Raw genomic sequence first — 57671 nt, forward strand, 5'->3', positions numbered from 1 at the left:
CGTCGCGGACGCGATGCTGGCCGCGTGGGCCGTCGCCGTGGAGCATGGGGAAAAGGTGTACGACGCGCGCGTCGGGGAACTGGAGCAAGCTGGCGTGCAAGCCGAAGCGCGTGCTGCGCAGGCCGAGGAAGCGCGCGATGAGGCGCTGGAGCAACTGCGTCTGCGCGACGTGGAATTCGCCGCAAGCAACGAACAGATCGCGGCGCTCAAGGCGCAACTCGACGCCGCCAATGCGCGTGCGAACGAAGCGAGCACGCGCGCGGCAACGCTCGAAACCCTGCGCGACGCCGAGCGCATGTTGGCAGAAACGCGTGCGCAAGAACAACGGACCGCGCACGAACACGCCATTGCGGCCATGCGTGCGGGACAGGAAGCGCGCGACGCCGCCTTTCAGTCCGAGCTCGACAAGGCGACGCAGCGCATGGAAGGCGTGCAGAAGCACATGATGCAGCAGATCAGCGAGGCGCGCGAAGAGCGCAGGCGTGCGGATGCGCTGGCCGCGAGCGCGCAGCAACGCAACGAACAACTGGTGAGTGAATTGGGCGCGGCGCGCGCGCAGGAAGCACAGCAGACGAATGCGCTGCGCGACGCACAGCGCCGTCTCGACGCCCTGCTCGCGCAGGAAGCGCAATGGCAACGCGAACGCGCAGCGCTGGAAAGCGAACTGACGCGGCTGGCCACCTTGCGCGGACAGCCTGTTGCTTCATCGAAACGAACGGGCGCGCGCAAGAAGCCGCGCACGGCGCTCGACGCGCCTCGTGTCACGCGCATCACGCGCGTGGCGCGCACACGTTCCGTTCAGGCCGAGACGAACGATCGCGCAAAAGGCGATTGAATCCGCCCGCTAACGCGGCTTATTCGCCCGTCACCACATTGCCGACGCCATTGACCGCCTGAGCGCCCTTCGCCGCCGGGCTCGCCGCCAACGGCGCCGCCGTACCAGCCGCCACGGGCTTCAGCTCGAACGGCTGCGGATTCGAATCGTCGACTTCCATGCGATCGCCGGAAATCGAGCCGTCGGCGGCAAACGTGCCGACCCAGTTGCCGACGATGCGCGTGCCGTCGTCCGACTCTTCCGCTTCGAGCGTCTGGCCGGTGCGGTCGCCCGCGATCAGGATCACTTCGCCCGTGTCGGTGAACTGATACTCGCCGTGAATGCCGCCGGGATCGTCGGGATCGGTCTTCTTGCCCAACCGCATCACGATCGCGCGCTTGCCGAGCGTGCCGGTGTACTGCGGATAGTGCGCGAATTCGGGATTCGGCTTGAGCGTCGAATGCACCTTGATGACCGCCGCACCCGATGCGCCTTTCGCGCCGCCATCGCCCACGGCGCACGCCGCGAGCGGCAAGGCGATCACGCAGGCCGCGAACAGGCTCCACGCGCGCGGCGCGTTCGACGAGCGGCGCGCGCCGCTCGGGTCTTTCGAAATCGATACTTCCATCACACTCCCTGATTCGTGTGCCGCCTGCCTGACAAGCGCGCGAAGAACGCGCTCAGGCGTCGGCCAGCGTGCGCTCGACGTCTTCGCGGCGCGGAATCGGCGCGACGGCGCCATAGCCGAGCGTCGACAGCGCGGCCGCCGCATTGGCGTAGCGCGCGGCAGTAAACGGATCGTCGCCGGCCACGATGCGCGCAATGAAGGCGCCGCCGAAGCAATCGCCCGCGCCGGTTGCATCGACGGCGGCGACCACGCGGCCCGGCACCAGGCGGCGCTCGTCGGGCGTCGCCACATACGCGCCCTCCTTGCCGAGCTTGAGCGCGACGACACGCGAACCCAGCGACAGCAGCCGGTCCACGATGGCATCGCGGTCGTCCAGTCCGGTCAGCACGGCGACGTCGTCCCAACTCGGCAGGCAGATGTCGGTCGCGCGCAGCACTTCGGTCATCACCGCGCGGGCGCGCGCGAGCGGCCACAGCTTGAGCCGCAGATTGGTGTCGAAGCTCACCTGCACGCCGCTTGCGCGTGCGTGCTCGATGGCCGCGAACGCCGCGTCGCAAGCCGCATCGCCGATCGCGACGCTGATGCCCGACAGATGCAGCACGCGCGCGGCGGCCAGCGCCTCGCGCGGCAGATCGCCGGGCGCGTAGCGGCTCGCCGCCGAGCCCTTGCGCAGATAGTCGAACGCGTGGCCGTTCGGGCCGTGCGAGACGAAGTAGACGCCGGTGGGCGCGTCGGCGTTCACGCGCACGTTCGCCGTATCGACGCCCTCGCGCGTCCACAGATCGAGCAGCAGACGCCCGAACTGATCGTCGCCGACCGCCGAAACGAAACCGGTGTGCGCGCCCTGCCGCGCCGCCGCGATCGCGAAATTCGAGGTGTCGCCGCCGAAGCCTTGCAGATACTGCGGCTGGCCCGGCGTCGCCTGATTGAACTCGACCATCGCCTCGCCGTACGCGAGGATCTGCGGCGCGGTTTGCGTCATGCCGCTCAGACCTCGCCCCAGAGGTCGTGGCCGTCGGCGCCCGTGATCTTCACCGAGACGAAATCGCCAACCTTGTAACGCTTCGACGCCTTGGTCGCCGGCGCAACGTAGACCACGCCGTCGATCTCGGGCGCGTCCGCCGCCGTGCGGCCGATGCCGCCGTCGGCGTTCACTTCGTCGATCAGCACCTTGAGCGTCTTGCCAACCTTGCGCTGGATGCGCTTCGCCGACACTTCCTCGGCGACTTCCATGAAGCGCGCGCGGCGTGCCTCGCGCACGTCGTCGGGCAGCGCGCCTTCGAGTTCGTTGGCCGTCGCGCCTTCGACCGGCGAGTAGGCGAAGCAGCCCACGCGGTCGAGTTCGGCTTCGCGAATGAAGTCGAGCAGCGTTTCGAACTGCTCTTCCGTCTCACCGGGGAAACCGGCGATGAACGTGCTGCGGATCGTGAGATCCGGGCACATTTCACGCCACGCCTTCACGCGCTCCATGACCTTTTCGGCGTTCGCGGGACGCTTCATGCGCTTGAGCACCTCGGGGTGCGCGTGCTGGAACGGCACGTCGAGATACGGCAGCACGTGGCCCTTGAACGGACCTTCGGCCATCAGCGGAATGACTTCGTCCACGCTCGGATACGGATACACGTAATGCAGGCGGACCCACGCGTTGTACTGCGCGGCGAGTTCGCCGAGCGCCGTGACCAGATCGGTCATGCGCGTCTTGATCGGCTTGCCGTTCCAGAAACCCGTGCGGTACTTGACGTCGACACCATACGCGCTCGTGTCCTGCGAGATCACGAGCAGTTCCTTCACGCCCGACTTGAAGAGGTTTTCCGCTTCGAGCATCACTTCCGCAACCGGACGCGAGACCAGATCGCCGCGCATCGACGGGATGATGCAGAACGTGCAGCGGTGATTGCAGCCTTCCGAAATCTTCAGATAGGCGTAATGACGCGGCGTGAGCTTGATGCCCGCGGCCGGCACGAGGTCGACGAACGGATCGTGCGGCTTCGGCAGATGGCTGTGGACCGCCTGCATCACTTCGCCGACGGCGTGCGGGCCGGTCACGGCCAGCACCTTCGGATGCACTTCTTCGATCAGGTTCGAACCGCTCGCGCTGGCCTTCTTGCCCAGACACCCCGTGACGATGACCTTGCCGTTCTCGCTCAGCGCTTCGCCGATGGCGTCGAGGCTTTCCTGCACGGCTTCGTCGATGAAGCCGCAGGTATTGACCACGACGAGGTCGGCGCCGTCGTATGAACCCGAGATCTCGTAACCTTCGGCGCGCAGCTGGGTAATGATCTGCTCGGAGTCGACAAGCGCTTTTGGACAGCCGAGCGATACCATCCCTACGCGCGGCGCGGGATTGCGGGAGGTCGTTGATTCAACAGGGTTTTTCACGTGTACGTCCGGAGGTGGGGCGCAGGGCGTTCGTTGCGCCGCGCGATGTTCAGGCCAATCCACCATTTTACCTGTTTGGCACAGGCAGCGGCGGGCCAGGGAAGGCGGCGGACACGGCTAGCGGGGTCAGATGAGACACGGGGCGTCAAGCCGCGCGAACACGCAACGCGGATGAGCAAAGAAAAATGACAAGCGGAACGCGCGCCGCGCGCGTCGAGTGCGCCTCGACCGCGCGCGCCGGATCCGGAGCGCCGGACGCACTTGCGGCGCCCGCTGCGCGAGCCGAACGCTGCGTGACGCCGGGCTGCGCGTCGTCACGCGCGAGCCGGGTCAATCACGCTCACTGCCACATTCGATACGCTTACTTCTTCTCGTCGTCGCTGCCGCCTTCGGTCGCGCCGTGCGCGGGCGCAGCCGGGGATGGCGCACCCGTGGGCGCCGCGGGCTTGAACGGGAAGCTGCTGAACATGTTCTTCGCCTGGTTCTGCATCTGCTCCTGCATCTGCACGAACATGTTCTTCGACTGCTCGATGTAGCTGGTCATCATGCCCTGCATCATCGGCGCCTGCATGTTCATGAACTGCGACCAGACCTCGGGATTCATCGCGTTGCCTTCGTAAAGGTTCTTCGACTGATCGGCGAGCTTGTTCTGGATGTCGATGAACGCCTGGATGTTCTTTTCCAGGTAAGTGCCCATCATGCCCTGCATCGCATGCCCGTAGAAACGGATGATCTGCGACAGCATCGACGACGAGAACATCGGCAGGCCGCCGCTTTCCTCTTCGAGAATGATCTGCAGCAGAATGCTGCGCGTCAGATCCTCGTTGGTCTTCGCGTCGATGACCTTGAATTCCTCCTGCTCGAGCACGAGTTGCTTCACGTCCGTCAACGTGATGTAGGTGCTCGTCTCCGTGTCGTACAGCCGACGGTTCGGATATTTTTTGATCAGTCGTTCGGCGGTTTTCTTTGTAGTCGTCATGTGTCGCCCTTGTATGCGCCAACGCGCGACGGCCGATGCCATCGCGCGTCGTCTAGCCCGGCGGCGAGCCTGCCCCGGCGTGCAAACAGGCGCGCCGCCGCCATCGATCCCCTGTGCCGCCGCGCGTCCCCTGCCAGGCGCGCGGCGCGCGGGATCAGCCCATGTGCAACCCGCCGTTCAGCGAGAAGTCAGCACCGGTTGCGAAGCCCGACTCTTCCGAGGCGAGCCACGCGACGATCGAGGCGATTTCCTCCGGCGCGCCGAGGCGGCGCACCGGAATGGTCGCGACGATCTTTTCCAGCACGTCGGGACGGATCGACTTCACCATGTCCGTGCCGATGTAGCCCGGCGAAACGGTGTTGACCGTCACGCCCTTGGTGGCCACTTCCTGCGCGAGCGCCATCGTGAAACCGTGAATCCCGGCCTTGGCCGTCGAGTAGTTGGTCTGCCCGAACTGGCCCTTCTGGCCATTCACCGACGAAATATTGATGATGCGCCCGAAGCCGCGTTCAACCATGCCGTCGATCACCTGCTTCGTGACGTTGAAGAGGCTCGTCAGGTTCGTGTCGATAACCGCGGTCCAGTCTTCGCGCGTCATCTTGCGGAACACGACGTCGCGCGTGATGCCCGCGTTGTTGACGAGCACGTCGACCTCGCCCACCTCGGCCTTGACCTTGTCGAAGGCCTGCGCCGTCGAATCCCAGTCGCCCACGTTGCCTTCCGAGGCGATGAAGTTGAAGCCGAGCGCCTTCTGGTCCTCGAGCCACTTCACGCGACGCGGCGAGTTCGGGCCGCAACCGGCAACCACCTTGAAGCCCTGCTTTTCGAGGCGCTGGCAGATGCCCGTTCCGATGCCGCCCATACCGCCCGTTACATACGCAATACGCTGTGACATAAACCACACTCCATTATCGTTATCCGGAGCGCCGATCGACGGCCCCGGCCTCGCCTCTGTCTGCTGTTGCTGGTCCTGCTGCTAATCGTTGCCTGCTTACCGCATTCGAGCGCGAAAGCGTACCGCGAAGCGGCCGCCTTCGCAGCGTATTGCGTGCTTACGGACGCTCGAGCGCGAGCGCCACGCCCATGCCGCCGCCGATACACAGCGATGCCAGACCGCGCTTCGCGTCGCGGCGCTGCATTTCATGCAGCAGCGTCACCAGAATCCGGCAACCCGACGCGCCGATCGGATGGCCGATCGCAATCGCGCCACCGTTCACGTTGATCTTCGACGTGTCCCAGCCCATCTGCTTGTTCACCGCGAGCGCCTGCGCCGCGAACGCCTCGTTGATCTCCATGAGATCGAGGTCGCTCGCCGACCAGCCCGCACGCTCCAGGCAGCGCTGCGACGCCGGCACCGGACCGATGCCCATCACCTTCGGATCGACGCCCGCGTTCGCGTACGCCTTGATGCGCGCGAGCGGCTTCAAACCGAGTTCTTCGGCCTTCTTCGCCGACATCACGACCACCGCCGCCGCGCCGTCGTTGATGCCCGACGCATTCGCCGCCGTCACCGTGCCTTCTTTCGCAAACGCCGGCTTCAGGCCCGCGAGCGATTCCGCCGTCACGCCATGGCGCACGAATTCATCGGTCTTGAACACGAGCGGATCGCCCTTGCGCTGCGGAATTTCGACCGGCACGATTTCGTCGTCGAACCGACCGGCCTTCTGCGCGGCTTCCGCCTTGTTCTGCGAGGCCGCGGCGAACGCGTCCTGCTCTTCACGCGTGATGCCGTATTCCTTCGCGACGTTCTCCGCCGTGACGCCCATGTGGTACTGGTTGTACACGTCCCACAGACCGTCGACGATCATGCTGTCGATCAGCTTCGCATCGCCCATGCGGAAGCCGTCGCGCGAACCCGGCAGCACATGCGGCGCCGCGCTCATGTTTTCCTGACCGCCCGCCACGACAATCTCTGCGTCGCCCGCGATGATCGCGTTCGCAGCCAGCATCACCGCTTTCAGGCCCGAACCGCAGACCTTGTTGATCGTCATCGCCGGCACGGCCGCCGGCAGACCCGCCTTGATCGAAGCCTGACGCGCCACGTTCTGGCCCGAACCGGCCGTCAGCACCTGCCCCAGAATCACGTCGCTGACCTGCTCGGGCTTGAGTCCCGCGCGCTCCAGCGCCGCCTTGATGACGATGGCGCCCAGATCCGGCGCCGCCACCTTCGCGAGCGAACCACCGAACTTGCCTACCGCGGTGCGGGCGGCCGAAACGATCACAATCTCAGTCATTTTCAGTTCCTCCGGGCGGCGCGATTCTGCGAGAGACGCACACCCAGTCAAGTTAAAAATCCGTCAATTTCCTTGCGTGCCCGCGCGTGTATGTATTATTCGCGCTGCTGCACATAGCGGCCCGGCGCGGGCTCGATTTCCGGAAACTCCGCGGAGCCCGCCTGCGCGCGCGGCTTGACCTTCTTGCCGCCGAACTGGTCGAGCCATTCGGCCCACGTGGGCCACCAACTGCCCGGCTGCTCCGTCGCCTCGCCGAACCAGTCGTCCGCCTCCTCGGGCAGATGTTTGGCGTCGGTTTCGAAGCTCCAGAAACTACGCTTGTTCTTCGAGGGCGGATTGATCACGCCCGCGATGTGCCCCGACGCGCCCAGCACGAACTTGAGCGGCCCCGAGAGCAGCGGCACCGAGGCATACGCCGTGCGCCACGGCACGATGTGATCCTCGCGCGAGCCGTAGATGAACGTGGGCACGTCGATGCGCGAAAGGTCCACTTCCTCGCCGCACACCGTCAGCGCGCCCGGCTCGCGGAGTTTGTTTTCCAGATACGTATTGCGCAGATACCACGCATACATCGGACCGGGCAAGCTCGTCGAGTCGCTGTTCCAGTAGAGCAGATCGAACGCAGCGGGCGTGCGGCCCTTGAGATAATTGTCGACGACGTAATTCCAGACGAGATCGTTCGGACGCAGGAACGAGAACGTGTTGGCGAACTCCATGCCGCGCATGAGGCCCGGCGTGCCGCCGTTCTTGCCGCCGATGGTCTGCTCGCGCATCTGCACGTGCGCCTCGTCGACGAACACGTCGAGCACGCCGGTGTCGGTGAAATCGAGCATGGCCGTGAGCAGCGTCATCGACGCTGCCGGATGTTCGCCGCGCGCCGCCGCGACGGCCAGCGCCGTGGCGAGCAGCGTGCCGCCCACGCAGAAGCCGAGCGTGTTGATCTGCTCGCGGCCGCTGATGCTGCGCACCGTGTCGATGGCGCGCAGCACGCCGTCTTCGATGTAGTCGTCCCAGTCCTTGTCGGCAATGGACGCGTCGCCGTTGTGCCAGGACACGAGGAACACCTGCTGCCCCTGCTCGAGCGCGTATGCGACGAGCGAGTTCTCGGGCTGCAGGTCAAGGATGTAGAACTTGTTGATGCACGGCGGCACGATCAGCAGCGGCCGTTCGCGCACGGTCGGCGTGCGCGGCTTGTATTGAATCAGCTGGAACAGCGCGTTCTCGTAGACGACCGAGCCTTCGGTATTCGCGAGATTACGGCCGACCACGAAGCGCGATTCGTCGGTTTGCGAGATCTTGCCGCGCGTCATGTCGCCGAGCATATTCATCACGCCCTGACGCAGGCTTTCGCCGTGACTTTCGAGCAGCGCGTTCTGCGCTTCGGGATTCAGTGCGAGAAAGTTGCTGGGCGACGCCGCAGCAGTCCATTGCTGCACGACGAAGCGGATGCGCTCGCGCGTTTTCGCGTCGGTGTCGAGCGCGTCGACGAGTTCATGCAGATAGCGCGCGTTCAGCAGATACCACGCAGCCGTGAAGGCATACGCGGGCGTGGCCTTCCAGGCCTCGGCGCTGAAGCGGCGGTCCTTGAGTTCGGGTGCCTTGGGCGTGGCCGCCGACGCTTCGCGCAGCAGTTCCATCGCGTCGCGCGAATACTCGGACTGGAGATGCTGCAGCCGCGTGGGTTCGATCGACGCCGTGGGCATCTTGAACGCCTCGAGCGCGCCGAACGGCGAAGCCATGCCCGGGTTCATCGCAGCCGGATTGAACGCCGCGGGATTGAATGCCGAAGCATTAAAGGCAGAAGGATTAAAGGCCGTGGGATTGAACGCCGCGCCGAAGGCCGCATGCAGCGGATTCGCAGCCGCACCGTTGCCCCCGTTCGCGCCCGGCTGAGCCGCCTGGCCCCACTGCTGCGCGCCCGTTTGTTGCGCAGCATTCATGGCGTTGCGCCAGGCCTGCGTCCACGCTTCGAGCATGTGCTGCATACCGGCCGCGTCCGGCGTGAAATTCGGAAAGAAAGACTGTGCACCGTCTGAAGCACCCGCACCCGGGGCCGTCGTGGAACGTTGAGATGCCGTCATGCCTGCTTTTGACCGATGTGTCCCGAAGGACTGGTTGAGAGGCAGGTGGGCCGCGAACGCTGCGCTGCTGCCGTGCGCCTCGTCGCGTCCTGTCCCGTAGGTGAGGGACATTTTTGCTCCCCACTGCAAAGCGTGTCAATGCTTGTTCCCGATTTTGCCGCACTGCGATATTTTTTTTATTATCGTTTTCCCGATGTAATCCTTCGCTTAAATAGCCAACGTAAAGGCGCAATGCGGTGGCGCACAAAAAATCGCCGTGCGCGCAAGTGCTTGCAACGCGCAAGTCGCATCGTCAATTCGATTCGCAACGCATGCTGCGCCGTATGCCGCCAGTTACGGTGCAGCGCAACAAAATACACGGCCAATCGCACATGAAAGCGATAAAGAAAAACGCGCTTCCACCGCGATAAGACTGCGAGGGAAGCGCGTATTCTGTTGACGACGCGGCGTGCCGGATGCCGTTCAGGGCGTGATCCAGATCAGGGCGGCCATGCGGCCCGTAACGGGCTCGCGGCGATACGAGTAGAAGCGCTCGCGATCTGTGAATGTGCACATGTCGCCGCCGCTCGCGTGCGCGATGCCCAGTCCGGCCAGTCGCAGGCGCGCGAGCGCCGGGAGATCGGCGAAGAATTTGCCCGGCGCTGCGGCGCGCGGCGCGAATGCGGCGGCGGTTGCAGCGAGCGTCGCGGCGCGTTGTGCGGCGTCGACAGCGTCGGCGTGATTCATGAACGCGTCACGCACGTCTGCCCCCACCTCGAAGGCTTGCGGGCCGATCGACGGACCGAGATACGCATGCAACGCACGCGTCTCGCAACCGGCGAGCGCGGCGACGCGGCGCGCCGTCGCTTCGATCACGCCGGCCGCGAGTCCGCGCCAGCCCGCGTGCGCAGCGCCCACCGCGCGCCCGTCGGGATCGCACAGCAGCACCGGCATGCAGTCGGCGACCATCACCGTACAGGCGATGCCGGGCTGATCCGTCACGCTCGCGTCCGCTTCGAGCGGCGTGCCTGCGCGCGCCGCCGCGAGCGCGTCGGCCGCATCCACCACGCGGGGACCGTGAATCTGCTTGAGCCACGCCGCCGGCACGCCCGCATGCGCGAGCAGACGCGCGCGATTGGCTTCGACCTGATCGAGATCGTCGCCCGAACCGCGTCCGAGATTCATGCCGCCGGGCAGATCGACGCCCTCGCCGTTCGCGTCGCCATGCCCCGACTGCCAGCGCCCGAACGGCGGCTCGCTGACACCGCCGTTACGCGTGGTGACGAAGGCGCGCACGCGCGGCGACGCACGCCAGTCCGGATGCAGCAGATCGGCGGCAATCAGTTCCGGGCAGGTCGTCGTCATGCGGGCTTGTCTCCCTTCGTGTGATCGTCGTGATCGCTTTCGTCGTCGCTTTCGCCTTCGTCGTGCCCGTCATCCTCGTCGTCGTGGTCATCTGCGTAATCCTCTTCGTTACTGCCGATTACGTAGCCCTCGTCGGTGTAGGCGCTGTCGAACATGTCGTCGAAGCCGTCTTCGTCCTCTTCCGCGCCGAAGCCGAGCGCTTCGATCAGCTCGTCCATGTCGTCCGGCACTTCGGCTCGCCACTGCATCGCGCGGCCCGTGACCGGATGGATGAGCCCGAGGCGCCAGGCGTGCAGCGCCTGACGCGCAAAGCCGTTGGGCAGCGCCGCGACCGAGCGCTTGCCGCGCGCGTGGCCGTAGACCGGATCGCCGAGCAGCGGATGGCCGACAGCCGCGCAATGCACGCGAATCTGGTGCGTGCGGCCGGTCTCCAGATCGCAATGGATCGCGCTGACCGGCTGGTTGTGCCAGAGCGTCTTGTCGATGCGGCGGAAATGCGTGCGCGCGGGCTTGCCCGACGCGCCCTTCACCACCGCCATGCGCGTGCGTTCGCGCGAATCGCGGCCGATCGGCGCGTCGATCGTGCCGGATTCGGCGATATTGCCCCAGACGAGCGCCAGATAGCGGCGCTTGACCGTGCGCGCCTGCAACTGGCGCACGAGGTCGGTCTGCGCCTCGAGCGTGCGCGCGACGACCATCAGCCCGGAAGTTTCCTTGTCGAGCCGATGCACGATGCCCGCGCGCGGCAGCCCCGCCGCCGCTTCGCCGTAGCGATGCAGCAGGCCGTTGAGAATCGTGCCGCTCCAGTTGCCCGCCGCCGGATGGACGACGAGGCCCGCGGGCTTGTTGATGACGACGATCGCGTCATCTTCGTAAATAATTTCGAGCGGCACCGGCTCGGGCGTGAACGCGAGCTGCTCGGGCAGCAGGTCCGGCACGAGTTCGATCGTCGCGCCAAGCGGCACCGGCTGGCGCACCTTGGCCGGTTTGCCGTCGACCAGCACGCGCTGCGCCTCGATCCAGCTTTGCAGCCGGTTACGCGAAAATTCGGGGAAAACCTTGGCGAGCACCTTGTCGAGACGCTCGCCCGCAAGCTCGTCGGGCACGTCGGCGCGACGCGCTTCCTGCTCCTGCTGAGCCTGACGCGTACGGGGCTTTCCCGCCGGAATACCGCCAGAAATAGCGCCTGAAGCCTCTTCGGAGACGTCTCCGATCAGGTCGTCGTCAAGCGCCTCATTGGCTGCTGCGGCATTGGGGTCATCGCCCAGGCTATAATCGCTGATGCTGTTTTGGGCGCCGGGAGCGCCGGCACCCGGAGTAACTGAACGGGTCATTGAGTCTGGGTCACCTGTGGACCTGAAGCTGGACTGGAAAATGCGAGCCTTGAACACGATTACGAAACTGGCCCAATATGCGGTGGCCCGGAACGCGGCACGAGCACAAACGCTCGGCAAGATTGGCAACATCATTCGCATTGCCGCCTGCGGCGCTGCGATTGCCGCTGTCGCGGCCTGCCACGGCCTGCCGGAAAAGACCGACGAAACGGCAATGTGGAACAACAACAAATTATATACGGAGGCCCAGGACGCGCTGTCCGGCGGCGACTGGGGCAAGTGCGCGAAATATTTCGAGCAGCTCGAAGGTCGCGATCCGTTCGGCCACTTCGCCCAGCAAGCGCAGATCAACGTTGCCTACTGTAACTGGAAGGACAACGAGAACGACGCGGCCGACCAGGCGATCAACCGCTTTATCCAGCTGCACCCGGATCACCCGGACATCGCCTACGCGTACTACCTGAAAGGCATGATCCACTTCAACGACGACCTCGGTCTGTTCGGCCGCTTCTCCGGCCAGGACATGAGCGAGCGCGATCCGAAGTCGCTGCGCGAGTCGTATGACGCGTTCAAGGTGGTCGTCGACAAGTACCCGCAGAGCAAGTACGCCCCCGACGCGGCGCAGCGCATGCGCTACATCGTGAACGCGCTGGCTTCGCACGAAGTGCACGCGGCCGACTACTACTATCGTCGCGGCGCCTACGTGGCGGCCATCAACCGCGCGCAGCTCGCGATCACCGAGTACAAGAGCGCCCCGGCGATCGAAGACGCGCTGCACATCATGATGCTGTCGTACCAGAAGCTCGAGCAGCCGCAACTGGCCGACGACACGCGCCGCGTGCTCGCCGCCACGTTCCCGGACAGCCCGTACATCACGGGTCACGCGCGTCCGACCAAGGGCGACAACAAGTCCTGGTGGCAAGTCTGGTAAGCGCTGTTCAGTCACCGCGCCGGCCGTTATGCGGTCGCCGCGGGCTGAAACAAAAAACGCCACGGTTTTCCGTGGCGTTTTTTTATGCGCTCGCGCGGATCAATCGCGCTCGAACAGGGCGATCGATTCGACGTGCGAGGTGTGCGGGAACATGTTCACCACGCCCGCGCCCTTGAGGCGATAACCGGCTTCGTTGACCAGCACGCCCGCGTCGCGCGCCAGCGTCGCCGGACTGCACGACACGTAGACGATGCGCTTGGGCAGCGGACCGTTGCCGCTCTGCGCGATCTCGGCGAGCGCCTGCGACACCGCGAATGCGCCTTCGCGCGGCGGATCGACCAGAAACTTGTCGAAGTGGCCGAGCGCGCGGATATCGTCGGCGGTGACTTCGAACAGGTTGCGGCAGGCGAACGACGTATGACCGTCCACGCCGTTGGCGCGCGCGTTTTCGAGCGCGCGCGTCGTCAACTGCTCGCTGCCTTCGATGCCGACCACCTCGCGCGACAGACGCGCCAGCGGCAGCGTGAAGTTGCCGATCCCGCAGAACAGATCGAGCACGCGGTCGCCCGGCTCGGGCGCGAGCAGACGCAGCGCGCGGCCCACGAGCACGCGGTTGATCTGATGATTGACCTGCGTGAAGTCGGTCGGCTTGAACGGCATGCGGATGTCGAATTCCGGCAGCGTGTAGTCGAGCGGCGTGTCGAGCGGATAGAACGGGAACACCGTCTCCGGGCCCTTCGGCTGCAGCCAGAACTGCACGTTGTGCTCGTCGGCGAATGCGCGCAGCAGATCTTCGTCGGCGGCCGTAATCGGCTCCAGGATGCGCAGCACGAGCGCCGTGACGCTCGAACCGACAGCCAGCTCGATCTGCGGCATGCGATCGCGAATCGACAGCCCTTCCACCAGCTTGCGCAGCGGCACCAGCATCGCCGAAACGTGCTGCGGCAGCACTTCACAACTCGTCATGTCGGCCACGTAGCTGCTCTTGCGCTCGTGGAAACCGACCAGCACGCCGCCCTTCTTCGGCACGTTGCGCACGGTCAGGCGCGCGCGATAGCGATAACCCCACGACGGCCCGTGAATCGGGCGGAACATCGTTTCTGAACGCACCTTCGAGAGATGCTGAAGATTGTCTTCGAGCACGCGTTGCTTGACGGCGATCTGGGCGCGCACGTCCAGATGCTGCATCGAACAGCCGCCGCATTTGCCGAAGTACGGACATTGCGGCTTGGTGCGGATCGCGCTTTCGCGCAGCACGCTCACGACTTCCGCCTGTTCGAACGTCGGTTTCTTGCGATAGCTCAGATACGTGACGCGTTCGCCCGGCAGTGCGCCCTCGACGAAGATCACCTTGCCCGGCTCGCCCGTTTCGGTGACGGTGCGGCCCACGCCGCGCGCCTCCATATCGAGCGATTCAATTTCGAGAATCGGGGCCTGAGCGACCGAGGCTTCCACGGCGGCGCGCTTGTCGGCGCGGCGTTCGCGTTTGCTGCGCTTCTTCGAGGGCGCGACGGGGAGCGCACCGGCCTGAAGGGGCGCGGCGTGGAGAGTTTCGGCTTGAGGGTCGGGGGCAGCTTGGGACACCAGCGGATTCCTGACAGACAGTGGGGGTGGATTTTTTGGGCGAAGGCGAGATTGTAGTCGATTCGGCGGCCGCGACCTCATGCGCGCCGCGTCGCGCTGCACGGAAATCACGCTAAACGACGCGATCTGCGCCTGCGCCGAGTCTGAAAATCGGACCGCTGCGCTTTCAGATTAGTCTGATGCCCGTGACTGACGCCCGTCAGTACGATGGTTCTTGCGACGTGCCTGCGACGCGCACCGATCTCCAGCGGCTTCCATCGATACCACCCGCAGACTCCGCTTTCTTTCCGTTTGATCTCCGCCCGACGCCATTTTCGCTCGGCGTCTTCGCGCGGCATTTCGGATTCCCGAATAGATCGCCCATCCGGTTTCGGACTCATCTGATGGAAACGGCACGGCGTTCAGCGTACTCGTTGCAGACCCCATCACTATTTTCGACATCGCCATGAAAACCCTGCTTTGCTGCACACTCGGCGCCGCGGCGCTGGCACTCGCCGCCTGCTCCGCGCCCACGGCCAAACCGGAAACCGTCATGTCCACGGTCGCGCCCGGCATGACGCAAAACGACGTCATCAAGCGCGTCGGCCCGCCCGACCGGTTCTACGGCGAAAGCGGCAACGAATGCTTCCAGTATGCGCTCGGCAAATACGGCAATGTGCCGTTCGCCATCTATTTCAAACGCCAGGCGGTCATTGCGACCGCGCGCGCGACCTGCGATCCCGCACAGGTCCGCGCGGCTGCCGGGCCGGCCGTCGCCTGGCATTCGACCGACTACAGCGTCACGCGCCGCTGATTCGCGCAACGCAAGCATCGTTTCTGCACGGCTTCCTGCACGATACTGTCCAGATCTTCTCGTCTCGCAATCGCGGGAGTTCGCCATGAAACTCGTGAGCTGGAACGTGCAGTGGGGCCGCAACGCATCGGGCATCGTCGATCTCGCGCGCACCGTGCGCGAAGCCCGGCGGCTCGCCGACTTCGACGTGCTCTGTCTACAGGAAATCACGCGCGGTTTTCACGCGCTGCCGGGCGGTCCCGGCGACGATCAATTCGCGGAACTCGCGGCACTGCTGCCGGGCTTCACCGTGATCGAGGCGATTGGTGCCGATCTGCCCCCGGTGTCCGCGCACGCGGGTCGATCCGTCGGAAAACGGCGGCAGTTCGGCAATGCGCTCGCGACGCGGCTGCCTGTCGCGCAGGTGTTCCGCCATCTGCTGCCCTGGCCCGCCGACGAGGCTGCGCCCTCGATGCAGCGTGTGGCGCTCGAAGCCGTCCTCGATGTTTCGGGCGCGACGACCGCGGGCGGCGCGCTGCGCATCCTCGTGACTCATCTGGAGTTTTATTCGGAACGCCAACGGCTGGCGCAGGTGGATGAGTTGCGCCGCTTGCAGCGCGAAGCCGCCGGACACGCGGCGCAGCCCGCACCGGCTGAAAACGCCGACGGGCCGTTCGCACGCACCGCCCGGCCCGCGAGCGCAATCGTCTGCGGCGATTTCAACAGCGAATGGAATAGCGCGGCGTACCGGCGCATGCTGGCGCCGATCGATGACAGCCCGGCCTTTATCGACGCCTGGGCCGCGCTGCACCCGGGCGCGACGCCGCCGCCCACGGCAGGCGTCTACGACACGCAGCAATGGCCCGACGGACCGATCAGCTGCGACTTCGTGTTCGTCACGGAGGATTTGAGCGCGCGTCTTAAGCGCTGCGAGTTCGACGGCGCGACGCAGGCGTCGGATCATCAGCCGGTCGTACTCGACATCGACTGATCCCGAGCACGAACGCGTGCCGCACCGACTTACTCGGCGTCGCCGAACGCCTTCAGATATTCGTCCCAGTGCGGCGCCGTTTCGGCCGCGAGCGACTGCTTCACGAAGGTGATTTCGTCCGCATATTCACGCTCGCTGAAGCCGCCGCGCATCATCTGAAAGCGGCAGTAAAGCAGATACGTATTGACCACGTCCGTTTCGCAGTAATTGCGGATTTCCTCGATCTGGCCCGCCTGGAACGCCGTCCACACCTGGCCGCCGTCCATGCCGAGCTTGCCCGGGAAGCCGCACAGCTTCGCGAGCGCGTCGAGCGGCGCGTTGGCGCGCGCCTGGTACATCGCGAGCAGGTCCATCAGGTCGGTGTGACGCGAGTGATAGCGGCTGATGTAGTTGTTCCACTTGAACTCGCGGTCCGCATCGCCCATTTCCCAGTAGCGCACCGCGCGAATGCCGTGCACCAGCGCGCGGTAGTGCAGCACGGGCAGATCGAAGCCACCGCCGTTCCACGACACCAGTTGCGGCGAATACTTCTCGATGGTGCGATAGAACGAGTCGATCAGCTTGGCCTCGCCGTCACCGGGCGTGCCGAGCGAGCGCACGCGAAAGCCCTGGCCGTCGCGGAACACACAGGAAATCGCGGCCACGCGTTGCAGATGATGCGGCAGGAAATCGCTGCCCGTCTTCTCGCGGCGCGCGGCGAACGCGTGTTCGGCCACTTCGGCGTCGGTGAGCGTGGCGGGCAGATCTTCGAGACGGCGAATGCCGTCCACATCGGGAATCGTCTCGATGTCGAATACGAGTACAGGTGTCATACCGGATAGCAGCACGGAATCGGCGCGGACAGCACGCGCCGAAGGGGTTGTTCTGGGTGAGTCGGGCTTAGAGAACGGCGTCCTTGCGCACGCCGTTCGACGCGAAAAAGCGTTTGAGGCGCACCAGCGCTTCCTGCTGGATCTGCCGCACGCGCTCGCGCGTGAGGCCCATTTCGTCGGCCAGTTCTTCGAGTGTGGCCGGTTCGATATGGTTCAGGCCAAAGCGCCGTTCAATGACGTGACGATGCTTGTCCGACAAACGGCCGAGCCATGCGCGCGTCAGCGTTTCCAGTTCGCGATGCTGCACTTCGGCATCGGGCGACTGGCTCTGGTCGTCGGACAGCAGATCGAGCAGACTGCTCGCAGGATCGAGATCGAGCGGCGCGTCGAGCGAAGCCGTATGCTCGTTGAGCGCGAGGATGTCGGTGACTTCCTCGGTGGTCTTGCCGGTGAGATAGGCGATGTCGTCGATGCTCGCGTCGCGCCGTTCCGACGCCGCGTTGGTGTTCATCGAATTCTTCTCCAGATGGCGCTTGGCGCGCAGCACCTGGTTGAGTTCGCGGATCACGTGCACGGGCAGGCGCACCGTGCGTGCCTGGTTCATGATCGCGCGCTCGATACTCTGACGGATCCACCAGGTGGCGTAGGTAGAAAACCGGAAGCCGCGCGTAGGATCGAACTTCTCGATCGCGTGCATGAGACCGAGGTTGCCTTCCTCGATGAGATCGAGCAAAGGCACGCCGCGATTCAGATAACCTTTCGCAATGCTCACGACGAGACGCAAATTGCGCTCGATCATGACCTGACGCGCCTCGAACTCGCCGGCCTTCGCCAGACGCGAGTAGCGCTGCTCCTCCTCGACGGTGAGCAGCGGCTTGACGCTGATCCGGTTCAGATAATGCTGGATGGTGTCGGCCGTGAGCTCGGCCTGAAGGATGGCGCGGAAATCGTCGGCGTCCGAGGGCGCGGCGCCCTCTTCGCCTTCGCGGCTGCTACTTTCTTCGGAGCCCGATTCACGCTCTTCGCGTTCCTCGCGCTCCTCGAAATCGCGCTCCTCGTCGTCGGCCGCCTGCGCGCCGTCCTCCACCGAAACCTGGGCGGCTTGACTGTCAGACTCGGCTTGCTGCAGACGGCGCTTCGATTTCGGCATGGTCGGCTCGCTTTATTGCGGCGGCAAGTACTTCAGTGGGTCGACGGGCTTGCCCTGACGGCGTACTTCGAAATGCAGCATCACGCGATCGGAGTCAGTATTGCCCATTTCGGCAATCTTCTGTCCCTTGGTGACCGCATCGCCCTCTTTTACCATCAAAGCCCGGTTGTGTGCGTACGCTGTCAAAAACGTGGCGTCATGCTTGATGATAATGAGATTGCCGTATCCGCGCAGCCCATTTCCGGCATAAACCACGCGGCCATCGCCTGCTGCCTTGACCGGATCGCCCGCTGCGCCGCCGATATTGATGCCCTTGTTCTTCGAATCGTCGAAGCCGTTGAGCAACGGACCGCGCACCGGCCACGCGAGCGCGATGCTGCCGCCCGGCGCCGCGGCCATGTCGCCCGTGCTGGCAGCGGGCGGCACGGCGGCTTGCGGCGCCGACGTGGCATTCGCACCCGAACCGATCATCGGCGGCATGGCAGCCTGCGAGCCCGGCGGCGGCGAAGCCGCCATACCCGGCACAGGTGCGGTCACGACGCCCGGCGTGTAGGCCGCAGCATTGCTCGCACCCGGCGGCACGACACGCAGCAACTGATCCACCTCAATCTGGTTCGGATTGGTGAGGTTGTTCCACGTGGCGATGTCGCGATAGTTCTGACCGTTTTCGAGCGCAATCCTATAGAGAGTGTCGCCCGGCTTCACCCGGTAATATCCCGGAGGCGGCGGACCGAGCGGCACCGGCGGCTGCGCGCCGGCCGTACCGAGCGGTGCGGTGCGGTCAACGACGGGCGCGTTGTCGAGACGCGTCGCGCAGGCCGTCAGGAGACAGAGCGCGATGACCGAGGCACTGCGTTGGGCCGCGGTCAGGTCGATATTCAAGCGTTTTCTTTGCATCGCGCGCAACATACTCATCGGTTTCAGATCACTCCGGATTTTAAAGGGACAAAGAAAACGCGATCAAGCCGCGACTCCCGCCATTGCGCCGGACCCGTGCGCTCCACGAGCGTGAGCACCTGGGTCTGTTCGTCCTGCTCGGCGACCGGCGCCACGAGCCGGCCGCCAATGGCGAGCTGCTCGAGCAGCGCCTGCGGCACGTCGAAGCCCGCGGCGGCAATCACAACCGCGTCGAACGGCGCCGCCGACGGCAAACCGAGCCGTCCGTCGCCGTAATGCAAGCGGATGTTCGGGATGCGCAGCGGACGCAGGTTCGTCTTCGCGCGCTCGTATAACGGCTTGATGCGTTCAATCGAATACACATCGCGTGCAATCCGGCTCAAGACCGCGGCCTGATAGCCGCAGCCCGTGCCGATTTCGAGCACGCGGTCGAGCTCCCGGCCCGCGCCCGCGAGTTCCAGCATGCGGGCGACGACCGAAGGCTTCGAGATGGTCTGGTGATGACCGATCGGCAGCGCCGCATCTTCGTAAGCCTGGGCCGCGAGACCCGGATCGACGAACATGTGGCGCGGCACGGCCGCGAGCGCCTGCAGCACGCGCGGATCGGTCACGCCATTGGCACGCAGGCGTTCGACCATGCGTTCGCGCACCCGTTCCGAAGTCAGCGCAAGTGCACCGTTGAGCGCAACGCCGGGCGCACCGGCGCTGGGCGTCACGTGCGGCCGCGCCTGCACGGCCGTGTGCGGCTGAGACGGCCTGGCGGACGGCGCCGACGCCCCTTGAAACGATTGCGCGGCACGCGTGCCGAGATCGGCACGCGGCTTGGCCGACGCGCTGCCTGGCGAACTACCCAGTGAACTACCCGACGAACCACCGGAAAGATGGCCAGGATGCGCGGATTTGCGCGCGGGCGAAGCCGCGCTGTGCGCGGCGCCCGGCGGCTTGGCGGCCTTGACGCCGGTGCCCGCGCCCACGACACCCGATGCGCCCGGACCGCGCGCACCCGGCGCGGCCTTCGCGACCGTGCCCTTCGCGATGCCGGGCTTGCTCGCGGACGCGAGCGAACCGCGCGCGTCGTCGCGACGACGCGGCTCGCGCACGAGATCCGCGAGGCCCAGCGGGAAACGCTTCGTGCGCTCGCCCGTCATGAAGCGCCGCCGCCCTGGCGCACCCAGTCGTGCGTCGCCGGCAACATGTGCGTATGCGTGAGGTCGAGTTGCAGCGGCGTGATCGACACATGACCGTTCGCGACTGCGTGGAAGTCCGTGCCCTCGCTCGCGTCGCGCGCGCTGCCCGACGGACCGATCCAGTAGATCGGTTCGCCGCGCGGATTGGTTTCGCGGATCACGGGCTGCGAGGGATGGCGCTTGCCGAGGCGCGTCACGCGCCAGTCGCCGATTTCCTCGTAGGGCAGGTTCGGGATGTTGACGTTCAGCAGCGGGCTGTCCGGCAGCGGATGTTCGAGGTAATGCTTGACGATTTCGGCCGCGACGCGCGCGGCGGAATCGAGGTGCACCCAATCCTTCTCGACGAGCGAGAACGCAATGGCGGGCACGCCGAACATGATGCCTTCGGTTGCCGCCGCGACCGTGCCCGAGTAAAGCGTGTCTTCGCCCATGTTCTGGCCGTTGTTGATGCCGGACACGACGAGATCGGGCTTGTGCTCGAGCATGCCCGTGAGCGCGATATGCACGGAGTCGGTGGGCGTGCCGTTGACGTAATAAAAGCCCGTCGAGGCCGAGCGCAACACCGAAAGCGGGCGCCACAGCGTGAGCGAGTTGGAAGCGGCGCTGCAGTTCTGCTCGGGCGCCATCACCGTGACTTCGCCGAGCGGCTTGATCGCTTCGTAAAGCGCGGCAAGGCCGGGGGCGAGGTAACCGTCGTCGTTGCTGATCAGGATTCGCATCAGCCGATTGTAACCGAGGAAAGAAGGCAGGCGAACGACAGGCGGAGGCCCGCTGCGTCGCCGCTTACGACTCCACGCGCGGCGCATTCCTACGATCGCTTTCATGAGATCGCAGGGCCATTTTCCGATGTTCCTCTTGTATGCTTCTTCGAAAGAAAACTGCACGACCGTTCGCAATCTGTCGGATTGCCGTACACTGTGCTGCTGTGCAGTATCCATGACCGAAGTGACAAGACAGGAGACACGATGCGCGCAATCCGCTGCAACCAGTACGGCCCGCCCGACACGCTCTCGATCGAGGAACTGCCCGACCTCGTGCCGGGCGCGGGCCAGGTCGTCATCGACGTGAAAGCCGCGGCCGTCAACTTCCCCGACGTGCTGATCATCGAGAACAAATATCAGGTCAAGCCGCAGTTGCCGTTCACGCCGGGTGCGGAAGTCGCGGGCATCGTGCGCGCAGCGGGCGAAGGCGTGAAGTTCGCGCCCGGCACGCGCGTGGTCGCCTACGTGGGCAACGGCGGCTTTGCGCAGCAGGCCATCGCCGAAGCGGCCGCCTGCGTGCCGCTGCCCGAAGGCGCCGACTTCGCGACGGCCGCCGCCTTCACGCTCGCCTACGGCACCTCGCATCACGCGGTGGTCGACCGCGCGGCGCTGCGTGCGGGCGAGACGATGCTCGTGCTCGGCGCGGCGGGCGGCGTGGGCCTCGCGGCGGTGGAGATCGGCAAGGCGCTGGGCGCACGCGTGATCGCGGCGGCATCGAGCGAAGAAAAGCTTGAAGTCTGCCGCCGCTTCGGCGCCGACGCGACCATCAACTACACGACCGAGGATCTGCGCGAGCGCATCAAGGCGCTCACCGACGGCAAGGGCCCGGACGTGATCTACGATCCGGTCGGCGGCGAGTATGCGGAACCGGCGTTCCGCAGCATCGGCTGGCGCGGGCGCTATCTGGTGGTCGGCTTCGCCAACGGCGAGATTCCGAAGCTGCCGCTCAATCTCGCGCTGCTCAAGGGCGCGAGTCTCGTCGGCGTGTTCTGGGGCGATTACGCGCGCCGCGAACCGAAGAACAATGCGGCTGCGTTCGCGGAGATGGTCGGCTGGATCGGCGAAGGCAAGCTCAAGCCGTATGTCTCGAAGCGCTACACGCTCGACGAAACCGCGCAGGCGCTCAAGGACATGGCCTCGCGCAAGGTCACCGGCAAGATCGTCATCGAACCCTGAGTCGCGAATCGGCGTCCGGAACCGGCATCCGGTTCGCGCACAATGAAAAAAGGCTCGCTGAATGCGAGCCTTTTTGTTGTTGCAACGGCCACGCAGGCCGCCGCGCGCTACACGACCTGCTGCTCGTGCAGCCGCGCGATCTGATCGGCGTCGTAGCCGAGCGAGCGCAGCACTTCGTCGGTGTGCTCGCCGAGCGCCGGACCGAGCCAGCGCGTGTCGCCAGGCGTCGCCGAGAGCTTGGGCGTGACGCCGGGCAGCGCGATATCGACGCCCTCGCCCGGCTCGCCAGCTTCACCATTCGCGCCCTTCGTCTGCCAGCGGAACTGCTGGATCATCTGGCGCGCGGCGAACTGCGGATCGGTGAACATGTCTGCGGCGCTGTAGATGCGGCCCGCGGGCACGTCGGCGGCATTGAGCACGTCGAGCGCCTCGTCGATGGTGCGCGACGACAGCCACGCGGCAATCGCGCCATCGATCTCGGCGGTGCGCGGCACGCGACCGTCGTTGTGCGCGAGCGCGGGATCGCTGGCGAGATCCTCGCGCTCGATCGCCGTCATCAGCCGTTTGAAAATCGGATCGCTATTGCCGCCGATCACGATGCTGCCGTCGCGGCACGGATACGTATTCGACGGCACGATGCCCGGCAGCGACGCACCCGTGCGCTCGCGCACCATGCCGTACACGCCATATTCGGGCACCACGCTTTCCATCATGTTGAAGACGGCTTCGTAGAGCGCCACGTCGACGATCTGACCGCTGCCGCCGTTCATGTTGCGATGATGCAGCGCCATCATCGCGCCGATCACGCCATGCAGCGCCGCGATCGAATCGCCGATCGAAATGCCGATGCGCGGCGGCGGCAGTTCGGGATAGCCGGTGATGTGACGCAGACCGCCCATCGACTCGGCAATCGCGCCGAAGCCCGGACGATCGCGATACGGCCCGGTCTGGCCATAGCCCGACAGCCGCACCATCACGAGACCGGGGTTGTGCTTCGAGAGCACGTCGTAACCGAGCCCGAGTTTTTCGAGCAGCCCGGGCCGGAAGTTCTCGACGACGATGTCCGCCTCCGCCGCCAGACGACGCACGATCTCCTTGCCCTCTTCGGCCTTGAGATTGACCGTCACCGACTTCTTGTTACGCGCCTGCACGGCCCACCAGAGCGATGTGCCGCCGGCCTCGGGCCAGAGCTTGCGCCACTTGCGCAGCGGGTCGCCGCCCTTCGGGTCCTCGATCTTGATGACTTCGGCGCCGAACTCGCCCAGAAAACGCGCGGCGAACGGGCCCGCGATCAGCGTGCCGAGTTCGAGCACCTTCACGCCCGCGAGCGGACCCGCGCTTTTTGCATCGGCGTTCGCGCCGGTGTTGGCTCCCGTCTGGGCGCCGGATTCGTTGGATGCGGCTGCGCTCATGTGTCTCCTTGCGTGTTCTTCGCTGCGTCTCGGGTCGCTTGCATCGAGCCGCTTGCATCGAGCCGCTTACATCGAGCGGCGGTCGAGCATCGCGCGCGCAATCGTGCCCGCGTCGACGTATTCGAGTTCGCCGCCCACCGGCACGCCGCGCGCGAGTCGCGTGACCGCGAGGCCGCGCGCCTTGAGCGTCTGGCCGAGATAGTGCGCGGTCGCCTCGCCTTCGTTCGTGAAGTTGGTTGCGAGCACGACTTCCTTGACGACGCCGTCGGAGGCGCGCTTCACGAGGCGGTCAAAATGAATTTCCTTGGGACCGATGCCGTCGAGCGGGCTCAGATGCCCCATCAGCACGAAATACAGCCCGCGATACGTAAGGGTCTGTTCGAGCATGATCTGGTCGGCGGGCGTCTCGACCACGCAGAGCAGCGTGGGATCGCGCTCATCGTCGAGACAGGTTTCGCACACCTGAGCTTCGGTAAACGTGTTGCACTTCTCGCAGTGCTTGAGGTTCTCGGTGGCGAACGTGAGCGCACGGCCGAGCTTTTCAGCGCCTTCGCGGTCGTGCTGCATCAGGTGATAGGCCATGCGCTGCGCCGACTTCGGCCCGACGCCGGGCAACACGCGCAGCGCTTCGACGAGCGCCGACAGGGCGGAAGGTTGTTTCATGCGGATTCAGCGCGGCAAAGCGGTAAGCGGACGATAAACGGACAAGAGCGATCGATGATCCCGCCATCGACGCGCGCTCAAGTCAACCAGCAAAGCCGCTCAGCGAGCCGTTCTGCTCGCGCGGCAAACCGTGCACAGGGCCACGCGCATGCGCGGCCCGGCGCGGGTACATCGGTACATCAGCGGTGCGCGCGCACGCCGGTCCATGCGGACCCGCGGCACGCGGCAACCTGCCTTAGAACGGCATCTTGAAGCCCGGCGGAATCGGCAGACCGGCCGTCATGCCGCTCATCTTTTCCTGCGACGTGGCTTCGGCCTTGCGCACGGCGTCGTTGAACGCAGCGGCGACGAGGTCTTCGAGCATGTCCTTGTCGTCGGCGAGCAGGCTCGGATCGATCGACACGCGGCGCACGTCGTTACGGCAGGTCATCGTCACCTTGACGAGACCGGCGCCCGCCTGCCCCTCGACTTCGATCTGGGCCAGCTGCTCCTGCGCCTTCTTCATGTTTTCCTGCATCTGCTGGGCTTGCTTCATGAGCCCGGCGAGTTGGCCTTTCAACATTTCATTGCTCCTTGTGGATCATGGTGATGCGTCACGCGCGCGGCGACGGAGCACGCTCCGCGCCGCGCGGCGCAATTCAATGGGCGGCCTGGCCGCCCTGCGCGGCTTCGGGCGCGATCGGCCGGATCGAACCGGGCACGATGCTCGCGCCGAAGTCGCGAATCAGTTGCTGCACGAACGGATCGGCACCGATCACGCGTTCGGCGTCGCGCTGACGCTCGGCGCGCGCGGCGGCGTCGAGCGCGGCGGCCGTGCGGCGCGCCGGACCGACCGTCACGTCGACCTCGACGGGCTTGCCGAGCGCTTCCGCGAGCGCCGTCTTGAGCTTGGCGACCTGCGAGCTTTCCGCGTACTGCGGCACCGGCACGCTGAGCTTGAGCACGCCGCCATCGAGCGCGGTCAGTTCGCTGTTGAACGCGAGCTGATACGAAATGCCCTTGAGCGGCAGCGTCGCGGCCAGCGCGGGCCAGTCGCCGTTGAAGCCGATCGCGTCGAGCGCGATGCCCGGCGGCAGCTTGCTCACGTCGACGACAGCAGCGGAAGCGGCTGAACTCGCGCGCGGCGCGGCGTTTCCGTTGTCGAACGACGGCGCGAAGCCGTCATCGGACGACGAGAAATACGCATCGTCGGCACCGATCGGCATGTAATCGTCGGGCGGCATGTCGTCGAACTGACTGCCCCACGGCGGCGCGTCGGACGCATCCTGACGCGCGGCAGCGGCGCGCGGCGCACGCGCCTGCGCCTGCGCTTCCTGCGCTTCCTGCGCCGCAGCGGCGCGACGCGCGGGATCGGGCGTCGGCACCTTCACTTCCATGCGCGGCTTGTCGAGTTTCGGCGCGGGCGCAGCAGGCGCGGAGGCGCCGGCCGGCGTGCGCGCGGCGGAACGATCCGTCGAGACGCGCAGGCCCTTGTTGCGCAGCAGATCGAGCGCGGCGCTCGCGCCGCTGCGTCCGCCCGCCGATGCAGCGGGCGATTCGAACGGGTCGTCGGACGCTTGCTGCGTTTGGGCAGGCACAGGCGCGGGCGCGGGTTCGGCGGCAACAGGCTCAGCCGCTGCGACGGCTTCATCCGCCGGTTTCGCGCTCGCGGCTTCGATCGAAGCCGGTTCCGGCGATGCAAGCGGCGACTCCGCCACGGCTTCCGCGCTGACAGCCTCGACCGGCGCGGCAGCGGCTTCGGCCTGAACCGGAGCTGCGGTCGCTTCGTCTTCCCACGGCGGCACGACGCGCGGCTGCGCGGCGCTCGTTTCAACCTTCGCGGGTTCAGCAGGCGCGGGCTCCACCGGCTTCGCGGCCGCAACAGGCGCGGGCTCCGGCGTAACGACGCCCGGCGTAACCGGCGCGACCGACGTGACCGGAGCAACCGGCACAGTCACACGCGGCGCAGCAACGGGCGCGGCAACCTGCGGCTGCGCATCGGCACGCGATACCGGCGCGGCGCTCACAGCCGGCGCCGACGCACGCGCACTCGCTGCGCTGCTCGCGACACCCGCCGCAGCCGGCTTCGACGCCGGCGCGCTACCGACACTCCCCGCGCTCACAGAAGGCTCGAACGCCAGCATGCGCAGCAGCGCCATCGTGAAACCCGCATACTCGTCGGGCGCGAGACCCAGTTCGCTACGACCCAGCGTGGCGATCTGATAATAAAGCTGGACCTGTTCCGGATTCAGCGCCTGCGCGAAGCGGCGCACATCGTCGGCCTCGGGCCATTCGTCGAGCACCGAAGCCGGCGCAAATTGCGCCCAGCCGATGCGATGGAACAGACTCGCGAGATCCTGCAGCGCCGTGGAGAACGACAGGCTGCGCAGCGCCATTTCGTCGGCGATCGACAGCACGTTGGGGCCGTCGCCGGCCACCAGCGCGTCGATCAGGCGAATCAGATAGCTCTGGTCGAGTGCGCCGAGCATGCCGCGCACGGCCTCTTCCGTCACCTGATTGGCCGAATACGCGATCGCCTGATCGGTCAGCGAGAGCGCGTCGCGCATCGAACCGTCGGCGGCGCGCGCAAGCAGACGCAGCGCCTGCGGCTCGAACTCGACTTTTTCTTCGCCGAGAATATGCGTCAGATGCTCGACGATATTGCCGGCCGGCATCTGCTTCAAATTGAATTGCAGACAGCGCGAAAGCACGGTGACCGGAATCTTTTGCGGATCGGTCGTCGCGAGAATGAACTTCACGTGCGGCGGCGGCTCTTCCAGCGTCTTCAGCATCGCGTTGAAGGCGTGGTTCGTGAGCATGTGCACTTCGTCGATCATATAGACCTTGAAGCGCGCATCGACCGGCGCGTAGACGGCGCGCTCGAGCAGCGCGGCCATTTCGTCGACGCCGCGATTACTCGCCGCATCCATTTCCACGTAATCGACAAAGCGCCCTTCGTCGATTTCCCGGCACGCGCGACACACGCCGCACGGCTTGGACGTCACGCCGGTCTCGCAATTGAGCGCCTTGGCGAAGATGCGCGAGAGCGTCGTCTTGCCCACGCCGCGCGTGCCCGTGAAGAGGTACGCGTGATGGAGACGCCCGCCGTCGAGCGCATGCGTGAGCGCGCGCACCACGTGCTCCTGTCCGACGAGCGAAGCGAAATCCTTCGGTCGCCACTTGCGTGCGAGAACTTGATAGGTCATCCGGAAATTGTATCAGCAACGCCCGCGCGCTCCGATGAATCGGAAGGCGCCGAACGCCTTGTGTGCAGGCGCGCGGAACGGGGTCGCCCATGCGCGGCAAAACCGGTGCGAAAGCGCGCGCAAAAACCGCTCGACGCTGGTGCAAACGGGCATGACGCGAAACGATAAACGTGCGGAAACCGGATGCTATGCGAGCAAGCTGGCGCAATAGAAAAACCGGAGACGATCGACGGAAAACTGCGAGGGGATGCTGCAAGACGCGCCCGAGGCGCAAGAAGAAAAAGCGAAGGTGACGAGCCTGACCCTCGGCACTGGCGGAAAACGGCTGTGGCTGCTTCGTTCCCGACCTGACCAGGTTGACCGCCCCACCATGCGAGGAGGCCCGTCACGAAGCATTCTAACATCGCTGGACCCGAATTGAGAATGCCGCACTGCAAAACTCTTTGCGCGGGGCCGCCGACCATCCGCGGGACGGCTGCTGCAATGCCCTTCCAGCGGCCCTTCCACGGACTTCGCGCGGTCTCTCGGCAAAGTCCTTGCAAAGCCGCGCCGCGACACCATATCGAGATTGTGCGATATGTCGGGTTCCCCACACTGGCATTGCATTACAGTGCGGCAGCACGCAGTCAGGCTGTGCGGCACACGGAGAATCGGCATACGCCTGTGCGCCCTGTTGCACGCAATCCGTGCACGCGACGCACGAAATGAAGGGAAAAATGTGGGAAACCCTGCTGCCGACCTGCGTACTATCACCGTCGGCAACGCATAGGGATTTAGGCTACACTGGCGTCGATCGTCGTCAGGACAGCCTTGGCGACTCGATCCGGTCCCGCCCGGCAAGGCTTGGGCATCGCCGGATATATTCTGGTTTTTGGTGTATCGTGGCGAGCAATTCAATCAGCCTCGATCCGAAAGAGGTATTCATACAATGAGCGAACAAATCAAGCACATCAGCGACGCATCGTTCGAACAGGACGTCGTTAAATCCGATAAGCCCGTCTTGCTGGACTTCTGGGCCGAATGGTGCGGCCCCTGCAAGATGATCGCGCCGATTCTCGACGAAGTCGCGAAGGACTACAGCGACCGTCTGCAAGTCGCGAAGATCAACGTCGACGAACATCAGTCGACGCCGGTGAAGTTCGGCGTGCGCGGCATCCCCACGCTGATCCTCTTCAAGAACGGCGCCGTCGCGGCGCAGAAGGTCGGCGCCCTGTCGAAGTCGCAGCTCACCGCGTTCCTGGACAGCCACCTGTAAAAGCGTTCCGGCCGCCGCGCACCCTGCCCTCACGGCAGCCGCGGCAGTGCTGAAAGGCGCATCAGGTCGGTCACGGGCATGTTGTCAGCCGACAACATGCCCGTTAAAAACATGCTGAAACATGCCGCAGGGCTTCACTGGCGGTTTCTGGCGTGTGCTATGCTAGAATTCATAAAGCGTCGTATCCGGCGCCCTTATATAAGTCCTTGAGCGGTTCCGCTCGTTCTTTTCCCCCTGACTTCTTTTCGTCGCATCCTCCCCGACGGGTTCTCCGTATGCATCTTTCCGAGCTCAAGTCTCTGCACGTGTCCGAATTGATCGAGATGGCCAATGGCCTCGAGATCGAAAATGCGAACCGCCTGCGCAAGCAGGAACTGATGTTCGCGATTCTCAAAAAGCGCGCCAAGACGGGCGAAACGATCTTCGGTGACGGCACGCTTGAAGTGCTGCCGGACGGATTCGGCTTCCTGCGCTCGCCGGAAACCTCGTATCTCGCCAGCACGGACGATATCTATATCAGCCCGTCGCAGATCCGCCGCTTCAATCTGCACACCGGCGACACGATCGAAGGTGAAGTGCGTACGCCGAAGGACGGCGAACGCTATTTCGCGCTCGTGAAGGTGGACAAGGTCAACGGCCAGCCGCCGGAAGCCTCGAAGCACAAGATCATGTTCGAGAACCTCACGCCGCTGCACCCGAACAAGGTGCTGCTGCTCGAGCGCGAAATGCGCGGTGAGGAGAACGTGACGGGCCGCATCATCGACATGATCGCGCCCATCGGCAAGGGTCAACGCGGCCTGCTGGTCGCATCGCCCAAGTCCGGCAAGACCGTGATGCTTCAGCACATCGCGCACGCCATCAAGCAGAACCACCCCGACGTGGTCCTGTTCGTGCTGCTGATCGACGAGCGTCCGGAAGAAGTGACGGAAATGCAGCGTTCGGTCGCAGGCGAAGTGATCGCCTCGACGTTCGACGAACCGGCCGCACGTCACGTGCAGGTCGCCGAAATGGTGATCGAAAAGGCCAAGCGTCTCGTCGAAATGAAGCACGACGTCGTGATTCTGCTCGACTCCATCACGCGTCTCGCGCGCGCCTACAACACGGTCGTGCCGGCTTCGGGCAAGGTGCTGACCGGCGGTGTGGACGCCAACGCGCTGCAACGTCCGAAGCGTTTCTTCGGTGCGGCACGTAACATCGAAGAAGGCGGTTCGCTCACGATCATCGGCACCGCGCTGATCGAAACCGGCAGCCGCATGGACGACGTGATCTACGAAGAGTTCAAGGGCACGGGCAACATGGAAGTGCACCTCGAGCGCCGTCTCGCGGAAAAGCGCGTCTATCCGTCGATCAACCTGAACAAGTCGGGCACGCGTCGCGAAGAGTTGCTGATCAAGCCGGACATCCTCCAGAAGATCTGGGTGCTGCGCAAGTTCATCCACGACATGGACGAAGTCGAAGCAATGGAATTCCTGCTCGACAAGATTCGCCAGACGAAGAACAACTCCGAGTTCTTCGACATGATGCGCCGCGGCGGCTAAGGCCTCGCGCCCCGCTCGATGCAGCATCTGAAACGCCCGCTCCCAGCGGGCGTTTTTCATTTCCGGATGCGTTAGGACGCGTTAGTGCGCTGATTTCACACAATAAACCGTTGCGGATACGGGGCGGCACAACCTGTACGTGAACGTTCACGTTGAACTATAATCCGGGTCTGTATTCACTGCCGCCTGCCCGGCCGGCCACCGATGTCCAGACACGCCAGACCGGACCCCGCTCCGGACGCCAACCCGCTCCTCACCGTGCGCGACGCCGCCTTGCGGCTGAACGTCACGCCACGCACGCTCAAATACTACGAGGAACGCGGACTCGTGACCCCGACGCGTAGCGAAGGCCGCTACCGCCTCTACGACGAACACGATCTCGAGCAATTCGCGCGCATTCTGCGCTTGCGTGCGCTCGGCTTTTCGCTGCACGGCATCACCGAAATGCTCAAGCGTCCGCTGGAATCGGTCGGCGACGGCCGGCGGCGCTACTCGCACGAATCGCTGCAACAGATCGCCGACGCGCTCGCGCAGCAGATCGACACGCTCGATGCACGCATCGGCGCCGTGCGGCGCGAGTTGAAGGAAGCGCAAAGCGTGCGTGCCGAACTCGCCGACGATCTCGACTACCTGAAGCGTCGCCTCGCGGGCGAACCGTCCGAAGCGCTGATCGGCGAACGTCTGGCCGCCTCGCGCCGACGCCAAGATGCCGAACGCGGCGCACCACCGCTCGCCCAGGCGCCCTCGTCCACCGCACTCAAATCCGCGAACAAGCCAGGCCATGCGCGCGCGAGCAAGGGCGCAGAAAAGCGCGGCGCAAAGCGCACGCAAAAGCAGTCCGACGACGAAGACGGAGGCGAACGCGCATGAGCGCCACCTCCACCCGCGAACCGCTCTTCAGCGCCGCCCGCCTGCGCGGCGACTTCCTTCCCTGGGTCCTCGCCATCGCGACCGGACTCGACTACTACGACAACGCGATCTTTTCGTTTTTCACGAGCTACATCGCGGGCGGCATCAACGCCTCGCCCGACGAGCTCGTCTGGTCGTCGAGCAGTTATGCCGTGTGCGCGGTGCTCGGCATCCTGCAGCAGCAATGGTGGGTCGAACGCGTGGGCTACCGGCGCTACGTGGGCGGCTGCCTGCTGCTCTATGCCGCGGGGTCGGTGGCGGCGGCGCTGTGCGAATCGTCGATCGAACTGGCTTTCGCGCGCGGCTTTCAGGGCTATTTCATCGGCCCGATGATGGGCACCTGCCGCATCCTCATTCAGATCAGCTTCACGCCGCAGCAACGCCCCGTCGCCACGCGCGCGTTCCTGATCCTGATCGTGCTGTCGAGCGCGCTCGCGCCGCTCGTCGGCGGCTATCTGGTGTCGTATTTCGACTGGCGCGCGCTGTTCGCCTTTTCCGCGCCGGCGGGCGTGCTCTACGCCGTGCTGGCGCTGCTCGCGCTGCCCGATTCCGGCCACGTGCTGCCCGAGGAGCGCGGCGCGTCGCACTTCTGGCCGTACATTATCTTCGCCTTCGCGCAAGGCGCGCTGCAGATCGCCATGCAGCAGGTGCGCTTCGAACTCTTCACCACGTCGCCGCAAATTCCGCTGCTGACGCTCGCGGGCATCGGCTCGCTCGCGTGGTTCGTGTGGCATCAATGGCATCATCCGAAGCCGCTCGTGCGGCTGCACGCGCTGCGCGAGCGGCCGTTCCAGGTCGGGCTGCTGCTGTACATGTTCTACTACTACATGACCACGGTGCTCAGCTATCTGGTCTCGCGCTTTCTCGAAAGCGGTCTCGACTATCCGGTCGAAAACGCCGGCCGCCTCACCGGCATCACCTCGCTGATTTCCGCCACCGCGCTGTTTCTTTACTTCCGCTATGCGAAGTTCGTCACGCACAAGAAGTGGATCATCGTGCCGGGCTTCCTGCTGGCGTTTTTCGTGGCGTTCTGGATGACGAAGATGACGCCCGACGTCAGCGAGACGTGGCTGATTCCGCCGCTGCTGCTGCGCGGCCTGTTGCTGCTGTTCATCGTGCTGCCGGTGGCCAATCTCACCTTTCGCATCTTCGATATCGACGAGTTCACACACGGTTACCGCTTGAAAAACATCGTCCGTCAGTTGACGATATCGTTCGCGACCGCCACGGTCATCATCGTCGAGCAGCATCGGCTGGCGCTGCACCAGACGCGGCTCGTGGAATTCGTGAATCCGCTCAACCCGATCTTTCAGGACACGTTCGCGAAGCTGACGCACACCTTCGAGGCGCTCGGCCGCTCGCCGGGCGAAGCGCACGGCCTCGCGCTCGCGCAGGTCAGCCGGATGGTGGCGCAGCAGGCGAGCTTCCTGAGTTCGCTCGACGGCTTCTACTATCTGATGGGCGCGGCGATCGTCGGCGCGGTATTCGCCGCGTGGCAAAAGCAGATCGACTGAACACAACTGACGCGATGCTTTCGAAACTCTCCAGCTGGTTCGGCGCGCGCCGCCGCGAAAAGGCGCTGCGCACCTATGCGATCGACGACGTGCTCTGGCAGGCGACGCTCGAGGGACTGCCCTTTCTCGGCCACCTCGACGCCGCCGATCTCATACGCCTGCGCGAACTCACGAGCCTGTTCCTCGCGCAGAAGGAATTCTCGACCGCGCACGATCTCGAACTTACCGACGCCATGACCGTGGCGATCGCCGCCCAGGCCTCGCTGCCCGTGCTGAATCTCTCGCTCGATCTGTACAAGGGCTGGGTGGGCGTGATCGTCTATCCGGGCGAGTTCGTGATCCGCAAGACCGTGGAGGACGAGGACGGCGTGGTGCATGAAGTCGAGCACGACGCGAGCGGCGAGGCGTGGGAAGGCGGCCCGGTGATCCTCTCGTGGGAAGACGCGCAGATGACCGACGGCAGCGACGCCTACAACGTCGTCATCCACGAGTTCGCGCACAAGATCGACATGCTCAACGGCGAGACCGACGGTCATCCGCCCCTTTATCGGCGCTGGCACGCGCCGCTCGACGCGCAGGCGTGGGCCGATGTGTTCGACAACGCCTACGACCAGTTCTGCGACAAGGTGGATGCGGTGCCGGAACGCCGCTGGAAGCGCTTCGAGCGCGACTCGCTGATCGATCCCTATGCGGCCGATCATCCGTCGGAGTTCTTCGCCGTGTGCAGCGAGGCGCTGTTCGTCACGCCGAAGGCCTTCGAGGCCGAATATCCGGAGCTTTACCGGCTGCTCGCGCGCTATTACCGTCAGGATCCGGCGCGGGTGGGCGCGCTCGACGGCCAACCGGCCTGAAAAAGCTGTCGCGGGCCCGCAAAAATTCGCCAACCAGCTGATTTTCTGGCATAATCGCGTTTTTTCGACCTTGGGCAAGTGGCTCGCGCGAAGAGCGCCGCGACATGGGTGTTGCGGGCAACGTGGGTTGGCTACCGCCAGATTTTAGGAAAGATCATGAAAGAAGGCATTCACCCGGATTACCGCGAAGTTCTGTTCATCGACGTGTCGAACGATTTCCGTTTCGTGACGCGCTCGACCATCCAGACGCGCGAAACCGCCGAATTCAACGGCAAGACCTACCCGCTCGCGAAGATCGAAGTCTCGTCGGAATCGCATCCGTTCTACACGGGTACGCAGAAGATCATGGACACGGCCGGCCGCGTCGAGAAGTTCAACAAGAAGTTCGGCGCACGCGCTACGGGCAAGGCAGCGAAGTAAGCTTCGCTCTCCGGTCATCGTGCCGGACCCGCACAGACGTGTACAAAAAGGGCAGCCCAGGCTGCCCTTTTTTGTTGCCCGCGCCGTCTTACCGGATTTTTCCGACGCTTTCCGACGCTTGTTGCAGCTTACGCTGACACACTGCCGCCGACCCGCCGTGACGGTCCGGTTTCGACCATCGACCGTTTCATTGCGCCGGCAAGCGTTGGCAACAGCTGACAAGCGTCGCTTGCCGTGACGCGCGCGAGCCTGCCCGGCTAGAATGCCGGATGCTCCGCAACGGCCGCCTGCGACCGTTGCGCTTACTCGAATTCCCTCGCACTGCATGAAGCCAGCCATTCGCCTGACCGCCTCCGCCACCAGCGCCCTGCCGCGCTGGCTGCTGCTGACCATCTGTATCATCTTCGCGTCGTTCGGCCTGTTCGGCCGCGATCCGTGGAAGAACGAGGATGCGGCCGGCTTCGGCGTGATGTGGACCATGGCCGGCGGCACCTCGCACGACTGGCTGCTGCCCAACCTCGTCGGCAAGTACGTGACCGAGAACGGTCCGCTCGGCTACTGGCTCGGCGCGCTGTGCATCCGCGTGTTCGCGCCGTGGGTGGACGCGAGCAACGCCTCGCGCATCGCCACCGGCGTGCTGTTCTGCCTCGCCTGCGCGTTCGTCTGGTACAGCGCCTATCTGCTCGGCCGCCGCGCCGAAGTGCAGCCGTTCAAATACGCGTTCGGCGGCGAGCCCGAGCCGCGCGACTACGGCCGCACGCTCGCCGACGGCGCCGTGCTGATTCTGCTCGCCTGCTTCGGTCTCGCCGAGCGCGGCCACGAAACCACGCCGCAGCTGATGCAATTCGTCGGCATCGCGATGCTCGTCTACGGCCTCGTGCGCGCCATCGACAAACCCATCCAGGGCGCGCTCTGGTGGGGCCTCGCGCTCGGCATCGTGATGCTCGCGGCCGGCCCCGTGCTGGTTGGCGCCCTGCTGATCGGCACGCTTGCGATGCTCGCCGTCGCACCCGAAACGCGTTCGCGCTGGCTGCTCGTGGCCGGCTTGCCGGTCGCGCTCGTGGTGGGGCTGTCGTGGCCGCTGCTCACGCTGCACATCTATCCCGACGACGGCGTCTGGTTCCTCAACCAGTGGGCGCGCACCAACGTCAACGCGTTCGCCGGGCCGCCGGGCACGGTGCTGCGCTACGCGGCCAAGAATCTGCCGCTGTTCACGTGGCCGGCCTGGCCGCTCGCGATCTGGGCGTGGGTCAGCTGGGCCGGCCTGCGCCGCGCGCCGCACATCGCGATTCCGCTTTCGGTGATCGTGCCGCTGCTGATCCTCGTGGTCGTGCAGAGCCACGAAACCAATCGCCTCTTCATGCTGGTGCTGCCTGCGGTCTGCGTGCTCGCGGCTTTCGCTTTGCCCACGCTCAAGCGCGGCGCGATCAATGCGATCGACTGGTTCGCGGTGCTCAGCTTCACGATCCTCAGCACCTTCGTGTGGCTGGTGTGGCTGGCGGGCATGACGGGTTTCCCGGCGCCGCTCGCGCGCAATCTCGCGCGCCTCGCACCGGGTTTCGCGCCGCAATTCAAGATTCTCTCGTTCGTCTGCGCCGTGGCCGTGACGCTGTGCTGGATCGCACTCGTGCAATGGCGCGTGGCGCGTCATCCGAAAGTGTTGTGGCGCAGCGTCGTGCTGTCGAGCGGCGGCACCACGCTGATGTGGGTGCTGCTGATGACGCTCTGGCTGCCGGTCGTGAACTACAGCCGGACCTATAAGGATGTCGCGCAGCAGATCGCCGCGCACCTGCCCGCCGACTACCAGTGCATCTCGCCCGTGCGCCTCGGCGACGCGCAGATCGCCACCTTCGCCTACTTCGGCAAAATGCACTTCTCGTTCGACGAGGATTGCGACGTGATCCTGCGACAAGACACCCAGGACTACGGCGAGCCGAGCTCGATGTCGAACTTCGTCTGGAAGCTGGTCTGGGAAGGCCGCCGCGTCGCCGACCGCGACGAGCGCTTCCGTCTCTACGTGCGCATCGACCGCCCGCAGCCGCCCGTCAAAAAACACGTCTGGCGCAAGCGCCCCGACTGAGGCCGCGGTGACGACGACGTTCCTCGCCGACATACGGCGCATCGCCGGGCTCGCCTGGCCGGTGCTGATCGGCCAGCTCGCGATCATCGCGTTCGGCGTGATCGACACGGCGATGGTCGGCCGCTACTCGGCGCTCGATCTCGCCGCGCTCGGCCTCGGATCGTCGATCTACGTCTCGGTGTACATCGGTCTCACGGGCATTCTCACAGCGCTTCAGCCCGTGACCGCGCAGCTCTACGGCGCGCGCAAGGACACCGAGATCGGTCTGGAAGTGCGCCAGGCCTTCTGGCTCGCACTCGTGCTGATGGTGATCGGCTTCACGATCCTCTATTTTCCGGGCCCGCTGCTCGACCTCGCGCGCGCGCCCGAAGCGCTGCGCGAACGCACCATCGGTTATCTGCGGCTGCTGTCGTTCGGCCTGCCCGCCGCGCTCGCGTTTCGCATCTACAGCTCGCTCGCCAACGCCGTGGGACGGCCGCGTCTCGTGATGTTCCTGCAAGTGGGCGCGCTGATCGTCAAGATTCCGCTCAATACCTGGCTGATTTTCGGCGGACTCGGCGTGCCCGCGCTCGGCGGTCCGGGCTGCGCGCTGGCGAGCACGTCGATCAACTGGGCGCTCGCGTTGTGCGCGGCGATCGCGATCACGCGCGTGGATGTCTTCGAGCCGTTCGAGATTTTCAAGCACTTCTGCTGGCCCGAATGGAAACGGCAAGCGGAACTGCTCAAGCTCGGCATTCCGATGGGACTCTCGTATCTGATCGAGGTGACGTCCTACACCTTCATGGCGATTTTCATCGCGCGCCTGGGCACGACGACGCTCGCCGGACATCAGATCGCCGGGAACATGGGCGCGGTGCTGTACATGACGCCGCTCTCGATCGGCGTGGCGACTTCGACGCTGGTTGCGCAGGCGCTGGGCGCCGAACGCCACGCGGAGGCGCGCACGCTCGCGCGTCATGGCGTGATGACGGCGGTTGCGATTGCCTGCGTGTTCGGTGCAATCGTGTTCGTGCTGCGGCCGCTGATCATCGGCGCGTATACGCCCGATCCGGCCGTGGCGATCGCGGCGATGCCGCTGGTTGCGATCGTCACCGTGTATCACGTGTTCGACGCGCTGCAGATCACCACCGCTTTCGCGCTGCGCGCCTACAAGGTCGCCGTGGTGCCGACCGTGATCTACGCGATCGCGCTCTGGGGCGTGGGACTGGGCGGTGGCTACGCGCTCGGCTTCGATGTGTTCGGCAACCTGCCCGTCTGGGCGACCGGCGCGCGCGGTTTCTGGCTCGCCAATGCGGCCAGTCTGGTGATCGCGGGCGCAGGGCTCGCGGTGTATTTGCAGCGTGTGAGCACGCGGTATTTAAAGGCGGCGTAGTCGAAGCGATGATGGCGGCGAGGCCGACGTCATCGCGTTAAAGACCGGCGTTTTCATTTAGCACTCGACGTGGTCGAACCGCCACCGCCCCGAGTTGCAGAATCGCGCACACTTGGCAGTTAGTTGCGTAACTCGTCGACATCACGCCACCCCGCGCGCCGCCTCCACCGTCTGCGCGGCGTGATACGACGACCGCACCAGTGGCCCCGCCACCACCTCGCGAAAGCCCATCGCCAGGCCCGCCTCGCGCAGCGCCGCGAATTCGTCCGGATGCACGTAACGCCGCACCGGCAAATGAAACCGCGACGGCGCCAGATACTGCCCGATCGTCAGCACCTCCACGTCGTGCTCGCGCAGATCGCGCATGGTTTCGAGCAATTGCGCATCGGTTTCGCCGAGCCCGACCATCAGCCCCGACTTCGTGACGAGCGCCCCACCCGCGCCACTCGCGGCCTTCGCGCGCGCCAGCAGTTGCAGCGAGCCGCGATAATCCGCGCCCGGACGCGCCGCGCGATACAGCGACGGCACCGTCTCGATGTTGTGATTGAACACATCGGGCCACGCCGCCGAAAGCGCATCGAGCGCGCGCTCGATGCGTCCGCGAAAATCCGGCGTCAGCACCTCGACGCCAATGCCCGGCACGCGCTCGCGCACCCGCGCGACGCAGCGCGCGAAATGCGCCGCGCCGCCGTCGCGCAGATCGTCGCGATCGACCGACGTGATCACCACATGCCGTAAGCCGAGCGCCGCGACCGCCGACGCGAGATGCGCGGGTTCATCCTCATCGAGCGGCGCCGGCCGCCCGTGCGCGACGTCGCAGAACGGACAGCGCCGCGTGCACAGCCCGCCCATGATCATGAACGTGGCCGTGCGCTGCGCGAAGCACTCGCCGATGTTCGGGCACATCGCCTCCTCGCACACCGAATGCAGCCGATGCTCGCGCAGCACGGCCGCCACGTCGGCGACCGTCGTGCTCATCATCGGGCGCGCGCGCAGCCAGGGCGGCTTGGGCAACGCCGCGCCCTCGCCCGCCGGCACGATCTTGACGGGAATGCGCGCGAGCTTCTCGCGGCTGCGCAAGCCGTGCTGGCCGAGCGCGGTGTCGCCGGCGCGCGGCATGTCGGACGCGACGGGCTCCATCTCAGCCTCCCGCGTCGAAAAAAGCCTTGAGCAGCCGGTTGATCTCGGCGGCGGCTTCCATCTGCACCATATGCCCCTTGCCCGCGATCACCTCGACCTGCACCGTGGGCGCGAGTCCCTGCGCGTGGCGCGCCGGAATGATCTGATCGGCGTCGCCCCAGATCACCAGCACTTTGGGCGCGAGCGTCGAGAGCCGGTCGCGGAACACACGCCGCTGCGCGCCGCCCGCAAAACTCTGCGAAGCGATCTTCGCGAGCGCGTCCTGCACGCCTTCGAGCCGCTTGTACTTCACAAGGTCCTCGACGAGCTGACGCGTGACGAGCGCCGGATCGGCGAACAGCTTCGTCACGTGCGGCTTGAGCACGTTGCGGTTCGTTGCGCTCGCGAAGCCCTCGATATACGCACCATCGATTTCGTCGCCGAGACCCGCGCTCGCGATCAGCGAGAGCGACGCGACCCGCGTAGGCGCGCGCTCAGCCACGGCCATCGCCACCGCGCCGCCCAGCGAATGCCCGACCAGATGCGCGCGCTCGATCTTCTGCGTGTCTAGAAAATCGATCACGCTCTGCGCGAGTTCGTCGAGCGCGCCGCTTTCGACCGCCTTGCCCGACTCGCCATGCCCCGGCAGATCGAGCGCCCACACGGTGCGTCGCGTCGCGAGATCGGCGTGATTGAACAGCCAGTTGTTGAGATCGCCGCCGAAACCGTGGATCAGCACCACGGGTGTGCCGTCGCCCTCGCCCAGCTTCAGCCAGCGCACCGTGCGGCCACCGATCTGCGCCTTCTCCGGCTGGGGGCCCGCGTCGGCGTCGCCCGCTTTGGCAGGCACGAAGTCGCGCTGGAATTCGGCGACGGCCGCATCGATTTCGGCGTCCGATGTTTCCTGATCTGCAACGACGCCGAGCAACGCGCCCACCGGCAGCGTATCGCCCTCCTGCGCAATCTGTCGTCGCAAGATGCCGTCGAACGCGCACTCGACGCCCGAGGCGATCTTGTCGGATTCGACGTCGAGCAGTTCGTCGCCCTTCGAGACTTTGTCGCCGGGCGATTTGAGCCAGCCGTTCACCTGGCCCTGCTCCATCGACAAGCCCCATTTGGGCATCGTGATCATGTGAATCGGCATGACTTCAGCTCCTTGCGGCACGCGCGGCGGCGGCGATCTGATCCGCCGAGGGGATGTAAATGTCTTCGAGCGAGGCCGCGAACGGCACCGGCGTATGCGGCGCGGTGACCATGCCGACCGGCGCTTTCAGGTCGTGAAACGCTTTCTGCGCGACCAGCGCGGCGATGTCCGTGGCCATCGAGCAGCGCGGATTCGCTTCGTCCACCACCACCACGCGACCCGTGCGGCTCACGCTTTCGAGGATCGTGTCCTCGTCGAGCGGCGAGGTCGTGCGCAGATCGATCACGTCGGCTTCGATGCCGTCTTTCGCGAGCTTCTGCGCCGCGTCGAGCGCGTAGTGCACCATGCGCCCATAAGTGACGATCGTCACGTCGTCGCCATCGCGCACGATATTGGCCTCGCCGAACGGAATCGAATACGACTCCTCGGGCACGTCGCCTTCCATCGTGTAGAGCAGCTTGTGCTCGCAGAAAATCACCGGATCGTTGTCGCGGATCGCGGCGATCATGAGCCCCTTCGCGTCATACGGCGTGGCCGGGCACACGACCTTGAGCCCCGGAATATGCGTGAACAGCGACGTGAGCATCTGCGAGTGCTGCGCGGCCGCGCGCAGACCCGCGCCGCACATCGTGCGAATCACGACGGGCGTGACCGCCTTGCCGCCGAACATATAGCGGAACTTGGCCGCCTGATTGAAAATCTGGTCGAAGCACACGCCCATGAAGTCGATGAACATCAGCTCCGCCACCGGCCGCAGGCCGCACGCCGCCGCGCCCACCGCCGTGCCGATAAACCCGCCTTCGGAGAGCGGCGTATCGAGCACGCGGCCCGGAAACTTGCCGTACAGCCCTTTCGTCACGCCGAGCACGCCGCCCCATGCGTCCTGCTCGCCGGGCGCACCCGCGCCGCCCGCGTTGTCCTCGCCCATCACGATCACGCTTTCGTCGCGTGTCATTTCTTGTGCAAGCGCTTCGTTGATCGCCTGCGAATAAGTGATTTTCCGTGCCATTTTTGTCTCCTTGATCTGGAATCCTGACTAATCATCGTTCCCGGCGCAGCAGGCGCTCAGGGATAGGACACGTACACATCGGTCAGCAGCGCTTCGGGCGCAGGCAGCGGCGCGGCCTTCGCCTTGGCCACCGCGTCGTCGATCAGCGCCTTCACTTCCGTATCGACTTTGCGCAGGTCGTCGGTGCTGGCGAGCTCCGCGCGCACCACGCGCTCCTCGAAACGCTTGAGGCAATCCTTTTCCTCGCGCAGCTTCTGCACTTCGCCGGGCGCGCGATAGGTCTGCGCATCGCCTTCGAAATGGCCGAAATAGCGCGACAGTTTCATTTCGACGAGCGTCGGGCCGCCGCCGTTGCGCGCCCGCGCGATGGCTTCGCCGAGCGCTTCATAAACGGCGAAGAAGTCGAATCCGTCGACGATCACACCAGGCATGCCGAAGCCGTTGGCGCGATCGGCGATATTGTCCGCGGCCACCGACCATGTCGATGACGTCGCTTCCGCGTAACCGTTGTTTTCGGCGACGAAAATCACCGGCAGACGCCACACCGAAGCGAGATTCATCGACTCGAAGATCACGCCTTGATTCGACGCGCCATCGCCGAAAAAGCACACGCCCACGCCGCCGGTTTTCTTCTGCTTCGCCGCGAGCGCCGCGCCGCATGTAAGCGGCCCGCCCGCCCCGACGATGCCGTTCGCGCCCAGCATGCCCTTTGAAAGATCGGCGATATGCATCGAGCCGCCCTTGCCGCGACACGAACCGGTTTCGCGCCCGTAGATCTCGGCCATCATCTCGCGCACGTCCACGCCCTTGGCGATGCAATGGCCGTGACCGCGGTGCGTGGTGGCCACGTAATCGGCGTCGTTCAGGTGGCTCATGACGCCGACCGCCGACGCCTCCTCGCCCGCATAGAGATGCACGAAGCCCGGAATCTCGCCGGTCGCGAACTCGACGTGCAGACGCTCCTCGAATTCACGGATCGTGCGCATCGAGCGATACGCCGTGAGCAACTGCTCCTTGTTCAACTGATTCGACATGGTTGTCTCCTGATGAAACACAATGAGTCGTGCCTGAGTCGTTTCTGCGTTGCCTTCAATGAAACGTGAAGCCTCCATCGACGTTCACCGACTGGCCGGTGACGTTGTCCATCGTCGCGAAGAACAGGGCGAGCCGCCCCATGTCCTCCGGCGTTTGCGCGCGGCCTTGCGGAATCAGCGCAAGCTGATGGCGCTGCCACGATTGCTCGACGCTCTCGCCTTCGTTCTTCCATTCGTCGGAGAGCCGGTCCCACATGTAGGTGCGCACGATGCCCGGACAGATCGCGTTGACCGTGATGCCCTCGCGCGCGACTTCCTTCGCGAGCGCGTTCGTGAAGCCGACCACCGCGAACTTCGAGGCGCTGTAGTGCGCGAGATTCGGAAAGCCTTCCTTGCCCGCGATCGACGCGACGTTGATGATGCGACCGCGCTTTTGCATCAGAAAATGCGGCAGCGCCGCCTTGCAGCCGAGAAACGTGCCCTTTGCGTTCACGTCCATGACGAAGTCCCAGTCGCGCTCCGATAGCTCGGCGACCGGATGAATCGAAATCACGCCCGCGCAGTTCACGAGAATGTCGAGCCCGCCGAGTTCCGAAATCGCCCGCGCGATCATCCCGTCGATCTGCGCGGCCTGCGTGACGTCGACCTTGCAGGTGAGCACGCGGCGGCCGAGTTCCTGCACCTCCTTCGCGGTCTGTGCGAGCGCTTCGTCGAGCAGATCGGCGAGCAAGACATCGGCGCCCGCACGCGCGAGCGTGAGCGCTATGCCGCGTCCGATACCGCGCGCGCCGCCGGTGACGACCGCGACCTGGCCTTTGAGGGGTTCGTCCATGCTGATGTCTCCTGTTTTTAAGGGGTTGGCGAGAAAAACCTTCAAACGCGCCGGCATGCGTACACCTGCGCACACATGCGCGGACCTGCGTCCTCATGCACGCGTGGCCGCCGCGCGCAGCAACTGATGCGAGGCCGCGTAACGCAAGGTGCGCGCGACATCGACGGTCAAAGGGCCGCCCCAGTCGAGCGCCACTTCGTAGCGGTCGCCGCGCGACGGTTCGATCTCGCGCTCGCCGTCGAAGGCGAGCGTGCCGTGGCCCGCATCGAGCGGCATCGGCATGCCGACTTCGAGCCGCTGGCACGTGCGCATGTTGAGCCGTTCGATGCGGCCCGGCGCGATCGGCGCGAGTATCGGCACGCCTTCGCCGCTGGCGTCGGCATCGCCGAACGTCATGTGCAGACCGTGCGCCGCGTCTCGTCCGACCGGCGCCCACGCGCCGCCGATCGACGCGAGCCCGATGCCGTCGGGCGGCGCGAAGGCCAGAAATAACGATTCGATATCCGAACTATCCGAAATCGCCCGCGCGCCAACGAACGGTTGCCGCGATACGCAAACATCGACCAGTGCGATTTCCTCGCGGCCCAGCGCCGGTCCTTCGACGCAACGCGCGACCAGCCGCTTGTTGCGCGCGAGCGCGGCCTCGGCGGGCACCGCGCCGGTGGCCACGAGCGCGCCGGCAAGGCCCGCGACGGTGGCCTCGCGCAGTTCGGGGAACGCGTTATTGGTGCCGGTGGAGAGCGCGAGCAAGGGCGTGTCGCCGCTATGCGCCGCGACCGCGCGATGCGTGCCGTCGCCGCCCAGCACGGCGATCAGCGCGACCCGTTCGCGCACCATGTGAGCGACGCCCGCGTGCGTGTCGGCGGCGCTGTCGCTGATCGGCAGATCGATGAAATCGACGGTCGGCCAGCGCTCGTGCCGCGCCACCGCCGCATGCGTTTCGAGCGCGCGCAGCACCAGCGCGGCGACGCCGGTCTTATCGCGCAAGGTGATCACGCGATCGACGCCGAATGCGCCCAGTCCCGCGAGCAGTCGCACGACCATGTTGGCTTTCTCGGCCGTCGGAAATACGGAAGCATGCGTGGTGAGGCGGCGGATGTCGCGTCCCGAAGCCGGGTTCGCGATCACGCCTACGGTCACGGGCGTCGTCACGGGCTTTGTCTCCTGATCCGCGCAAGGGCGGACCGATTGTGTCGGCGACGCTTGCCGATTGCGTTTGCGCGTCGCGTTTGTGCGTCATGTTTGTCCGCAGACTCTGCAAGCGTTGTGCCAACGCGTGCGCGCCGCGCGTTCAAGCAGACGGAATGCCGCTGCGACAGGGCTTTGCGGCCGATTCGCAAGCGCGCCGCGATCAGCGTCGCGTGGCGCGACGGCGTCTCAACACGGCCTGCGTTGAGCTCGGGGGCGAAGTGCACTGCAGCGAAACGCGCGGACGCAATCGCGCCGCGCCCCGCACGACGCACCCGACCCGCCGTTGTGCAGGCCCGCATGCGCGTCTCGCGACACACTGAGACGATCGTCTCAGCCATCTCGCTTGCTGCGCTGCGGTGTGATTGCGCGCGCGGGATGTGCTACAAAAGGTTCCCGCCTGGAGTGGTCTGGATTCGACTGGAACCGCCATGCCCTACGCCCTCGCTCCCACCCGCCACGCCGCGCGCGTGCGCGACGCCGTCGAAGGACGCCTGCCCGCGCCTTCGGGCTCGGCGCGGCTCGCGTCGTCGTGGCAGCGCTCGTTCGAGCGCTATCAGCTCGATCCCGGCTCGGTGATCGGCCCGCGCGTGCTGAGCGCCGCCGAACTGCGCGAAATCCGCGATCGCGAGGAGTCTTTTCTGCGCGCCTCGGGCCAGTGCCTCACGCGCCTGCACGACGTCGTGCGCGACGCTGACTATTGCGTGATGCTCACCGACGCGCATGGCGTGACGATCGACTACCGCATCGACCGCGAGCGCCGCAACGACTTCAAGCACGCGGGCCTGCATATCGGTTCGTGCTGGTCGGAGAGCGAGGAAGGCACGTGCGGCATCGCGAGCGTGCTGGCCGATCTCGCGCCGATCACCGTGCACAAGACCGATCATTTCCGCGCCGCGTTCACCACGCTCACCTGCAGCGCCGCGCCGATCTTTGCGCCCGGCGGCGAGCTGATCGGCGTGCTCGACGCCTCCGCCGTGCAGTCGCCCGATGGCCGCGAGAGCCAGCGCATCGTCAATCAGCTCGTGCGCCAGAGCGCGACGCTCATCGAGGACGGCTATTTCCTGCATCGCACCGCGTCGTGCTGGATTCTGTTCGGCCACCAGAGCCGCAATTACGTCGAGGCGCAGCCCGAACTACTGATCGCCTTCGACGAAAACGGCAACGTGGTCGCCGCGAACCGGCGCGCGCGCGAAATCATTCCGGGCCTCGAAGGTCCGCGCCATATCGACGAGATTTTCGATTCGTCGCACGTGCAGTTGCGCGATATCGGCCGCATCGAGGCCATCGCGGCGCTGCGCCTGCGGGCGAGCGGCGCGATGCTTTACGCGCGGATTCGCGCGCCGCTCGGACGGGTGCCGTCGCCGGGCGTGCATGGCGCGGTGCCGCTGCGCGACGTGCGCGATGCGCCCCAAACCCGCGCCGAGGAGGCGCACGACCGCAGCGCGCTCGGCCCGTTCCTGCGCAGCGCCGACGCGCGCGTGGCCGACAACGCGCGCATCGCACAGCGCGTTGTCGGCAAGCGGCTGCCGATTCTGCTGCTCGGCGAAACCGGCGCGGGCAAGGAAGTATTCGCGCGCGCGATCCACGATGCCGGGCCGCGCCGCAACCGGCCGTTCGTCGCGGTGAATTGCGGCGCGCTGCCCGAGTCGCTGATCGAGAGCGAGCTGTTCGGTTACGCGCCCGGCGCGTTCACGGGCGCGCGGCGTCACGGCGCGCGCGGCAAGATCGCGCTCGCCGACGGCGGCACGCTCTTTCTCGACGAAATCGGCGATATGCCGCTCGCGCTGCAGACGCGCCTGCTGCGCGTGCTCGCCGAAGGCGAAGTGCTGCCGCTCGGCGGCGAGACGCCGGTGCGCGTCGATCTCGACGTGATCTGCGCGACGCACCGCGATCTCACGCAGATGGCCGCGGCGGGCGCGTTTCGCGACGATCTCTACTACCGCCTGAGCGGCGCGGTGCTCACGCTGCCGCCGCTGCGCGAACGGCGCGACATCGGCATGCTGATCGACACGGTGTTCGCCGAAGAAGCGCAGGCCGCGGGCCGCCCGCTCGGCCTCGACGCCGCGCTGGCCGCGCAACTCGCCGCCTATGCGTGGCCCGGCAATCTGCGCCAGTTGCGCAACGCCATGCGCTACGCATGCGCCGTCTGCGACACCGTGCGTGTGGAGGCGCGGCATTTGAGCGCCGATCTCGCCGCGCAATTGCCTGATTCAGCGCGTGGGGGCGCCATGGCCTCGCGCGAGGGCGACCGCGCGTCGACGCGCGCCGAACGCGCGACGGGCCATCACGACAGCGCCGAACGCGCCCGCATCCTCGCCGCCCTCACCGCCCACCGCTGGCGTCCCGACGCCGCCGCCGCCGCGCTCGGCATCTCGCGCGCGACGCTCTATCGACGGATCGCGAAGCACGGCATCGTCGGGCCGCATCGCGCTTGAGCGTCGGCGCGTGCGGCTGTTCCGCCGTTCCAGCGGCAGTTTTCGCGCGCGCGCACCGTCATGGCGCACGCGTGCTCGTTGCGCCCGCCGCGATCGGCCTGTGCGCGCAATGCACAGAAGTATTAAATATTGTGCGGCGCGATTGTCTTGCCACGCAACGCTCGGTATAAATCGTCCGCTTCCCGTCCACGCAGGCGCGAACTGTCCTATCCTGATAGCGCAGCGCCCACCGACTGGATGCGTCGTCCGTTCCCGGCTAACCGAATTCGAATTGCCCTCAATGGAGTGATTGCCATGCTGAAGAAGCTGCTGATGCTGTTCCTCGCACTCGGTCTGTCGCTGTCCGCCGCGTTGGCCGCGGCTGTCGAAGTCAATACCGCCGATCAGGCGGCGCTCGAATCGGTCAAGGGCATCGGCCCCGTCCACGCCAAGGCGATCCTCGACGAACGTAGCAAAAACGGCCCGTTCAAGGATGCGGACGACCTCGCCACGCGCGTGAAGGGCATCGGTCCGAAGTCGGTGCAGAATCTCGAAGCCGCCGGTCTGACGATCAACGGTTCGTCGGCGCCGCCGGCGGGCAAGCCGGCAGCGTCGTCGAAGAGCAGCAAGGCGGCGACCACGGCGGCGCCCGCCGCCACGGCCGGCACCGCGCCGAATCCGATGACCACGGCCCCGACGTCAGCGGCGCCCGCCACCACGGCCACGACCGCGCCGGCCGCCTCGGACGCCAAGGCCGGCAAGTCCAAACGCAAGAGCAAGAAGGACAAGGAAGCCGCCGCCGCGAGCGCCGCGCAGGCGGGTTCCGCCGCGCCCGCCGCCACCGCGCCGGCCGCCGCTTCGGATACCAAAGCAAAGAAGAGCAAGAAGTCGAAGAAGAGCAAGGCCGCGTCCGACGCGGCCGCCTCGGGCGCTTGAGGTCGCGCGCCCGCTTTCCGGCACTTTCTGCCATCCCCGCGGCGCGCCTCGTGCGCGCCGTCCGATTTTCCGGCCGCGTCCCCCGTCGCGGCCATCATTAGTGAGATCGTCATGAGCCTGCTCGATACCCTCGGTTCCCTGCTCGGTTCGTCGCAACAGCAACAAGGCGGCGGCCAAACTCAACTCCTCGCGCTCGCGATGGAATTCGTCAACAATCAGCCGGGCGGCCTGAACGGCCTCATCCAGAAGTTCCAGCAAGGCGGTCTCGGCGACGTCGTGCAGTCGTGGGTCAGCAACGGCGAGAACCAGTCCGTTTCGCCCGATCAGCTGCACAACGTGCTCGGCTCGGACGTCGTCTCGGGTCTCGCGCAGAAGGTCGGCATGCAGCCGGAACAGGTCAGCGGCCTGCTCGCCCAGGTGCTGCCGCACGTCGTGAACGCGGGCACGCCGAACGGCGAAGTGCCGCAAGGCGGCCAGATCAACACCGAAAGCGTGCTCGGCACGCTCGGCGGCCTCGCCTCGCTGTTCGGCGGCGGCAACAAGCAGGCTTGATACGCTAACGCGAGGCGCGCCTCGCGCGCGCCGGTGCGTACTTTTCCGACGCCCATGAAAAAAGGGCTCCCCGAATCGGGGAGCCCTTTTTGTTTGAAGCGCGACAGATTACCGTCGCGCCAGCGGTGCATCAGCGAACTGAGAGCGCTTAATGAACGACGCGCTCGAACACCAGCTTGCCGTCCTGGACGTCGACCGGAATCACGTCCTTCGGTCCGAACTTGCCCGCGAGGATCAGCTTGGCGACCGGGTTTTCGATCTCCTGCTGGATCGCGCGCTTGAGCGGCCGCGCACCGAACAGCGGGTCGTAGCCGACATCCGCGATCTTGCCGAGCGCTTCGTCCGACACGACGAGTTCCATATCGAGCTTTTCCAGACGCTCGCGCAGGCGCTGCAACTGGATCTTCGCGATCGACTCGATGTTGTCCTTGCCGAGCGCATGGAACACGACGACTTCGTCGATCCGGTTCAGGAACTCGGGGCGGAACTGCAGCTTCACTTCGTTCCAGACCGCTTCCTTGACCGCTTCCTGCGGCTCGCCGTGCATCGACTGGATGAGGTGCGAACCGAGGTTCGAGGTCATCACGATCACCGTGTTCTTGAAGTCGACGGTGCGGCCCTGGCCATCGGTCATGCGGCCGTCGTCGAGCACCTGCAACAGCACGTTGAACACATCCGGGTGCGCCTTCTCGACTTCGTCGAGCAGGATCACGCTATACGGCTTGCGGCGCACGGCCTCGGTCAGATAACCGCCTTCCTCGTAACCGACGTAGCCCGGCGGCGCGCCGATCAGACGCGCGACGCTGTGCTTCTCCATGAACTCGCTCATGTCGATGCGGATGAGGTGATCCTCCGAATCGAACAGGAAACCCGCGAGCGCCTTGCACAGCTCGGTCTTGCCCACGCCGGTCGGCCCGAGGAACAGGAACGAGCCGTACGGCTTGTTCGGGTCCGCGAGACCGGCGCGCGAACGGCGGATCGCATCCGACACCGCGTTAATCGCCTCGTCCTGGCCAACCACGCGCTCATGCAGCTTGTCTTCGATCAAGAGCAGCTTTTCGCGCTCGCCCTGCATCATGCGCGAGACCGGAATGCCGGTCGAACGCGACACGACTTCCGCGATTTCCTCGGCGCCCACCTGCGTGCGCAGCAGACGATGACGCTTCGGGCTGTTCTGCTCGGTGGCCTCGGCCTGCGCGACCTGCTTGAGCTGCGCTTCCAGTTGCGGCAGCTTGCCGTACTGCAATTCCGCGACCTTCTCGAGCTTGCCTTCGCGCTGGAACTTCGTGATCTCGGCACGCACCTTGTCGATGTCTTCCTTGATCTGCGCGCTGCCCTGCACCGCGGCCTTCTCGGCGGTCCAGATCTCTTCGAGGTCTTTATATTCGAGGCTCAGGCGATCGATTTCCTCTTCGATCAGCTGCAGACGCTTCTGCGACGCTTCGTCCTTTTCCTTCTTGACGGCTTCGCGCTCGATCTTCAGCTGGATCAGACGACGATCGAGCTTGTCCATCTCTTCGGGCTTCGAATCGATTTCCATCTTGATCTTCGACGCCGCTTCGTCGATCAGGTCGATCGCCTTGTCCGGCAGGAAACGGTCGGTGATGTAGCGATGCGACAGTTCCGCCGCCGCGACGATCGCCGGGTCGGTGATTTCCACGCCGTGGTGCAGTTCATATTTCTCCTGCAGACCGCGCAGAATCGCGATGGTCGCTTCCACCGACGGTTCGTCGACGAGCACCTTCTGGAAGCGGCGTTCGAGCGCGGCGTCCTTCTCGATGTACTTGCGATATTCGTCGAGCGTGGTCGCGCCGATGCAATGCAGCTCGCCGCGCGAGAGCGCCGGCTTGAGCATGTTGCCCGCGTCCATCGCGCCTTCGGCCTTGCCCGCGCCGACCATCGTGTGAATTTCGTCGATGAAGACGATGGTCTGGCCTTCGTCCTTGGCGATGTCGTTGAGCACCGACTTCAGGCGTTCCTCGAACTCGCCGCGATACTTCGCGCCCGCCAGCAGCGCGGCCATGTCGAGCGAGAGCACGCGCTTGCCCTTGAGCGTTTCCGGCACTTCGCCGTTGACGATGCGCTGCGCGAGACCTTCGACGATGGCCGTCTTGCCCACGCCGGGCTCGCCGATCAGCACCGGATTGTTCTTGGTGCGGCGTTGCAGGATCTGGATCGAGCGGCGGATTTCGTCGTCGCGGCCGATCACGGGATCGAGCTTGCCGGCGCGCGCGCGCTCGGTCAGGTCGACCGTGTACTTCTTGAGCGCCTCGCGCTGGCTTTCGGCGTCCTGGCTATGCACCTGCGCGCCGCCGCGCACCGCGACGATCGCGGCTTCGAGCGCCTTGCGCGAGAGGCCGTTCTTGCGCGCGATCTGGCCCGCGTCGCCCTTGTCGTCGGCGACGGCGAGCAGGAACATTTCGCTCGCGATATAGGTGTCGTTGAGCTTCTGCGCTTCCTTGTCGGCCTGATTGAGCAGACCCGTGAGCTCGCGCCCGACCTGCACGTTGCCGTCGGTGCCCTGCACCTGCGGCAAGCGGTTGATGGCGTCGTTGAGCGCGTTTTGCAGCGCCTGAACCTGCACGCCGGCCCGCGACATCAGCGAGCGCGCGGAACCGTCCTGTTGCGCGACGAGCGCCGCCAGCAGATGGACCGGTTCGATGTATTGATTGTCGCGGCCGACGGCCAGGCTTTGTGCGTCGGCGAGTGCTTCCTGAAACTTGGTGGTGAGCTTGTCGATTCTCATTTGAAACGAGACCTCCAGTAATCTTGACTGTCACCAGATTTAAGGGTCATTGAGCCGGTTTCAAGCGCACAGGCCGTCATTTTTTCCGATTTTTAATATGAGGGTGCGCTGGATGCGCAGATCGCCGTCCGCAGGGCGGATGACGGTGAAGCCGGTGGATTCGTCGGATCGAAGCGCGCCGTGAGGAGCGTCGCGAGATCGGGCGAAGTCAGCGCGTGGCGCTCGTCGCCTTCGCGCGCGGGATGAAGTTGACGGGCGCGAGGCCGAGCACGCCGCTCAGTTCATGCTCCGGTTGCGCCAGCTCGCCGATGGTGTGGCGATCGAGTTCGGCGAGGAAGGCGTCGCGCGCGGCCGCCAGCGCATGCTTGAGGCGGCACTGCGGTTCGATGACGCAGCCGCGGCGCTCGCCGTGTTCGTCGGGAAAACAGCCGACCAGCGCGAAATCGCTCTCGGTGTGGCGCACCACGGTGCCGACGCTCAGCGACAGCGAATCCGCCGCGAGCCGCAGGCCGCCGTTACGGCCGCGCAGGGTGTCGACCCAGCCGAGTTCGCCCAGCCGCTGCACGACCTTCATCAGATGGTTCTTCGAGATGCCATAGGCGTCGGAGATTTCCTGGATCGTCGCCAGGCCGTCGCGGCGCAGCGCGAGATACAGCATCACGCGCAGCGAGTAGTCGGTGTAATCGGTCAGTCTCATGGCGATCGTTAAAAAATGAGTCAGGTCAATCGTGACGCTAATGCGTCTAAGATAACATGCAGCGCCCATGCAGGTTTTGCGCTGTCTGGGTATCATGACGCTTCGTATTTCCAGGCATTTTCCGGCATTTCCAGCCGCATCGGAACGTGCCGTGGCATTTGTACATCCGCAACAAGCCCATCATGACCGACGCACGCCCCGCCCCCTACGCCGAGCCGACCGAAGACAACATCCGCGAACTCGTCTACGCGTTCTATGACCGCGTGCGCGCGGACGCGCTGCTCGGCCCGGTCTTCGACGGCATGCTGGCCGGGCGCTGGGACGACCATCTGCCGAAGATGGTGCGCTTCTGGTCGAGCCTTGTGCTCGGGACGAAAACCTACCGCGGCAACGTGCAGCAGGCCCACAATCCCGTGGAAGGCGTCGAGCCGCGTCATTTCAGCCGCTGGCTCCATCTGTTTCTCGATACCGTGCAGGCGCGCTACGAGCCTGCCGCCGCGCTCCAGTTCATGGAGCCCGCGCTGCGAATCGCGCAGAGCCTGCAATTGAGCAAGTTCGGCTGGGACTACCAGATTCCGCCCGAACAGCAAGCCTTGCTCGATGCGGTCGCGCCGCGCCGCCGCCCCGCAGGCCACGGACACGATCACGACCTGCCCACGCGCCCGCCTGGCGAGCCGTTTCCGACGCGCATCGTCGGCCGCTCGATGGACGCGGACGAAGCCGATCGCGCGAACTGAGCGACGCCTGCGTCTGGCGTCGTCGGCTGATTCTGGCTGTTAGTTGCGATTCATCACGCAAGTCAGCGCGATCTGCCCCGTTTTATGCGCATAACGGCGGCCAGGCATCGCGTCCCAGCTTCAAAACAGGCTGCGATCGACTTTCGGCACTTCGGGCGCCAGCTTCAACAGCCTCTCGCTCTGCGCGACGACAAAGCGCGCCACCGCGTCCACCAGCGCCCGTTCCTCGCCCATATAAACCTCGGCGCGCGCCAGTTCCGGCGCAAGCGCACTCGCCTGCCGCGCCATCCGCACGATCTCGCGCTCCAGAAAACGCGGCTGCGTGCGCGTGCGCTGGGCGAAATCCGCTAGCGCGTACGGCGTGAGCTCCTGTAGCCGGAATACGTCGCCATAGGCCATCGCCATGTCCTGCTCGACGTGCTCGCCGTAGGCGTTCACCGAAACGAGGTCGTACAGCGGCGCGGGCTCCAGATTCGACGCGCGCATGAAAAACGAGATGTTCTTGCCATGCGCGTCGCTATTGCCGATCAGCACGTGCAGCAGCGCCCAGCGCACGAGAAACGTGCGCGTCGACAGCGGATTGTCGAAATACGGCTCCAGCGCGAACAGCTTCTCGAAACTCACGCCTTCGCGGATATTGCGCACGTCGGCGACATTGCCGAAATTGCGCTCGTATTTGAACGACACGGGCAGATCCAGCGCCTGACAGCCGTCGATCACATGCCGCCGGCGCACCGCGGTCACAGTCTCTCCATCGGCGGGATCGATGCTTACTGCGCGGTCGAAACGCTCGATCAGCAGAATCGGCTCGGGGAGACGGCGAATCTCGACCGGCGCAACCTTGAGCCCCAGACGCGCCGCCAGCGTCATGCAGAAATGCTCGTTGGCGACCATGTGCGGCGTAACGGCATTGCGCGACTCGGGCTTGAGAATATGCGTCGAACTGAGCGCGCCGTCCGCGAGCGCGAGGCGCGCGCCTTCCGCCAGCACCTGCAGCTTGTCCTGATAGCCGGCGACCGAGAGTCGCACCTTGCCGTCCCAGACCGGGAAATCGACGAGATCGCGTTCGCGGATCCGCTGGCTCAGTTCTTCCGTCGAAATCGGTCTGCGCAGCGGCGGCGCGGCCTCGACCGGCGCGCCGGGCAGGTCCGAGGGCGGCGCGAAGCTCAGCGCGCCGACGGGTTCCTTGCCGAGCACGCGCACGAGCCCGAAAACGTTCTCCTTCGAGATCTGATTGACGATCGATGCGACGTCGAGCGCGCGGCCTTCCGGCAGCAGGTTTTGCAGGAAACGCTGGACCGCACCCGGCGCCGCCACTGCGCCCGAGAGCGGGATATGCGGCGAGAGCGGAAAGGCGTCGTCGCGCTGCCGCCAGGCCGCGTCGTAGTCGAAACCGTAGCGCTCCTCGCGCGATTCGAAGCTCAACGTGCCGACCGGCGCATCGCCGGTTGTGACGCGCAGCGTATGGGCGGCCATCAGGGCGTCTCCTGCGCGCCGGGCGGCATCAGCTTGCGCACTGCCATGCTGGCTTCGCTGCGCGGCAGGACCAGCAGGCTGAGCCCGAGCCCGTTGAGAATCAGAAACACCTTGTCGAGACTGACCGAGCGACCGTTTTCGAGCCGCGACAGCACGTCCTTGGAGACGCCGAGCATTTGCGCGGCATCGTCGATACGCAGTTCGCTTTGTGCGCGGCGATTGCGCACGAGCAGGCCGAGCGCGGCCATGTCCAGCGCCAGCGGGTCCGGGCGTTCAATCGGTCGAGGCAAGGTGCGGGGCATGGCGGGCGCGTCCAGAATGTCCAGATTTTCGGAATCAGCCGCTTGATGCGGCCATAATTCCGAGAATATCAGAATTATTCCGTTGGACGCCAGTTTTGGCGAATAGTTCTCGCATTTAAGGAATAAATCGACTCAGCCCACACGGCGAGCCGATTATTCTCATATTTCAGGAATTATTCCGTACGATCCACGGTTACGCTTGTTATTCTGATATTTCAGGAACAATCGATAGAATACGCACGCATGCGTGTTTAATCCGGCTTGACCGCCGCATTCCCCGACTCGATCCCCCAACGCGCCAGCGCCGCGTCGTCGCTTTCGCGCGCATCGACCCAGCGCGCGCCGTGCTCGGTCGCTTCCTTCTTCCAGAACGGCGCTTCGCTTTTCAGGTAATCCATCACGAACTCGCAAGACGCGAACGCATCGCCGCGATGCTTCGACGTCGTCGCGACCAGCACGATCTGGTCGAGCGGCGCGAGCTGGCCGACCCGATGCACGATCAGCACCTCGATGCCCGGCCAACGCGTGCGCGCCGCCTCGACGATGTTCTCCAGCGCCTTCTCCGTCATCCCCGGATAGTGCTCGAGCTCCATCCCCGCGACCGCGCTGCCGTCGTTCAGGTCGCGCACGGTGCCGACAAAGCACGCCACCGCGCCGATCGACGGATTGTTGGCGCGCAGTTGCGCGACTTCGGTCGTCAGGTCGAAATCCCCGGTCTGAACCCGCACGGGCATGACTGCTCTCCTTAATCGTCGTGAGGGATTCAGCCGCCGGTGACGGGCGGGAAAAACGCGACTTCGCAGCCTTCGGTAATGCGCGTGCGCGGGTCGGTCATGACGTGGTTGCACGCCATGCGCAGCGAACGGCCTTCCGCCAGCGTCTCCGCCCAGACGCCGCCGCGTGCGCGCAGCCAGCCGCGCACATCGCCGACCGTGACGATGCTGTCGGGCAGCGTGACCGTTTCATCGGCGACGCCCAGTGCTTCACGCACGCTCGCAAAAAATTTCAGCTGGATTTTCATCGTTTCAAACTCAGTACAGCAATTCGGTAAAGGGGATGAAGCGCACGATCTCACCGGCGCTGATCGTATGATTCGGCGGATTGTCGATGATGCCGTCGCCCCAGACCGTCGAAGTCAGCACCGCCGAACTCTGGTTCGAGAACAGGTCGAGGCCGCCCGCCGGATTCACGCGCGCGCGCAGGAACTCGTTGCGGCGATCCGATTTGGTCTGCGTGAAATCGGCGCGCAGCGACAACGCGCGCGGGCTGACGTGCGCGACACCCGCGAGACGCAGCAGGAACGGGCGCACGAACAGCAGGAAGGTCACGAAGCTCGACACCGGATTGCCCGGCAGCCCGATGAAAAACGCCTGCCCCGCTTCGTTCGCGCCACGCCGCACCGCGCCGAACGCGAGCGGCTTGCCCGGCTTCATGGCGATCTGCCACATGCCGATATGGCCTTCCGCCTCTACGGCCGGACGCACATGATCTTCCTCGCCCACCGACACACCGCCCGAGGTCAGAATCAGATCGTGCTGCGCGGCGGCTTCGCGCAAGGTCGCGCGCGTGGCGTCGAGCTGATCGGGAACGATGCCGTAATCGGTCACGTCGCAGCCCAGATTGCGCAGCAGGCCCGTGAGCGTGAAACGGTTCGAGTTGTAGATCGCGCCGGGCTTGAGCGGCTCGCCGGGCATCGTCAGTTCGTCGCCGGTGAAGAACACCGCCACCTTCACGCGGCGCGTAACCGTGAGCGTCGCGCAGCCGACCGAGGCCGCCAGCCCGAGCGCCGCGGGCGACAGGCGCGTGCCCACGGGCAGGATCACCGAATCCTTCTTGATGTCCGCGCCCTGGGCCGTGATCCACTCGCCGGCCTTGGGCGTGTGCAGGATCGTCACTTCGCCGTCGCCGGCTTCGGCCTGCTCCTGCATCACCACGGCGTCCGCGCCCGGCGGCACGGTCGCGCCCGTGAAGATGCGCGCCGCCGTGCCTGCCGCGAGCGGCTGCGGCGCGTGACCGGCCGGAATGCGCTGCGAGACCGGCAAGCGGCGGCTGCCTTGATGCAGGTCGGCCGCGCGCACGGCGTAGCCGTCCATCGCGCTCGTGTTCATCGGCGGCACGTCGAGCGGCGACACCACCTCGACCGCCAGCACGCGGTTGAGCGCGTCGAAGGTCGAGAGCGTTTCGGTTTGCGTGAGCGGCTGCGCGGCGGCGAGCAAGGTCGCGAGCGCGTCGGCGGTCGAGATCATCGGCGGGCGCGGGGCGCCTGTAGCGGCGTTCGTGGCGGCGCGGGTGCCTGAATTCGGGGCTTGGGGCGTGGACATGGGCGGGATGTTGGGGCGTACGGGACGAGGCGCGATCCGCGGTGCTTGCAGAGCGCTCCGCGCGACGCCTTCGGCAGTGGGTCTGCCGTTATTGTAGCGGCGGGCAGGCGGCATTGCGCCGCGTGCCCTTATGCCGTGAATTCGCCGTGTGCGTCGAGGACTGCGCGCCGCGAGCGGCTCGCGCCCGCGGCGGGTACGGCAGCAGAACCGATCAGTCCTGCGTGTGCGCGGTGATGTAGTCCTTCACCTGCTTCGCGTCGGCGGCCACCACTTCGAAACGCTGCGGCAGCGCCTCCAGGCCTTCGAACGCCGCCGGACGCTCGGCTTCGCGATCGAGCGCTTCGCGGATCGTCTCGCCGAACTTCACCGGCTGCGCCGTTTCCAGCACGATCATCGGCACGCCCGGTTGCAGGTGCTCGCGCGCGACCTTCACGCCGTCGGCCGTATGTGTGTCGATCATCGTCTTGTAGCGCGTGAAGACGTCGCGGATCGTCGCGATACGGTCGTCGTGGCCGCTGCGGCCCGACACGAAGCCGAACTGCTGCACGCGCACGAAGTCGCCGCTCGCCGCGAGATCGAAACCGCCCTTCTCCTCGACGTCGCGGAACAGCTGCGCGACGCGCGCCGGATCGCGGCCCAGCAGGTCATAGACGAAGCGCTCGAAGTTCGAGGCCTTCGAGATGTCCATGCTCGGGCTGGTCGTGTGATACGTCTCGGCCGACGCGCGCACGCGATAGACGCCGGTGCGGAAGAACTCGTCGAGCACGTCGTTCTCGTTGGTCGCGACCACGAGCTTTTCGATCGGCAGGCCCATCATGCGCGCGATGTGACCCGCGCAGACGTTGCCGAAGTTGCCCGAAGGGACCGTGAACGACACGCGCTCGTCGTTGCTCTTCGTGGCGGCAAAATAGCCCGCGAAGTAGTAGACGACCTGCGCCACGACGCGCGCCCAGTTGATCGAATTGACCGTGCCGATCTTGTGCGCGGCCTTGTACGCGTGATCGTTCGAGACCGCCTTGACGATGTCCTGGCAGTCGTCGAACACGCCTTCCACCGCGAGGTTGAAGATGTTCGGATCCTGGAGGCTGAACATCTGCGCGGTCTGGAACGCGCTCATCTTCTTGTGCGGCGAGAGCATGAACACGCGCACGCCCTTCTTGCCGCGCATCGCGTATTCCGCCGCGCTGCCCGTGTCGCCCGACGTGGCGCCCAGAATGTTCAGCTGCTGGCCGGCTTTGGCGAGCGTGTACTCGAACAGATTGCCGAGCAGCTGCATCGCCATGTCCTTGAACGCGAGCGTCGGACCGTTCGAGAGTTCGAGCAGCGAGAGCGTCGTGCCGTTTTCCTCGCCGAGCGTGGTGAGCGGCGTGATCTTGCTCGCGTCCTCGCCGTGGCGCACGTTGCAGTACGTGGCCGCGGTGTAGGTGCGGCGCGTGAGGTCGCGCAGATCGTCGGCGGGAATGTCGTCGCTGAACTTCGAGAGGACCTCGAACGCGAGGTCCGCGTACGAGAGACCGCGCCAGCGCGCGAGTTCTTCCTTGCCGATCTGCGGATACTGCGCCGGCAGATACAGGCCGCCGTCGCGTGCGAGGCCGCCCAGCAGGATGTCCGAGAACGAATGCTGCTCGCCGGCGCCCGCGCCGCGCGTGGATACGTAATTCATTGCTGGTCCTTGCCTTACCTTAGTTCAGTCCTTCCATGCGCAGCTTCGTCACCGACGACTTCACGGTCGCCAGCTTCTCGATCTGCGCGATCGCCGCGTTGACATTCTTTTCGAGCGTCTCGTGCGTGATCAGGATGATGTCGGTCTCCGCCTTGCCCTGCGCGTCCACTTCTTCCGACTCCTTCTGCAGCAGCGCGTCGATCGAAATGCCGCTGTCGGCCAGGATGCGCGTGATGTCGGCCATC

51 protein-coding genes and 1 other RNA gene (2 of these 52 cut by a window edge) are annotated in these 57671 nt (G+C 65.6%); 17 read left to right on the plus strand and 35 right to left on the minus strand.

The genetic code is table 11. From position 1 onward, the window contains the following. Positions 1-835, plus strand: partial view of a DNA-binding protein gene (locus BMY06_RS16615; RefSeq protein WP_074984196.1) — the 3' portion only. Its footprint begins 206 nt before the window's first position; only the last 835 of its 1041 coding nucleotides appear in the window; the start codon falls outside the window, past its left edge; the stop codon is at positions 833-835. Between the two features lie 19 nt (positions 836-854). Here BMY06_RS16615 and BMY06_RS16620 read toward each other — a convergent pair whose 3' ends face one another. The 9 genes from BMY06_RS16620 to BMY06_RS16660 form a co-directional block, all read right to left on the minus strand. After that, on the minus strand, positions 855-1442 hold the full coding sequence (locus BMY06_RS16620) for a hypothetical protein (RefSeq protein WP_074984198.1): 588 nt from the start codon (positions 1440-1442) through the stop codon (positions 855-857). 52 nt (positions 1443-1494) lie between these two features. Beyond that, positions 1495-2424: a sugar kinase gene (locus BMY06_RS16625; protein ID WP_074984200.1), complete on the minus strand. Its 930-nt coding sequence runs from the start codon at positions 2422-2424 to the stop codon at positions 1495-1497. 5 nt (positions 2425-2429) lie between these two features. Further along, on the minus strand, positions 2430-3767 hold the full coding sequence (gene rimO, locus BMY06_RS16630) for a 30S ribosomal protein S12 methylthiotransferase RimO (RefSeq protein WP_065065581.1): 1338 nt from the start codon (positions 3765-3767) through the stop codon (positions 2430-2432). A 415-nt stretch (positions 3768-4182) separates the two neighbouring features. Continuing rightward, positions 4183-4800, minus strand: a complete 618-nt coding sequence (phaR, locus tag BMY06_RS16635) for a polyhydroxyalkanoate synthesis repressor PhaR (RefSeq protein ID WP_065065583.1) — start codon at positions 4798-4800, stop codon at positions 4183-4185. Between the two features lie 154 nt (positions 4801-4954). Next, entirely contained in the window at positions 4955-5695 is a 741-nt protein-coding gene (locus BMY06_RS16640) for a 3-ketoacyl-ACP reductase (RefSeq protein WP_065065584.1), read from the minus strand. 157 nt (positions 5696-5852) lie between these two features. Further along, positions 5853-7034, minus strand: coding sequence for an acetyl-CoA C-acetyltransferase (locus tag BMY06_RS16645; RefSeq protein WP_074984203.1), 1182 nt, complete (start codon positions 7032-7034; stop codon positions 5853-5855). Between the two features lie 95 nt (positions 7035-7129). Continuing rightward, positions 7130-9019 (minus strand): class I poly(R)-hydroxyalkanoic acid synthase, encoded by a 1890-nt coding sequence (phaC, locus tag BMY06_RS16650; protein WP_074984205.1) that lies wholly within the window; start codon positions 9017-9019, stop codon positions 7130-7132. Between the two features lie 558 nt (positions 9020-9577). Continuing rightward, a complete protein-coding gene (gene pgeF / locus BMY06_RS16655; protein ID WP_074984206.1) occupies positions 9578-10459 on the minus strand; it encodes a peptidoglycan editing factor PgeF in 882 nt (293 codons plus the stop codon). Then, entirely contained in the window at positions 10456-11793 is a 1338-nt protein-coding gene (locus tag BMY06_RS16660) for an RluA family pseudouridine synthase (RefSeq protein ID WP_065060032.1), read from the minus strand. Before BMY06_RS16660 ends, pgeF begins: the two co-directional genes overlap by 4 nt. A 40-nt stretch (positions 11794-11833) precedes the next feature. Here BMY06_RS16660 and BMY06_RS16665 point away from each other — a divergent pair, with 40 nt between their 5' ends. After that, positions 11834-12724 (plus strand): outer membrane protein assembly factor BamD, encoded by an 891-nt coding sequence (locus BMY06_RS16665; RefSeq protein ID WP_065060110.1) that lies wholly within the window; start codon positions 11834-11836, stop codon positions 12722-12724. A gap of 99 nt (positions 12725-12823) precedes the next feature. Here the strand turns inward: BMY06_RS16665 and rlmD are convergent, their stop codons facing one another. Then, positions 12824-14389, minus strand: a complete 1566-nt coding sequence (rlmD, locus tag BMY06_RS16670; RefSeq protein ID WP_258365502.1) for a 23S rRNA (uracil(1939)-C(5))-methyltransferase RlmD — start codon at positions 14387-14389, stop codon at positions 12824-12826. Between the two features lie 364 nt (positions 14390-14753). On the opposite strand from rlmD, the gene BMY06_RS16675 reads away from it, so the two are divergent. Continuing rightward, the gene (locus tag BMY06_RS16675; protein ID WP_080180532.1) at positions 14754-15101 is read left to right on the plus strand and encodes a hypothetical protein; all 348 of its coding nucleotides are present in this window, start codon (positions 14754-14756) and stop codon (positions 15099-15101) included. An 85-nt stretch (positions 15102-15186) separates the two neighbouring features. Continuing rightward, positions 15187-16071 carry an endonuclease/exonuclease/phosphatase family protein gene (locus BMY06_RS16680; RefSeq protein WP_074984208.1) on the plus strand — a complete coding sequence of 295 codons (885 nt, stop codon included), beginning with the start codon at positions 15187-15189 and terminating at the stop codon, positions 16069-16071. A 29-nt stretch (positions 16072-16100) separates the two neighbouring features. Here the strand turns inward: BMY06_RS16680 and BMY06_RS16685 are convergent, their stop codons facing one another. The 5 genes from BMY06_RS16685 to surE all read right to left on the minus strand — a co-directional run bounded on the left by BMY06_RS16685 (position 16101) and on the right by surE (position 20836). After that, positions 16101-16883, minus strand: coding sequence for a 3'-5' exonuclease (locus tag BMY06_RS16685; RefSeq protein WP_074984210.1), 783 nt, complete (start codon positions 16881-16883; stop codon positions 16101-16103). Between the two features lie 67 nt (positions 16884-16950). Then, complete coding sequence (rpoS, locus tag BMY06_RS16690) at positions 16951-18033, minus strand: RNA polymerase sigma factor RpoS (RefSeq protein ID WP_074984211.1); 1083 nt, start codon at positions 18031-18033, stop codon at positions 16951-16953. 12 nt (positions 18034-18045) lie between these two features. Further along, entirely contained in the window at positions 18046-18948 is a 903-nt protein-coding gene (locus tag BMY06_RS16695; RefSeq protein WP_065060036.1) for a peptidoglycan DD-metalloendopeptidase family protein, read from the minus strand. A 5-nt stretch (positions 18949-18953) separates the two neighbouring features. Beyond that, on the minus strand, positions 18954-20078 hold the full coding sequence (locus BMY06_RS16700) for a protein-L-isoaspartate(D-aspartate) O-methyltransferase (RefSeq protein WP_074984213.1): 1125 nt from the start codon (positions 20076-20078) through the stop codon (positions 18954-18956). Further along, a complete protein-coding gene (surE, locus tag BMY06_RS16705) occupies positions 20075-20836 on the minus strand; it encodes a 5'/3'-nucleotidase SurE (protein ID WP_074984214.1) in 762 nt (253 codons plus the stop codon). The genes BMY06_RS16700 and surE overlap by 4 nt, the downstream gene beginning before the upstream one ends. Before the next feature lie 246 nt (positions 20837-21082). On the opposite strand from surE, the gene BMY06_RS16710 reads away from it, so the two are divergent. Further along, positions 21083-22054 (plus strand): NADPH:quinone oxidoreductase family protein, encoded by a 972-nt coding sequence (locus BMY06_RS16710; protein WP_074984216.1) that lies wholly within the window; start codon positions 21083-21085, stop codon positions 22052-22054. A gap of 107 nt (positions 22055-22161) precedes the next feature. Here BMY06_RS16710 and BMY06_RS16715 read toward each other — a convergent pair whose 3' ends face one another. The 5 genes from BMY06_RS16715 to ffs all read right to left on the minus strand — a co-directional run bounded on the left by BMY06_RS16715 (position 22162) and on the right by ffs (position 27701). Continuing rightward, a complete protein-coding gene (locus tag BMY06_RS16715) occupies positions 22162-23466 on the minus strand; it encodes a CaiB/BaiF CoA transferase family protein (protein WP_065060040.1) in 1305 nt (434 codons plus the stop codon). Positions 23467-23532: 66 nt separating this feature from the next. Next, positions 23533-24129 carry a recombination mediator RecR gene (recR, locus tag BMY06_RS16720; protein ID WP_065060041.1) on the minus strand — a complete coding sequence of 199 codons (597 nt, stop codon included), beginning with the start codon at positions 24127-24129 and terminating at the stop codon, positions 23533-23535. A 235-nt stretch (positions 24130-24364) separates the two neighbouring features. After that, entirely contained in the window at positions 24365-24691 is a 327-nt protein-coding gene (locus tag BMY06_RS16725) for a YbaB/EbfC family nucleoid-associated protein (RefSeq protein ID WP_027818382.1), read from the minus strand. Positions 24692-24767: 76 nt separating this feature from the next. Beyond that, entirely contained in the window at positions 24768-27314 is a 2547-nt protein-coding gene (locus BMY06_RS16730) for a DNA polymerase III subunit gamma/tau (protein ID WP_074984217.1), read from the minus strand. Positions 27315-27602: 288 nt separating this feature from the next. Beyond that, positions 27603-27701: signal recognition particle sRNA small type (gene ffs / locus BMY06_RS16735), an RNA gene on the minus strand. Between the two features lie 541 nt (positions 27702-28242). Between ffs and trxA the strand changes: the two genes are divergently transcribed. From trxA to BMY06_RS16775, 8 genes are all read left to right on the plus strand, one after another. After that, the gene (gene trxA, locus BMY06_RS16740; RefSeq protein ID WP_065060043.1) at positions 28243-28569 is read left to right on the plus strand and encodes a thioredoxin TrxA; all 327 of its coding nucleotides are present in this window, start codon (positions 28243-28245) and stop codon (positions 28567-28569) included. 275 nt (positions 28570-28844) lie between these two features. Beyond that, positions 28845-30107, plus strand: coding sequence for a transcription termination factor Rho (gene rho, locus BMY06_RS16745; RefSeq protein ID WP_027818379.1), 1263 nt, complete (start codon positions 28845-28847; stop codon positions 30105-30107). Positions 30108-30311: 204 nt separating this feature from the next. Then, on the plus strand, positions 30312-30977 hold the full coding sequence (locus BMY06_RS16750) for a MerR family transcriptional regulator (protein ID WP_065060044.1): 666 nt from the start codon (positions 30312-30314) through the stop codon (positions 30975-30977). Continuing rightward, positions 30974-32530, plus strand: coding sequence for an MFS transporter (locus tag BMY06_RS16755; RefSeq protein WP_074984219.1), 1557 nt, complete (start codon positions 30974-30976; stop codon positions 32528-32530). Before BMY06_RS16750 ends, BMY06_RS16755 begins: the two co-directional genes overlap by 4 nt. 14 nt (positions 32531-32544) lie before the next feature. Further along, on the plus strand, positions 32545-33381 hold the full coding sequence (locus tag BMY06_RS16760) for a M90 family metallopeptidase (protein WP_065060046.1): 837 nt from the start codon (positions 32545-32547) through the stop codon (positions 33379-33381). A gap of 156 nt (positions 33382-33537) precedes the next feature. Beyond that, positions 33538-33801 (plus strand): type B 50S ribosomal protein L31, encoded by a 264-nt coding sequence (locus BMY06_RS16765; protein WP_065060047.1) that lies wholly within the window; start codon positions 33538-33540, stop codon positions 33799-33801. A gap of 325 nt (positions 33802-34126) precedes the next feature. Then, positions 34127-35881 (plus strand): ArnT family glycosyltransferase, encoded by a 1755-nt coding sequence (locus BMY06_RS16770; protein ID WP_065060048.1) that lies wholly within the window; start codon positions 34127-34129, stop codon positions 35879-35881. Between the two features lie 7 nt (positions 35882-35888). Further along, positions 35889-37253 (plus strand): MATE family efflux transporter, encoded by a 1365-nt coding sequence (locus BMY06_RS16775; protein ID WP_074984221.1) that lies wholly within the window; start codon positions 35889-35891, stop codon positions 37251-37253. Positions 37254-37394: 141 nt separating this feature from the next. Here the strand turns inward: BMY06_RS16775 and lipA are convergent, their stop codons facing one another. The 6 genes from lipA to BMY06_RS16805 form a co-directional block, all read right to left on the minus strand. Further along, positions 37395-38393, minus strand: coding sequence for a lipoyl synthase (gene lipA, locus BMY06_RS16780; RefSeq protein ID WP_074984223.1), 999 nt, complete (start codon positions 38391-38393; stop codon positions 37395-37397). Position 38394: 1 nt separating this feature from the next. Beyond that, on the minus strand, positions 38395-39516 hold the full coding sequence (locus BMY06_RS16785; protein ID WP_074984224.1) for an acetoin dehydrogenase dihydrolipoyllysine-residue acetyltransferase subunit: 1122 nt from the start codon (positions 39514-39516) through the stop codon (positions 38395-38397). Positions 39517-39520: 4 nt separating this feature from the next. Further along, on the minus strand, positions 39521-40525 hold the full coding sequence (locus BMY06_RS16790) for an alpha-ketoacid dehydrogenase subunit beta (RefSeq protein WP_065060052.1): 1005 nt from the start codon (positions 40523-40525) through the stop codon (positions 39521-39523). 56 nt (positions 40526-40581) lie between these two features. After that, positions 40582-41559 (minus strand): thiamine pyrophosphate-dependent dehydrogenase E1 component subunit alpha, encoded by a 978-nt coding sequence (locus tag BMY06_RS16795; protein WP_065060053.1) that lies wholly within the window; start codon positions 41557-41559, stop codon positions 40582-40584. 55 nt (positions 41560-41614) lie between these two features. After that, a complete protein-coding gene (locus BMY06_RS16800) occupies positions 41615-42391 on the minus strand; it encodes an SDR family NAD(P)-dependent oxidoreductase (protein ID WP_065060054.1) in 777 nt (258 codons plus the stop codon). A gap of 93 nt (positions 42392-42484) precedes the next feature. Further along, positions 42485-43543: an ATP-NAD kinase family protein gene (locus BMY06_RS16805; RefSeq protein WP_074984226.1), complete on the minus strand. Its 1059-nt coding sequence runs from the start codon at positions 43541-43543 to the stop codon at positions 42485-42487. Positions 43544-44010: 467 nt separating this feature from the next. On the opposite strand from BMY06_RS16805, the gene BMY06_RS16815 reads away from it, so the two are divergent. The 3 genes from BMY06_RS16815 (at position 44011) to BMY06_RS16825 (ending at position 47484) form a co-directional block, all read left to right on the plus strand. Further along, positions 44011-46017, plus strand: a complete 2007-nt coding sequence (locus tag BMY06_RS16815; RefSeq protein WP_074984229.1) for a sigma-54-dependent Fis family transcriptional regulator — start codon at positions 44011-44013, stop codon at positions 46015-46017. A 294-nt stretch (positions 46018-46311) separates the two neighbouring features. Beyond that, positions 46312-46932, plus strand: a complete 621-nt coding sequence (locus BMY06_RS16820) for a ComEA family DNA-binding protein (protein ID WP_065060058.1) — start codon at positions 46312-46314, stop codon at positions 46930-46932. A 27-nt stretch (positions 46933-46959) separates the two neighbouring features. Continuing rightward, positions 46960-47484, plus strand: coding sequence for a YidB family protein (locus BMY06_RS16825; RefSeq protein WP_373681641.1), 525 nt, complete (start codon positions 46960-46962; stop codon positions 47482-47484). A gap of 148 nt (positions 47485-47632) precedes the next feature. Here BMY06_RS16825 and clpB read toward each other — a convergent pair whose 3' ends face one another. Together clpB and BMY06_RS16835 are read right to left on the minus strand one after the other, a co-directional pair. Continuing rightward, positions 47633-50230, minus strand: a complete 2598-nt coding sequence (gene clpB, locus BMY06_RS16830; protein ID WP_065060060.1) for an ATP-dependent chaperone ClpB — start codon at positions 50228-50230, stop codon at positions 47633-47635. A gap of 208 nt (positions 50231-50438) precedes the next feature. Next, positions 50439-50927, minus strand: a complete 489-nt coding sequence (locus tag BMY06_RS16835; protein ID WP_065060061.1) for an Rrf2 family transcriptional regulator — start codon at positions 50925-50927, stop codon at positions 50439-50441. A 182-nt stretch (positions 50928-51109) separates the two neighbouring features. Between BMY06_RS16835 and BMY06_RS16840 the strand changes: the two genes are divergently transcribed. After that, positions 51110-51664: a group III truncated hemoglobin gene (locus tag BMY06_RS16840; protein ID WP_074984345.1), complete on the plus strand. Its 555-nt coding sequence runs from the start codon at positions 51110-51112 to the stop codon at positions 51662-51664. Positions 51665-51784: 120 nt separating this feature from the next. Here the strand turns inward: BMY06_RS16840 and BMY06_RS16845 are convergent, their stop codons facing one another. The 7 genes from BMY06_RS16845 to BMY06_RS16875 all read right to left on the minus strand — a co-directional run. Next, entirely contained in the window at positions 51785-53140 is a 1356-nt protein-coding gene (locus BMY06_RS16845; RefSeq protein ID WP_074984231.1) for a HipA domain-containing protein, read from the minus strand. Beyond that, complete coding sequence (locus BMY06_RS16850; RefSeq protein ID WP_074984232.1) at positions 53140-53442, minus strand: helix-turn-helix domain-containing protein; 303 nt, start codon at positions 53440-53442, stop codon at positions 53140-53142. Before BMY06_RS16850 ends, BMY06_RS16845 begins: the two co-directional genes overlap by 1 nt. Before the next feature lie 251 nt (positions 53443-53693). Continuing rightward, complete coding sequence (locus tag BMY06_RS16855; RefSeq protein WP_065060064.1) at positions 53694-54176, minus strand: molybdenum cofactor biosynthesis protein MoaE; 483 nt, start codon at positions 54174-54176, stop codon at positions 53694-53696. 29 nt (positions 54177-54205) lie between these two features. Next, positions 54206-54463 (minus strand): molybdopterin converting factor subunit 1, encoded by a 258-nt coding sequence (gene moaD / locus BMY06_RS16860; RefSeq protein ID WP_074984234.1) that lies wholly within the window; start codon positions 54461-54463, stop codon positions 54206-54208. A 10-nt stretch (positions 54464-54473) separates the two neighbouring features. After that, on the minus strand, positions 54474-55688 hold the full coding sequence (locus BMY06_RS16865; protein WP_074984236.1) for a molybdopterin molybdotransferase MoeA: 1215 nt from the start codon (positions 55686-55688) through the stop codon (positions 54474-54476). A 286-nt stretch (positions 55689-55974) separates the two neighbouring features. Further along, positions 55975-57426 carry a threonine synthase gene (gene thrC, locus BMY06_RS16870; RefSeq protein ID WP_074984237.1) on the minus strand — a complete coding sequence of 484 codons (1452 nt, stop codon included), beginning with the start codon at positions 57424-57426 and terminating at the stop codon, positions 55975-55977. A 19-nt stretch (positions 57427-57445) separates the two neighbouring features. Further along, positions 57446-57671: the 3' portion of a homoserine dehydrogenase gene (locus BMY06_RS16875; protein WP_065060068.1), read on the minus strand. 1106 nt of this gene lie beyond the right edge of the window; only the last 226 of its 1332 coding nucleotides appear in the window; the start codon falls outside the window, past its right edge; the stop codon is at positions 57446-57448.

This window comes from Paraburkholderia tropica (assembly GCF_900109265.1).
In the GTDB taxonomy this organism is placed as follows: domain Bacteria; phylum Pseudomonadota; class Gammaproteobacteria; order Burkholderiales; family Burkholderiaceae; genus Paraburkholderia; species Paraburkholderia tropica.

Bases quoted from the DNA above. Each gene is read 5' to 3' on its own strand.
- BMY06_RS16620 (WP_074984198.1), bottom strand. From the start codon at position 1,442: ATGGAAGTATCGATTTCGAAAGACCCGAGCGGCGCGCGCCGCTCGTCG.
- BMY06_RS16625 (WP_074984200.1), bottom strand. From the start codon at position 2,424: ATGACGCAAACCGCGCCGCAGATCCTCGCGTACGGCGAGGCGATGGTC.
- rimO (WP_065065581.1), bottom strand. From the start codon at position 3,767: ATGGTATCGCTCGGCTGTCCAAAAGCGCTTGTCGACTCCGAGCAGATC.
- phaR (WP_065065583.1), bottom strand. From the start codon at position 4,800: ATGACGACTACAAAGAAAACCGCCGAACGACTGATCAAAAAATATCCG.
- BMY06_RS16640 (WP_065065584.1), bottom strand. From the start codon at position 5,695: ATGTCACAGCGTATTGCGTATGTAACGGGCGGTATGGGCGGCATCGGA.
- BMY06_RS16645 (WP_074984203.1), bottom strand. From the start codon at position 7,034: ATGACTGAGATTGTGATCGTTTCGGCCGCCCGCACCGCGGTAGGCAAG.
- phaC (WP_074984205.1), bottom strand. From the start codon at position 9,019: ATGCAGCACATGCTCGAAGCGTGGACGCAGGCCTGGCGCAACGCCATG.
- pgeF (WP_074984206.1), bottom strand. From the start codon at position 10,459: ATGACGACGACCTGCCCGGAACTGATTGCCGCCGATCTGCTGCATCCG.
- BMY06_RS16660 (WP_065060032.1), bottom strand. From the start codon at position 11,793: ATGACCCGTTCAGTTACTCCGGGTGCCGGCGCTCCCGGCGCCCAAAAC.
- BMY06_RS16665 (WP_065060110.1), top strand. From the start codon at position 11,834: ATGCGAGCCTTGAACACGATTACGAAACTGGCCCAATATGCGGTGGCC.
- rlmD (WP_258365502.1), bottom strand. From the start codon at position 14,389: ATGAGGTCGCGGCCGCCGAATCGACTACAATCTCGCCTTCGCCCAAAA.
- BMY06_RS16675 (WP_080180532.1), top strand. From the start codon at position 14,754: ATGAAAACCCTGCTTTGCTGCACACTCGGCGCCGCGGCGCTGGCACTC.
- BMY06_RS16680 (WP_074984208.1), top strand. From the start codon at position 15,187: ATGAAACTCGTGAGCTGGAACGTGCAGTGGGGCCGCAACGCATCGGGC.
- BMY06_RS16685 (WP_074984210.1), bottom strand. From the start codon at position 16,883: ATGACACCTGTACTCGTATTCGACATCGAGACGATTCCCGATGTGGAC.
- rpoS (WP_074984211.1), bottom strand. From the start codon at position 18,033: ATGCCGAAATCGAAGCGCCGTCTGCAGCAAGCCGAGTCTGACAGTCAA.
- BMY06_RS16695 (WP_065060036.1), bottom strand. From the start codon at position 18,948: ATGAGTATGTTGCGCGCGATGCAAAGAAAACGCTTGAATATCGACCTG.
- BMY06_RS16700 (WP_074984213.1), bottom strand. From the start codon at position 20,078: ATGACGGGCGAGCGCACGAAGCGTTTCCCGCTGGGCCTCGCGGATCTC.
- surE (WP_074984214.1), bottom strand. From the start codon at position 20,836: ATGCGAATCCTGATCAGCAACGACGACGGTTACCTCGCCCCCGGCCTT.
- BMY06_RS16710 (WP_074984216.1), top strand. From the start codon at position 21,083: ATGCGCGCAATCCGCTGCAACCAGTACGGCCCGCCCGACACGCTCTCG.
- BMY06_RS16715 (WP_065060040.1), bottom strand. From the start codon at position 23,466: ATGAGCGCAGCCGCATCCAACGAATCCGGCGCCCAGACGGGAGCCAAC.
- recR (WP_065060041.1), bottom strand. From the start codon at position 24,129: ATGAAACAACCTTCCGCCCTGTCGGCGCTCGTCGAAGCGCTGCGCGTG.
- BMY06_RS16725 (WP_027818382.1), bottom strand. From the start codon at position 24,691: ATGTTGAAAGGCCAACTCGCCGGGCTCATGAAGCAAGCCCAGCAGATG.
- BMY06_RS16730 (WP_074984217.1), bottom strand. From the start codon at position 27,314: ATGACCTATCAAGTTCTCGCACGCAAGTGGCGACCGAAGGATTTCGCT.
- trxA (WP_065060043.1), top strand. From the start codon at position 28,243: ATGAGCGAACAAATCAAGCACATCAGCGACGCATCGTTCGAACAGGAC.
- rho (WP_027818379.1), top strand. From the start codon at position 28,845: ATGCATCTTTCCGAGCTCAAGTCTCTGCACGTGTCCGAATTGATCGAG.
- BMY06_RS16750 (WP_065060044.1), top strand. From the start codon at position 30,312: ATGTCCAGACACGCCAGACCGGACCCCGCTCCGGACGCCAACCCGCTC.
- BMY06_RS16755 (WP_074984219.1), top strand. From the start codon at position 30,974: ATGAGCGCCACCTCCACCCGCGAACCGCTCTTCAGCGCCGCCCGCCTG.
- BMY06_RS16760 (WP_065060046.1), top strand. From the start codon at position 32,545: ATGCTTTCGAAACTCTCCAGCTGGTTCGGCGCGCGCCGCCGCGAAAAG.
- BMY06_RS16765 (WP_065060047.1), top strand. From the start codon at position 33,538: ATGAAAGAAGGCATTCACCCGGATTACCGCGAAGTTCTGTTCATCGAC.
- BMY06_RS16770 (WP_065060048.1), top strand. From the start codon at position 34,127: ATGAAGCCAGCCATTCGCCTGACCGCCTCCGCCACCAGCGCCCTGCCG.
- lipA (WP_074984223.1), bottom strand. From the start codon at position 38,393: ATGGAGCCCGTCGCGTCCGACATGCCGCGCGCCGGCGACACCGCGCTC.
- BMY06_RS16785 (WP_074984224.1), bottom strand. From the start codon at position 39,516: ATGCCGATTCACATGATCACGATGCCCAAATGGGGCTTGTCGATGGAG.
- BMY06_RS16790 (WP_065060052.1), bottom strand. From the start codon at position 40,525: ATGGCACGGAAAATCACTTATTCGCAGGCGATCAACGAAGCGCTTGCA.
- BMY06_RS16795 (WP_065060053.1), bottom strand. From the start codon at position 41,559: ATGTCGAATCAGTTGAACAAGGAGCAGTTGCTCACGGCGTATCGCTCG.
- BMY06_RS16800 (WP_065060054.1), bottom strand. From the start codon at position 42,391: ATGGACGAACCCCTCAAAGGCCAGGTCGCGGTCGTCACCGGCGGCGCG.
- BMY06_RS16815 (WP_074984229.1), top strand. From the start codon at position 44,011: ATGCCCTACGCCCTCGCTCCCACCCGCCACGCCGCGCGCGTGCGCGAC.
- BMY06_RS16820 (WP_065060058.1), top strand. From the start codon at position 46,312: ATGCTGAAGAAGCTGCTGATGCTGTTCCTCGCACTCGGTCTGTCGCTG.
- clpB (WP_065060060.1), bottom strand. From the start codon at position 50,230: ATGAGAATCGACAAGCTCACCACCAAGTTTCAGGAAGCACTCGCCGAC.
- BMY06_RS16835 (WP_065060061.1), bottom strand. From the start codon at position 50,927: ATGAGACTGACCGATTACACCGACTACTCGCTGCGCGTGATGCTGTAT.
- BMY06_RS16840 (WP_074984345.1), top strand. From the start codon at position 51,110: ATGACCGACGCACGCCCCGCCCCCTACGCCGAGCCGACCGAAGACAAC.
- BMY06_RS16845 (WP_074984231.1), bottom strand. From the start codon at position 53,140: ATGGCCGCCCATACGCTGCGCGTCACAACCGGCGATGCGCCGGTCGGC.
- BMY06_RS16850 (WP_074984232.1), bottom strand. From the start codon at position 53,442: ATGCCCCGCACCTTGCCTCGACCGATTGAACGCCCGGACCCGCTGGCG.
- BMY06_RS16855 (WP_065060064.1), bottom strand. From the start codon at position 54,176: ATGCCCGTGCGGGTTCAGACCGGGGATTTCGACCTGACGACCGAAGTC.
- moaD (WP_074984234.1), bottom strand. From the start codon at position 54,463: ATGAAAATCCAGCTGAAATTTTTTGCGAGCGTGCGTGAAGCACTGGGC.
- BMY06_RS16865 (WP_074984236.1), bottom strand. From the start codon at position 55,688: ATGATCTCGACCGCCGACGCGCTCGCGACCTTGCTCGCCGCCGCGCAG.
- thrC (WP_074984237.1), bottom strand. From the start codon at position 57,426: ATGAATTACGTATCCACGCGCGGCGCGGGCGCCGGCGAGCAGCATTCG.